Source organism: Ideonella sp. FW305-24, from assembly GCF_058788035.1.
On the sequence record NZ_JBYTAI010000021.1, the window covers coordinates 1 to 55,848 of the forward strand.

Genomic DNA, 55,848 nt, shown 5'->3' on the forward strand with positions numbered 1-55,848 from the left:
ACCGACTCGTCGCTCTCGTTGTAGGCGTGCTTGAGGTACAGCAGCGCCACCATCAGGCGGATCGGCAGGCGGGGACGACCGGCATTGCTCACACCCGCTCCTGCCACCGCCGGGCTGGGGCCAAACAGATCAGCGCCCTCAACCCGTAGACCCTTGCGATCACGGTGCGCGAACAGTGGCGTCAGCGAGGCCTCGATCTGCGCCCAGGGCATTCGCGTGGCCAGCACCGCCAGCGCGTGGCGCAGGTCGATCATCTGATCGAGCCGGGCACGGAAGAAGTCGTCGGTGGCCATCGGTGGGGACTCCCAAACTCCCAGAAACCAATGTCCATTGGATTCATTCCCGGGAGCTGGCACCATCAGAAATCACCCGAAAGTCGTTCTATGACAACGGCTTATCTGATTTGCAAGGCCGACGACGTAATTCTCAAGGCGGCGCTGGCCGTGCAGGGCACTAGCTCGAGCGGGCTGAGCCAGCCGCGTCAATGCTTGAAAGTCGCGAACCTCGTTCACCTCACTGACTGATTCATTGCTGAGCCCGGCAGCACACTCAGCCCTCCGCCTCCACCAACCGATAACCCACCCCCGGCTCCGTCAGCAGCCAGCGCGGGTTCGCGGGCTGGCTCTCCAGCTTGGCGCGGAGCTGGGCCATGTAGAGGCGCAGGTAGTGGGTTTGTTCGGTCTGGTCGGGGCCCCAGACGTCGCTGAGCAGCTGGCGGTGGGTGACGACCTGGCCGGCGCTGCGGACCAGGCGGGCGAGCAGCTTGAATTCGGTGGGGGTGAGGTGGCAGGCTTCGTTGCGAACTTTGACGCTGCGAGTGCCCAGGTCCACTTCCAGGCCCATGGGGCCGCCGCTGCGGTAGTGGGTCAGGGCGGCGTCGATGCGCGTGCCGCGGTGGCGCAGCGTGACGCGCATGCGGGCCAGCAGCTCGCCAACGGCAAAGGGCTTGACGAGGTAGTCGTCGGCACCGGCGTCCAGCAGGCGAATCTTCTGGCCGTCGTCCTGCGCGGCGGAGATGACCAACACCGGCAGGCTGTGCTTGCGTCGCAGCATGCCGAGCAGTTGCTGGCCCTCGCCGTCGGGCAGGCCCAGGTCCAGCAGCACCAGGTCGAAACCGGCCGGGCGCACGGCGTCGGCCAGGTGGGTGGTCAGCGCCTGGGCTTCGGCCAGGCTGGCGGCGGTGAAGACTTCGTAGCCTTCGATGTCCAGCGCGCTTCTCAGCGTGGCGCGCAGCTCCCGGTCATCTTCGACCAGCAAAACCCTCAGGGTCATGATGTCTCGGCCTCCTCTGCAGGCGCAGGCGCGGCCTCGCCCAGCGGCAGCCAGCATTCGAAACTGCTGCCGCCGTGGCCGCGGGCGCGCAGGCGCAACGTGCCGCCGTGGGCCTCGGCGATCGCGCGGCAGACGGCCAGGCCGACGCCCGCACCGCTGCGGCCGCCACGCTCGGTGGCGGCCAGGTCCACCGGGCCGCGCTGGAAGACGTCGAAGATACGCTGGCGCCATTCGGGTGGCACGCCGGGGCCGCGGTCCCGCACGGCCAGTACCCAGTGGCCGGGCTGGGCGCGGGCCAGCAGTTCGACCGGGCTGTCGCCGCCGTACTTCAGCGCGTTGGCGATCAGGTTGTCCAGCAGCTGGGCCAGCAGCAGCGCGTCGCAGCGCAGCAGCGGCAGCCCCGGCTCGACGCGGGCGCGCAGCGCACCTTGCGGATGGCGCTGGCCGGCACGGCGCATCGCGGCGCCAACGATGTCTTCGGCCGATTCCCAGTCCAGCCGCAGCTGTACGCCGGGCGAGCTGAGGCGGGCCAGCTGCAAGGTGTTGTCGGTCAACTCGCCGAGCCGGCCGATCTCGTCGATCACGGTGGCCAGCAGCGTGCGGCGCTGCGCGGCGGAGAGGCGGTCGCCCTGGTCGTGCAGCGACGAGGCGGCGCCGAGCATGGTGGCCAGCGGCGTGCGGTAGTCGTGCGAGATTGCCGCCAGCAAGGCATTGCGGGTGGCATGCTCCTGGGCCAGCTGGCGCGCCTGCGTGGTCAGGCGCGCGGCCTGGGCGTGTTCGAGCGCCGCGCCCATCTGGTCGCACAAGGCCTGCGCATGGGCGCGCATGGCCTCGGGCAGCGCCGGGCTGTCGCCGGTGCCGACGGCCTGGGCCAGCGCATTGAGCCAGTTCTCGTCCAGCGGCAGCGAGACCGCACCACGCGCACCATGCCGGCCGCGCAGCGGCAGCAGCCACTGGCGCAGCGCTTCATGCCGGCCGGTGCCCGGCCCCATCGCCCGCGGCTGGCGCAGGCACAGCCACAGGCCGACGCGCGTGTCGTCGTCGGGCTCGCCGAACCAGCGCACGGCCTCGGGCAGATCGGTCGCCGGCAGCTTGGGCTGCTGCAGCAGCATCAGCACCGGCGCGCCCTGGAATTCGCGCGCCAGGTGGCTGAACAGCAGGCCGGCATGTTCGAGCGGATCGTCCACCGCGCGCAGCGCCTCGCCCAGCTCGCGCAGCTGGTGTGCATGGCGGGCCTGGCGGGCCAGCTGCGCGGCCAGCCGGCGCTGCGCCACCATCAGCCACGTGACGATCCAGTTGACCAGCAGCATCGCGCCCAGCAGCAAGGCGTGATGGCGCAGGTCGACCTGGAAGCTGCCGCGCGGCGGCACGAACCACCAGTTGAAGGCCAGCACCGCCAGCGCGCTGAGCGCCAGCGACACGCCCAGCGGCAGGCACAGCGCGGCCAGCGCGGCGGCCAGCACCGGCAGCATGGCCAGCCCGGCCAGGTCGACATGGCCGTCCAGCCAGGCCATCAGCCCAGCGGCCAGGCCCCAGATCAGCAGCCCCCATGCCGGATGCGGCCGCATCAGCAGCCGCAAGCCATGCGGCTGCGCAGCAGCGGGCGCCACGGAGGCTTCGGAAGGCACGCGGGCCATGTTCATGCACCGGACGCTAGCACGCGCGCTTGGCGCATCGCATCAGCAGCTGCGTGCTGGCGCGCCCAGCCGGGACACGGGTTGAAACACGCTGAACGTGTTTGCAGCCGGTCTTTTATGCGGTGGCAGGCTATGGATAGCTGAAAGCCTTCGTTCACGCAAGCCGGGGCGGCGCCCATGATCAAGGCATTCCATCACGCAGGAGACCTGCCATGACAAGCCACATCGCCAACGCTCCGGTCGAGCTGCCCGTCACCGGCCAGGCCCTGCGCCAGGCGCTGGAAGCGCGCGACGTGTCGGCCCTGCTGGCATGCACCCAGCAGCTGCGCGTGGCGGGCTACCGGGTCGAGCCGGGCCGCCTGGCGGCCGAGTTGCTGGCCCACGGCTGCACCTGGGTCGAAGACGCCTTCGGCCATCGCGTGGCGCTGCAGGTGCATGTGCCCAAGGCGCTGGCCCAGTTGCAGCCCGACGAAGCCTGCAGCTTCCGCATTGCGGCCTGACGGTCTCCCGAACTCCCATCCGAACTCAACGCTGTCATTAGAAAAGGCAAATCACCATGAGCATCCTCGCTGTCAACGCGCGCAACCAGTTCCGTGGCCGGGTCAAGGAAATCATCGAGGGCCCGGTGGTCTCGGAGGTCGACGTGGAAATGCCGTCCGGCCTGGTCGTGACTTCGGTCATCACCACCCGCTCGGTGCACGAGCTGGGCCTGCGCGTGGGCCGCGACGTGGTCGCGCTGGTCAAGTCGACCGAGGTGTCCATCGCGACCCTCTGACCCCATCGGCCCGGGCCGCGCCGACCTGGCGAGGCCTGTTGCCACATCCCACGGGCGGCCATGAGCCGCCCGTTTTTCATTGGCCAAGGCCGCTTGCCCCGCACAAATCGAATAAGAAAGCTCGTTTTGATTCGTTCCTCGTTCGATGCGCGATTTCTAGCATCTGGTTCCAGATTGCAACAACGCCCCGAGGAACCTCCGATGCCGTCCCGCCGTACCACGATTGCCCAGTTTGCCGCCGCCGCGCTGCTCGCCCTGACCGGCGCCGCCGCCATCGCCAAGGACGTCACGCTGCTGAACGTCTCCTACGACCCCACCCGCGAGCTCTACCAGGACTACAACAAGGCCTTCGCCGCCTACTGGAAGACCAAGACCGGCGACACCGTGACGGTCAAGCAGTCGCACGGCGGTTCTGGCAAGCAGGCCCGCTCGGTGATCGACGGCCTGGAGGCCGACGTCGTCACGCTGGCGTTGGCCTATGACATCGACGAGATCGGCGAGAAGGCCAAGCTGATTCCGCCCGACTGGCAAAAGCGCCTGACGCACAACAGCTCACCCTACACCTCGACCATCGTGTTCCTGGTCCGCAAGGGCAACCCCAAGGGCGTGAAGGACTGGGATGACCTGATCAAGCCGGGCATCTCGGTGATCACGCCCAACCCCAAGACCTCCGGCGGCGCCCGCTGGAACTACCTGGCGGCCTGGGGCTACGCGCTGAAGAAGCCGGGCGGCAATGACGCCAAGGCCAAGGACTTCGTCACCGCGCTGTTCAAGAACGTGCCGGTGCTGGACTCCGGCGCCCGCGGCGCGACCACCACCTTCGTCGAACGCGGCATCGGCGACGTGCTGATCGCCTGGGAAAACGAAGCCTTCCTGGCCGTCAAGGAACTGGGCCCGGACAAGTTCGAGATCGTCGTGCCCTCGGTCAGCATCCTGGCCGAGCCGCCGGTGACCATGGTCGACAAGGTGGTCGACAAGCACGGCACGCGTGCCGTGGCCCAGGCCTATGTCGAGTACCTGTATTCGCCCGAAGGCCAGAAGATTGCCGGCGAGAACTACTACCGCCCGGTCGACGCTAAGGCCGCCGCGCAATTCACCAAGCTATTCCCGGCCGTGAAGCTGTTCACCATCGACGACACCTTCGGTGGCTGGGCCAAGACCCAGAAGACGCACTTCAATGACGGTGGCGTTTTCGACAGCATCTACGTCAACAAGTGATGACTGCGGCCGGGCACCGCTGCGCGCGGGTGCCCGGCCTCCGCGCTTGCGCGGTTTTCCTGCCAGGGCGCGGCTTTCCGCCGCGTTTCTCATAAGCAAGCGCGTTTTGCTTCGTTCCTCGACTTGATGCCGCTGCCTAGCATCACTTCACGCATGAACACATGCGCAAAGGCTGCTTGGACAGCCCCCAGACAGCCGAACCACCCACCCCAGGACCCGCCGTGACCACCGCCTCCCTTGCCGCCCATCCCGCCAGCCGTCCGGCGCGCGGCCCCTGGCTGTCGCGCCTGCTGCTGCGCCGCCGCAGCGTGCTGCCCGGCTTCGACCTGGCACTGGGCATGACGGTGCTGTACCTCAGCATCATCGTGCTGATCCCCCTGTCGGCCGTGTTCCTGAAGACCTTCACGCTGAGCTGGGACGGCTTCTGGGCCGCGGTGGCGTCGCCGCGCGTCGTCGCGTCCTACCGCCTGACCTTCGGCGCCTCGTTCGCCGCGGCCTTGCTCAACGGCGTGTTCGGCATGCTGGTCGCTTGGGTGCTTGTGCGCTACACCTTCCCGTTCAAGCGCGTGGTGGACGCCTTGGTGGACCTGCCGTTTGCGCTGCCCACCGCGGTGGCCGGCATCGCGCTGACGGCCCTCTACGCGCCGACCGGCTGGATCGGCCAGTACGTGCCGTTCAAGGTCGCCTTCACGCCGGTGGGCGTGTTCGTCGCGCTGACCTTCATCGGCCTGCCATTCGTGGTGCGCACGGTGCAGCCCATCCTGGAAGACCTGTCCAAGGAACTCGAAGAAGCGGCGGCGACGCTGGGCGCCTCGCGGCTGCAGACCTTCACCAAGGTGATCCTGCCTTCGCTGGCACCGGCGCTCTTGACCGGCTTCGCGCTGGCCTTTGCCCGCGCGCTGGGCGAATACGGCTCGGTGATCTTCATCGCCGGCAACATGCCGATGGTCTCGGAAATCACGCCGCTGCTCATCATCACCAAGCTGGAGCAGTACGACTACGCCGGCGCCACCGCCATCGCGGTCGTGATGCTGAGCATTGCCTTCACGATGCTGCTGGTCATCAACCTGCTGCAGGCCTGGGCCCGCAAGCGCCAGGGCCGCTGAGCCTCCCCAAATCCCTGTTTTTGCCGAGGTTCGCATGACCACCGCCCAGATTCCCCTGCCCGACGCGGCCACGCCGCAGCCGGCGCCCCCCGGCGCACCCGTTTCGCAGCGAGGCACGCGCGCACGCTCCGCGCTGTCGTCCACCACAGAGCCGGCCTGGGTCCGCACCACGCTGATCCTGATCGCGCTGCTGTTCCTGTCGCTGTTCCTGTTCGTGCCGCTGGTGGCCGTGTTCGTCGAAGCCTTCAAGAAGGGCTGGGAGGTCTACGTGGCCGCCATCGTCGAGCCGGACGCGCTGGCCGCCGTCAAGCTCACGCTGATCGCCGCCGGCATCTCGGTGCCACTGAACCTGGTGTTCGGCGTTGCCGCGGCCTGGGCGATCGCCAAGTTCGACTTCCGCGGCAAGGACCTGCTGCTGACGCTGATCGACCTGCCGTTTTCGGTCAGCCCGGTGATCGCCGGCCTGATCTACGTGCTGGTCTTCGGCCTGCAGGGCTGGTGGGGCGAATGGCTGCGCGACCATGACCTGAAGATCATCTTCGCAGTGCCCGGCATCGTGCTGGCCACCGTCTTCGTGACCTTCCCGTTCGTGGCCCGCGAGCTGATCCCGCTGATGCAGGCGCAGGGCCAGGAACAGGAAGAGGCCGCGCGCGTGCTTGGCGCTTCGGGCTGGCAGATCTTCTGGCGCGTCACGCTGCCCAACGTCAAGTGGGCGCTGCTGTATGGCGTGATCCTGTGCAACGCGCGGGCCATGGGCGAGTTCGGCGCGGTCTCGGTGGTGTCCGGCCATGTGCGCGGCTTCACCAACACCATGCCGCTGCACATCGAGATCCTCTACAACGAATACCAGTTCGCGGCCTCGTTCGCGGTGGCCTCGCTGCTGGCCGGCCTGGCGCTGGTCAGCCTGGTGCTGAAGTACATCGTCGAGCAGCGCGTGAAGCGTGAATCGTCGGCCGCCCAAGGCGCTCACTGAAAACCGAGAGAAATTCATCATGTCGATTGAAGTCAAAAACCTGGTGAAGCGCTTTGGTTCGCTCGCCGTCTGCAACAACCTGAACCTGGAAATTCCCTCCGGTGAACTGGTCGCGCTGCTGGGCCCGTCCGGCTCGGGCAAGACCACGCTGCTACGCATGATTGCCGGGCTGGAACAGCCCGACTCCGGCAGCGTGCTGTTCCACGGTGCCGACGCCACCTTCTCCGATGTGCGCGACCGCAACGTGGGCTTTGTGTTCCAGCACTACGCGCTGTTCGGCCACATGCGCATTGCCGACAACATTGCCTTCGGCCTGCGCGTGCGGCCGCGCGAGACGCGCCCGTCCGAAGCGGCGATCAAGAAAAAGGTCGCTGAATTGCTGAAGCTGGTGCAGCTGGACGCCATGGCCGAGCGTTTCCCGCACCAGCTCTCCGGCGGCCAGCGCCAGCGCGTGGCGCTGGCCCGCGCACTGGCGGTCGAGCCCAAGGTGCTGCTGCTGGACGAACCCTTCGGCGCGCTGGACGCCAAGGTGCGCAAGGAACTGCGCCGCTGGCTGCGCCGCCTGCATGACGAGATGCACGTCACCAGCGTCTTCGTCACGCACGACCAGGAAGAAGCCATGGAAGTGGCCGACCGCATCGTCGTGATGAACGAAGGCCGCATCGAGCAGCAGGGCGCACCGGACGAGGTCTACGACAACCCGGCCACGCCGTTCGTGCTGAAGTTCCTCGGCGACGTGAACCTGTTCCACGGCCGCAATGCTTCAGGCAAGGCCGAGGCCGACGTCAGCTACGTGCGCCCGCACGAGCTGGAGATCGTCGCCACGGCCGAGGCCGACACCTGGGCCGTGACGCTGGCGCAGACGCTGACCGTCGGCCCGAACACCCGCATCGAATTCAAGCGCGACGACGACGGCAGCTACGTGGACGTGGAGCTGCCGCGCGAAGCCTGGATCAACGCGCGTGACCGCCTGAACCTGATCAACGGCTGCCGCGTGCACCTGAAGCCGCGCCGCGTGACGCGGTTTGCGGGGCCTGTCTGAGCGCTTCCTTGCCACCCGTACCTCCCCCCGTGTCACCCAGGGCTGCTTCGGCAGCCCTTTTTCATTGGTGAGCAGACGTGTCATCGGCTGTGCACGCCGGTCATGAGTTAAGGCGGAAAGCTTCCTTCGCAGGCAAGGGCCGGCTCCCCAAAATCCCCTGACACCAAGCGACGCGTGGGCCACTGGCTCGCCGCGCTCAACCAGGGGACATTGCCTTGAACTTCCAGCAACTGCGTTCCGTCCGCGAAGCCGCGCGCCAGGGTTTCAACCTCACCGAAGTGGCCCAGGTGCTGCACACCTCGCAGCCAGGTGTCAGTCGCCAGATCCGCGAGCTGGAAGACGAACTGGGCCTGGCCTTGTTCGCCCGCAGCGGCAAGCGCCTGGTGGGCCTCACGCCGCCGGGCGAGCGCATGCTGCCCATCGTCGAGCGCATGCTGGTGCATGCCGAGAAGCTGCGCCACGTCGGCCGCGACTACGCCAGGGAGGCCTCCGGCCAGCTGACGATTGCCGCCACCCATTCGCAGGCCCGCTACGCGCTGCCGCCGGCCGTGATGTCCTTCCGCGCCCAGCATCCGCACATCGGCCTGACGCTGCACCAGGGCTCGCCGGACCAGGTCGCCAAGCAGCTGCTGCGCCGCGAGGTCGACATCGGCATTGCCACCGAAGGCCTGGCCCGCCATGCAGGCCTGCTGACCCTGGCCTGCTACAGCTGGACCCACCTGGTGCTGGTGCCCAAGGGCCACCCGCTGACCGACGGCAAGCCGCTGACGCTGGCCCGCCTGGCGCGCTTCCCGCTGATCACCTACGAGCGCGGCTTCACCGGCCGGGCCTCGCTGGACCAGGCCTTTGCCGCAGCCGGCCTGGCGCCGCAGCTGGCGATGGAAGCGATGGATGCCGACGTGATCAAGACCTATGTCGAGCTGGGCATGGGCGTGGGCATCGTCGCGGCGATTGCGCACCAGCCCGAGCGGGACAACGAGCACATGGTGGCGCTGGACGCTCGCCACCTGTTTGCGCCCAACCTGACCCGGCTGGCGGTGCGCCGCGGCGAGCCGCTGCGCGACATCGTGTTCGAGTTCATCCGCGCCTTCGCGCCGCCGCTGACGCGCGAAGTCGTCACCGCCGAGCTGCAGAAGGAGCTGCTGCGCGAGGGCCTGAGCCGGCCCGAGCTGCAGCATCCGGAGCTGGCCAGCAATGGCGCGCTGTACAACGGACCGAACGACAAGGTGCTGCCGCTCGCCCAAAGCGCCTGAGCCCGGCCCCGCCGAAATCACAAACCGAATAAGCAGCGGCCCTTTGATTCGTTCCGTCGTCGCAGCCCGGCCCTTACGCTGAAGCCATTCGCTGAGAACCCTTGCTTTGTCTTTGATCTTCAACGCCTACCGCCGAGCCCGCCATGAACGCCACAGATCTGCTGCAATCGCTCACCCGCCCGGCTGCCATGCAGCCGCTGGGCGCACCTGACCCCCACGGCCCCATCGTGCCCACGCCCGTTCAACTGGAACCCGTGAACGACACACTGAGCCCGGCCGACGCCCAGCTCGACCTGGACCAGATCGTCACCTCGCTGCGCACCGTGCGCCTGAGCTGGCGCGAAGCCAGCGGCCGCTCGCGCGAACCTGCCGGCCGTGAACTGCCCTCGCCCGACACCGTCGCCCACATCATGGACGACCTCTGCGGCGTGCTGTTCCCGATGCGCCTGGGTCCGCCCGAACTGCGCCCGCAGGAAGAAGACATCTACGTGCGCCGCACGCTGGGCCAGACGCTGCAGTTCCTGCAAGGCCAGGTGCGGCTGGAGCTGGCGCACGACGCCCGCCTGCTGGACGACGAGCAACGCAACCGCGGCGAGCTGCCCGAACTGGCTCGCCAGGTCGTCAACAACCTGGCGCGCTCGCTGCCGGTGATCCGCTCGTTGCTGGACAGCGACGTCGCCGCCGCCTTCCACGGCCAGCCCAGCGCCCGCAATGTCGACGAGATCCTGCTCTGCTGCCCCGGCGTGCGGGCCATGATCCACCACCGCGTGGCCCATCGCCTGCACCGCCTGGGCGCGCGCCTGCTGGCCCGCATGGTGGCCGACCTGGCGCACAGCCGCACCGGCATCGACATCCATCCCGGCGCCACCATCGGCGCCGGCTGCTTCATCGACCACGGCAATGGCGTCGTGATCGGCGAAGGCGTGCGCATCGGTCGCCAGGTGCGCATCCACCAGGCCGTCACGCTGGACGCTGGCGACAGCCCGCGCCAGCCCGGCAGCACCACGCTGCTGGCCTACCCCACGGTGGGCGACGACGTGGTGCTGCACGCTGGCGCCACCGTGCTCGGCGGCGTGAGCATCGGCCAGGGCGCCCGCATTGGCGGCAACGTCTGGCTGACCGACGACGTGCCGGCCGGCGCACTCGTCAGCCAGGCGACGCTGCGTCAGGGGCCTGCACGCCCCTGAGCACGCCTCGCATGCGGCAGTGGGCGATACCATCCGCCGCATGCGCATCCCCGTCGAACTGAAACACGCCAGCCGCCTGCTCAACCACGGCCCCACGGTGCTCGTCGCCAGCGGCGACAGCGTAGGCAGGCGCGACGTGATGGCCGCGGCCTGGAACATGCCACTGGACTTCCTGCCGCCCAAGGTCGCGGTAGTGATCGACAAGGCCACCTTCACGCGCGAGCTGATCGCCGCCTCCGGCAGCTTCGTGCTCTCGGTGCCCAACGCCGCACAGCTCGACATGGTGGTCGCCGTCGGCAACACCAGCGGCCGCGAGCGCGACAAGTTCGCCACCTACGGCATTGCCACCACACCGGCCTCGCAAGTCCCTGCCCCGCTGGTCGAAGGCTGCCTGGCCTGGCTGGAATGCAAGGTCTACCCCGAGCCGCACAACGAAGCCACCTACGACCTGTTCCTCGCTGAAGTCGTCGCCGCCTGGGCGGAGGACTTCGCGTTCAAGGACGGGCACTGGCAGGACCTGCCCGAGCCGCAGCGGGCCTTGCATCACCTGGGTGGCGGCAACTTCTTCACCAGCGGCGGGCTGCTGAAGGGCACGGCCACCGGATAAGCAAACCCGAATTTCTTCGTGGCCGCGCGCGAGGCCATGCGCTGCAATGCCAGCAACATGACCGTGATCACCGCGCCCGCGCTGGCCTCCGCTCACGAGGCGGTCGCCGATGGAACACCCGCCTCTGCGCCCCCTCGCTCATCGCCGCCGCGCCCTGAGCCAGAGCGTGTGCACCGCATCCGTGACGACGCCGAGGCCCTGCAAGTCGCCAGGCAGCTGGCCGCAGAGTTCGCCACCGGGGCCGCGGAGCGCGACCACCAACGCCGGCTGCCGTGGGACGAGCTGCAGCGCTGGTCCGAGAGCGGCCTGGGCGGCATGACGGTGCCGCGCCGCTTCGGCGGTGCCCAGGTCTCGTGCCTGACGCTGGCCGAAGTCTTCATCACGCTGTGCGCCGCAGACCCAGCCCTCGGCCAGGTCCCGCAAAACCATTTCGCGCTGCTGGGCGTGCTGCGCGAAGCCGGCAGCCAGGCGCAGCAGCAGCGCTTCTACGCCGAGGCGCTGGACGGTCTGCGGCTGGGCAATGCCGGGCCGGAGCGCAAATCCGCCGAAGCGCCCACCATCCTGCGCGGCGGCCCCAAGCTGGTCCCCCGCGAGGATGGCGGGCTGACCTTGAACGGCCAGCGCTTCTATTCGACCGGGGCCTTGTTCGCCCACCGCATTCCCACCCGCGCGCTGGACGCCAAGGGCCGCCCTGTGCAGGCCTGGGTGCCGGCTGACGCGCCCGGCGTGCAGGTGATCGACGACTGGGATGCCTTTGGCCAGCGCACCACCGCCAGCGGCAGCGTGCGCTTCGACCAGGTGCAGGTGGACCCGGAAGACGTGTTGCCGCTGTGGCGGCTGGCCGAGCGGCCCGGGCTCTATGGCCCGGTGTCGCAGCTGATCCAGGCCGCCATCGACCAGGGCATTGCACAGGCCGCGCTGGCCGACGCGCTCATCTACGTGCGCGAACGCGCCCGCCCCTGGGTCGACTCCGGCCTGGAACGCGCCAGTGACGACCCGCATCTGATCGCCGAGGTCGGCCGGCTGCAAATCACGCTGCATGCAGCCCACGAGTTGCTGCGAGAAGCCGCCAGCACGCTGGACGAACTGGCGGCCAGCGCGCTGGATGCCGAAGGCTGCTGGACGCCTTTGAGCGCCGAGGCCAGCGCGCACGCCTCGGTCACCGTCGCGCAAGCCAAGGTGATGACGACCCGCGCCGCGCTGGCCGCCAGCGAGCAGCTGTTCGAGCTGGCCGGCTCGTCCGCCACCCGGCTTTCGCGCCACCTGGACCGCCACTGGCGCAACGCCCGCGTGCACACGCTGCACGACCCGGTGCGCTGGAAGCTGCAGCTCATTGGCAACCACCATCTCAATGGCGTGCTGCCGGCGCGCCACTCGTGGAATTGAGCGCTCCGTCAGCCTCGTCAGCCCCGACTTCCCCCATGTCCCTGCTGCTCACGCCCACACCCGCCCCAGCCCGCCAGCTCAAGCCGGCCGACCCGCCGCTGCAGCGCCCGGCCCGTCTACCAGACGACGCTGCCGCCGTGCGCGCCGCGCGCCAGCTGGCCGCCGAATTTGCCCCCGGCGCCGCCGCCCGCGACCAGTCGCGCACGTTGCCCTGGGCCGAACTGGACGCCTTTGTCGCCAGCGGCCTGTGGGCCATCAGCGTGCCACGCGAGCATGGCGGCCTGGGCGCCAGCAGCGCCACGCTGGCCGAGGTCACTGCGCTGATCTCGGCCGCAGATGGCTCGCTGGGCCAGATCCCGCAGAACCATTTCTACGCGCTGGAAGTCCTGCGCGTGGGCGGCAGCCGTTCGCAGCAGCGCTTCTTCTACGACCGCGTGATGGCCGGCGAACGCTTTGGCAACGCGCTGGCCGAAATCGGCCACAAGGACTTCAAGCGCCGCACACGGCTCACGCGCGCCGGCAGCGGCTGGCGCATCGAAGGCCGCAAGTTCTACTGCACCGGCGCGCTGTATGCACACTGGATCCCCACGCTGGTGGTCACCGAGGAAGAGGGCCGCGAAGTGCAGTACCTGGCCTTCGTACCGCGCGATGCGCCAGGCGTCACCGTCATCGATGACTGGGACGGCATGGGCCAGCGCCTGACCGGCAGCGGCAGCGTGGTGTTCGACAACACCGAAGTCGAGCCCGGCTGGGTCGTGCCCTTCCAGGCCTCGTTCGAGCAACCGTCCACCATCGGCCCGTTTGCGCAAATCCTGCATGCCGCCATCGACCTTGGCATCGGCCAGGGCGCGCTGGCGGCCACGCTGCCCTTTCTGCGCGAACACGCCCGCCCGTGGATGGACAGCGGCCTGGCCCGTGCCGCCGACGACCCGCTGGCCATCCAGCAGATCGGCGAGCTGAAGGTCCAGCAGGCCGCAGCCCATGCCCTGCTGCGCCGCGCCGCCCGCTTCCTGGATGCCGCCCAGCTGCGCCCGACCGAACGCAGCGTCGCCGAAGCCTCCATCGCCGTGGCCGAAGCCCGCGCCTTGAGCACCACCTTCTCGCTGGACGCCAGCACCCGCCTGTTCGAACTCTGCGGCACCGCCGCCACGCTGGGCAACCTGGGCCTGGACCGCTTCTGGCGCAACGCCCGCACCCACACACTGCACGACCCGGTGCGCTGGAAATACCACGCGGTCGGCAACCATGTGCTCAACGACAAGCTGCCGCCAAGGCACGGCGCGTTGTAGGCAAACTCGATGCTTGGCGCGGTAAGGGTTCAGACCAGAGGAAGACCGCTCGCTCGACCTTGAGTCTTCAACAAGATGGCTCGGCAAGGATCCAGCGCACGAAGCGCGCCCACAGCGAGTTGCTTCGCGCAGCCAGTATGCGAGCCTTCGCTGCCGCACGCTCTTCCGCGCGAACGGCTTCGCGCGCCTCTTCTCGTGCGGCTTGGACTTTGTGGTTTCGGTCCGCCAGTTCCATGTCCAGGTCATCGCACTGCGGGCCTTCGCCCGTGTCGATCAGGCGAATCTGGATGATCCGGTTCGTTCCCTTGTAGCGAATGCAGCCGACGTCCTGCACCCGGAACGCCGCCACCATCTGGTCGTGCTCCTCAGGTGTGACGGGTTGCTTGCGCACATAGCAGTGACCACCGCCTTCCACATAGGCGAAGAGATCGGGCGCTTCCGTAGTTGGCATGCCACAGGACATGCAGCATCCGTCCTCGACATAGAAATCGCCCGGCGAATTCAGGGGATGAGGGGTCGTCATGATCGGCGGCAACTCTACCTTGCCGTCCTATGGCACGCCGAAGAGAAGCGCCGTCGGATCTTTGATGTAGGAGGCGAAGAAACCGGCGAGCGTGTCGGCAATGCGAACCGGCGCTTCGCCGTTGAAGTGGTCGATGAAGACGGCGCTGGTGTCGTCTTCGTTCGGTTGAAGCCGGTAACACCAGCAACTGGCCATGTAGTCAGAGAACAGCACGCCCACCGGTGACCATGCGCCATTCTCTTCAACGATCTGGCTGGGCGACCACAGCCGCCAAAACTCCTCGTCCATGTCATCCATGCCGCCGATCCGGGCGTAGAGCGCGATCACGTCGGATGTGGCCCGAGACCCAACATGGGCAAACGCCTGGCGCACGATTGCAGCCTCAGCGGGCGCATGCAGCGCCAGCCCTGCGGCACGCCATCTTTGGATCAGCTCGGTCAGTTCTTTCACCAGTTCCTCCTCCGAAGTCCACCGAGGATAAGGCCACGACTTCGAGGGCAGCGCCGCGCTCGCGCTTACGTCATCCTTCAGCAATCCACAAGGCGGCCGATAAATGACCGAGCAACGAACTCGGAGTGCCCGATGCGGATTCAAGACATGAAGATTTCCACCCGGCTGGTGCTGGGTTTCACCATGATGGCGATCCTGGTCGCGGTGCTGGGCGCGATTTCCATCCTCAAGGTCAACGCCATCAATGCCAAGCTGGAACTGGCGGTGCGGGACCGTTATCCCAAGGTGCAGCGCTTCCTGACCATCAAGGAAGCCAATGCCACGGTGGCCCGCAACATCCGCGAGCTGTTCATCGTCACCGACCCTGCCGACGCCAAGGCGCTGTACGACGACATCGACGCGGTCAGCAAGCGCACTGCCGAACAGTTCGAGGTGCTGAAGAGCATCATGACCACGCCCAAGGGCAAGGAAGGCTTCGAGAAGCTGGCCGCCGCCCGCGCCGCCTACCGCGGCCCGCGTGACAAGGTGCTGGGCCTGCTCAAGCAGGGCAACCTGGAAGAGGCCAAGACCGTGCTGCTGACCGAGGTGCGCCCGCGCCAGGTGGCCTACATGAGCGCCGTCGAAGAGATGGTGACGCTGGGCGGCAAGCTGATGGAACAGGCCGGCGCGGACGCGGACCAGGAAGTCGCCAGCGCACTGGCCATGGTCGGCACGCTGATCGGCCTGGCGCTGGCCGCGGCCGTCGCGGTGTGCGTCTGGACGGTGCGCAGCACCACCCGGCCCATCCATGAAGCCGTGCGCGTGGCGCGTGGGGTGGCGGCAGGTGACCTGACCGCCGAGTTCGACGCCAGCGGCGAAAACGAGACCGGCCAGCTGCTGCGCGCGCTGAAGGAAATGCAGCAACGCCTGGCCGACATCGTGGGCCACGTGCGCCAGAACGCCGAAGGCGTGGCCACCGGCTCGGCGCAGATCGCCTCGGGCAACAGCGACCTCTCGTCCCGCACCGAGCAGCAGGCCGCCGCGCTGGAAGAAACCGCGGCCTCGATGGACGAACTGGGCGCCACCGTGCGCGCCAATGCCGACAACGCCCAGCAGGCCAACGAACTGGCGGCGACCGCCAGCGACGTGGCCGGCCGCGGCGGCGTGGCGGTGCAGCAGGTGGTCGAGACCATGCGCGGCATCAGCGAAAGCTCGAAGAAGATCGCCGACATCATCGGCACCATCGACGGCATTGCCTTCCAGACCAACATCCTGGCGCTGAACGCCGCCGTCGAAGCGGCTCGCGCCGGCGAGCAAGGCCGCGGCTTTGCGGTCGTCGCTTCCGAAGTGCGCAGCCTGGCGCAGCGCTCGGCCGAGGCGGCCAAGCAGATCAAGGGCCTGATCACGCAGAGCAGCGAGCGGGTGGAACAAGGCACCGCGCAGGTGGACCAGGCCGGCGCGACCATCGACGAGGTGGTGCGCTCCATCGGCCGCGTGACCAGCATCGTCGGCGAGATCAGCTCGGCCTCGCGCGAGCAGGCCGCAGGCGTGGCCCAGGTCGGCCAGGCCGTCACCGCAATGGACCAGGCCACGCAGCAGAACGCCGCGCTGGTGGAAGAGTCCGCTGCCGGCGCCGAGAGCCTGAAGCAGCAGGCCCAGCAACTGGTGGCAGCCGTTGCGGTGTTCAAGCTCAGGCATGGCGAGACGGTGGCACCGGCGAAGGCACAGGCCGCTGCGCCCAAGCACAGCTTTGCACCGGTGAAGCCGGCCCCCGCGGCGCCGCGCGCAAAACCGCACGCAGCGCCGCACGCCACGGCCAAACCCAGCCACGCGCCCGCCCCGGCACCGCGCGCTGCCAAGCCCGCACCAGCGGCCGTGACGGCCGATGCCTCGGCCGATTGGGAAACCTTCTGACGGCAGGGCCAACAAGCCATTGAACAGGCCCTGCGGGGCCTGTTCTGCATTTGGGCGCCGCCCGACCCGGCGCTGCCTCTGCTCGGTTTCGCAACAAGCACAAGCGGAAACGTTCGTTGGCCGGCACCGCGCGTCACGCAACACTGTGTTGCATGGACGCTGTCATCTCCGTTGCCGACACCACAGAGCGCCTGGCGCGCCGGTTGGAGGCCACCGCCGTAGAACGCGACCGCAGCGGCGGACACGCCGCTGCGGAGCGCGTGGCCATTCGCGACAGTGGCTTGCTGGGGCTGACGATTCCGCGCAGCGCGGGCGGCCTGGGCGCGGACTGGCCGACCTTCTACGGCGTGGTGCGGCGGCTGGCGCAGGCCGACAGCGCACTGGCACACGTCTTCGCCTTCCATCACCTGCAGATCGCCACCGTGCTGCTCTACGGCAGCGAGGCCCAGCAGCGTGAACTGCTGCCACGCTCGCAGTCCGAAGGCTGGTTCTGGGGCAATGCGCTGAACCCGCTGGACACCCGGCTGGTGGCCACCGTGGTGACCGGCGGCTGGCAGCTGGACGGGCAGAAGAGCTATGCCTCCGGCTCGGTCGGCTCGGACCGGCTGGTGGTCTCGGCCGTGGCGCCGCGCAGCAACCTCGAGATGGAAACCCAGCATCCGCCCGCGGGCCGGCTGATCCTGCACCTGGACACGCGAGCACCCGGCGTCACGGTGCGCGAGGACTGGGACAGCTTCGGCCAGCGCCAGACCGACAGCGGCACCGTGCTGTTCGAGCACGTGTTCGTGCCGCAGCGCGACCTGCTGCAAGGCCCCGACACGCCGCCCACGCCACGCGCCACGCTGCGCACGCTGGTCTCGCAGCTCATCATGGCCAACCTCTACCTCGGGCTGGCGCAGGCCGCCTTCGAGGCCGGGCGCCGCCACACGCTGGAAAAGTCCCGCCCCTGGCTCGGCGGCAATGCAGCGAGCCTGGCGGATGAGCCGCTGGTGCAGCACCGCTACGGCGAGCTGTGGCTGCAGCTGCGCCCGGCCCAGCTGGTGACCGACGCCGCCGCGCAGCAGCTGCAGGCCGCGCTGGACGCCGGCGACGCGCTGACCGCCGCGCAGCGCGGCGAGCTGGCCGTGGAGGTGGCCGAGGCCAAGGTGCTGGCGCACCGCGCGGCCATGGCCATCGGCAGCGACGTCTTCGAGCTGGCCGGCGCCAGCGCCACCAGCCAGCGCCTGGCACTGGACCGCTTCTGGCGCAATGCGCGCGTGCACACGCTGCACGACCCGGTGGACCTGAAGCAGCGCGACATCGGCCGCTTCCGGCTCGATGGCCGCCCGCCCGAACCCAGCCCTTACGCCTGAGTGTGAGCGGCTGTGCCCACGAGGATCATTCGATGAGCCTGCTGTCGCTCGCTTCCGCCACGCCTTCCGCTGTGGCCGCCCCGGCGCCCGAGCCGCTGATCCGCCTGGAAAACGTCGCCAAGCGCTTTCTGCTGCCCGGCGGTGCTCACTTCGACGCGGTGAAACCGACCTCGCTGGAAGTGCAGCGCGGCGACGTGTTTGGCCTGGTCGGCAAGAGCGGCGCAGGCAAGAGCACCCTGCTGCGGCTGATCAACCTGCTGGAGCGGCCGGACCAGGGCCGCGTGTGGGTGGCCGGCCGCGAGCTGACGGCGCTGAGCAAGCCGGCGCTGCGCGACGCGCGCCAGCAGATCGGCATGATCTTCCAGCAGTTCAACCTGCTGCAGAACGCCGGCGTGTTCGACAACGTGGCCTTCCCGCTGCGCCTGCACAAGCTGCAGGGCGGCAAGGCCGCGGGCATTGCCAGGCGCGTGCACGAATGCCTGGCGCTGGTCGACCTGGCCGACAAGCAGCACAGCTTCCCGGCCCAGCTCTCCGGCGGGCAGAAGCAGCGCGTGGCGATTGCCCGCGCGCTGGCCAGCCAGCCCGCGGTGCTGCTGTGCGACGAACCGACTTCGGCACTGGACGCCGAGACCACCGAATCGCTGCTGGCCACGCTGCGCGACATCAACACCCAGCTGGGCGTGACCATCGTCATCGTGACCCATGAGCTGGCGGTGATCGACACGCTGTGCCGCCACGTCGCCGTCATTGAAGACGGCCAGATCGCCGAGCGTTTTGCGGTGGGCGACAGCCGCGTACCGGCGGTGACACGGCTGGGCCGCGAGCTGCAGCAGCTGCGCGCACGCGAAGCGGCGCTGGCCCGGCTGGCCTGGCCGGAGGCTGCGCTTGCCTGAGCACCTGCCTGAGATGTTGTCCGAGCTGTTGACGCCCAACATTGCCGCGCTGCTGCCCGATCTGGGCACCGCGCTGGAACAGAGCGCGCTGATGCTGGCATTGGGGCTGGCGGCTGCCGTGCTGCTGGGCGGGCCGCTGGGCATCTGGCTGTTCCTGCTCGGGCCGGGGCAGCCGCTGCAGCGGCCCTGGCTGCACGGCCTGGTGGGCTGGCTGGTCAACACCGTGCGCTCGTTTCCTTTCATCATCCTGCTGGTCGCGCTGGCGCCGGTGACCCGCGTGGTCGCCGGCAGTTCCATCGGGCCGGTCGCCGCGGCAGTGCCGCTGTCGTTTGCGGCCATCGCCTACTTCGCGCGCCTGGTCGAGCAGAACCTGCGCGAGGTGCCGCGCGGCGTGATCGAGGCGGCCCAGGCCATGGGCGCATCGGACCTGCAGATCGTCCTGCGCGTGCTGCTGGTCGAGGCCCGCTCGGGCCTGGTGCTGGCGCTCACGGTGCTGGCCATCAGCTTCCTGTCGTACTCGGCGGTGGCCGGTGTGGTCGGTGGCGGTGGCATCGGCGACCTGGCGATCCGCTACGGCTACTACCGCTTTCAGACCGACGTGATGGTCTTCACCGTCGCGCTGCTGGTGCTGCTGGTGCAACTGCTGCAGTTCACCGGCAACACCGTGGCGCGCCGGCTGGACAAGCGCTGACCCGCTTGCCACCAGCGGCCGTCACGTCGCTTTTTCCGGGCCGCCGCGCCCGTGTTCGCCAAGAAGGATGTTCCGATGACCCTCGCCCGCCGTCCCTTGCTGGGTGCCACCGCCGTGCTGCTGCTGGGCAGCCTGGCCACGCTGCCTGCGCTGGCCGAGGAAGCCAAGAAGACGCTGACGATCGGCGCCACCGCCGGCCCGTATGCGGACCAGGTCAAGTGGGGCATCAAGCCGCTGCTGGAGAAAAAGGGCTACACCGTCAAGGTGGTCGAATTCAACGACTACATCCAGCCCAACTTCGCGCTGGCCCAGGGCGCGCTGGACGCCAATGCCTTCCAGCACATCGTCTACCTGACCAAGTTCTCGACCGAGAACAAGCTGGCGATCAGCGAGCTGCTGAAGGTGCCGACCGCCCCCATCGCGATCTACAGCCACAAGCACAAGACGCTGGACGTGAAGCCCGGCGCCGCCGTGGCGCTGCCCAACGACCCGACCAACGCCGCCCGCGCGCTGATGGTGCTGCAGGAGATCGGCTGGATCAAGCTGCGCGAGGGCGTGGACCCGATCCGCGCGTCTGAAAAAGACGTGGCGGTGAACCTCAAGCAGATCAAGCTGATCCCGCTCGAAGCCGCGCAGTTGCCGCGCTCGCTGGACGACACCGACTACTCGTTTGTCAACGGCAACTTCGCGCTGGCTTCCGGCCTGAAACTGACCGAGGCGCTGGCGCTGGAGAAGACCGGCCCGACCTACCAGAACGTCGTCGCGGTGCGCACCGAGGACCTGGCCAAGCCCTGGGTCAAGGACATTGCCGAGGCCTACCGCTCGCGCGAATTCCTGGCCGTCACCGAGCAGCGCTTCGCCGGCTTCGTGAAGACGGACTACCAGCAGGCGCTGCAGACCACCACCAAGTGAGCGCCGGCATGGCTGGGAACTTGATCAGGTTCAACGCGTTCCAGATGAACGCGGCAGGGCACCAGTCGCCCGGCCTGTGGGCGCACCCGCGCGACCGCTCGCACCACTACCGCGAAGCCGCGCACTGGGTCGAACTCGCGCAGCTGCTGGAGCGCGGCCTGTTCGACAGCGTGTTCCTGGCCGACGTGCTAGGCGTCTACGACGTCTACCGCGGCAGCCTGGACGCCTCGCTGCGCCATGCCACGCAGGTGCCGCTGAACGACCCGCTGGCCCTGGTGCCGCTGATGGCCCAGGCCACCACGCACCTGGGCTTCGGCGTGACGTGCGCGCTGACCTACGAACATCCCTACCCGTTCGCCCGCCGCATGAGCACGCTGGACCACCTGACCGGTGGCCGCGTCGGCTGGAACATCGTCACCGGCTACCTGGACAGCGCCGCGCGCAACCTCGGGCTGGGCCGCCAGCTCGCGCACGACGACCGCTACGACCTGGCCGACGAGTACATGGAGGTCGTCTACAAGCTCTGGGAACAGAGCTGGGACGACGACGCGGTGCGCCTGGACAAGGCCGGCCGCGTGTTCACCGACCCGGCCAAGGTGCATGCCATCGCCCACCACGGCCCGCGCTTCCAGGTGCCCGGCATCCACCTCTGCGAGCCCTCGCCGCAGCGCACTCCCGTGCTGTACCAGGCCGGCACCTCGTCGCGCGGCAAGGCTTTTGCCGCGCGGCATGCCGAATGCGTCTTCATGAGCGGCCCGAGCCAGACGGTGATCGCGCGCCAGGTCGACAGCCTGCGCAGTGCGCTGGCCGAGGCTGGCCGCCCGCCCGGGTCGCTGCGCATCTTCACGCAGGCACTGGTGATCACCGGCGAAAGCGAAGCCCAGGCGCAGGACAAGCTGGCCGACTACCAGCGCTACATCGACATCGACGCCTCGCTGACGCTGCTCTCCGGCTGGACCGGCGTGGACTTCAGCCGCTACCCGCTGGACGCGACCATCGAGTACATGGACACCGAAGCCGGCCGCAGCGCACTGGCCTCGTTCAGCGCGGCGGACCCGAGCCGCCGCTGGACCGTGCGCGAAGCGGCCGAGTTCGTCGGCCTGGGCGGGCGCGGGCCGGTCCTCGTCGGCAGCCCCACGCAGGTGGCGGACCAGCTCGAAGACTGGATCGACCGCACCGGCATCGACGGCTTCAACCTGACCTACGCGCTGAGCCATGAAACCATGGAAGACGTGGTGCGCTGGGTCGTGCCCGAGCTGCAGCGCCGTGGGCGCTACCGCACGGCCTACACGCCCGGCTCGCTGCGCCACAAGCTGTTTGCCCAGGGCGACCGGCTGCCGGCCGGGCACGCCGGCCGGCAGGTGAAGCTGGGCACCACGACATCCTGACGCCTCTACGAAAGCAGTACCCGATGCAACGTCGCTCCGTTCTCTCGCTGGCCGGCGCCACGCTGGCCCCCGCGGTGATTCCCGTGCTGGGCCACGCCGCCGACACCCTCACCGAGCTGCGGTTGGACTACGCCACCTACTCGCCCGTCAGCCTGGTGCTGAAGAAGTTCGGCTGGCTGGAGGAAGACTTGAAGCGCGATGGCATCGCCGTCAAGTGGGTCTTCAGCGCCGGCAGCAACCGCGCATTGGAATACCTCAATGCCAACAGCATCGACATCGGCTCCTCCGCCGGCCTGGCCGCACTGCTGGCCAAGGCCAATGGCAACCCGATCCGCACACCCTACATCTTCTCGCGCCCCGAGTGGACCGCGCTGGTCGTGCCCAAGGATTCGCCGATCAAGACCCTGGCCGACCTGAAGGGCAAGAAGATCGCCGCGACCAAGGGCACGGACCCGTACCTGTTCCTGCTGCGCGCGCTGCAGACCGTGAAGCTGCATCGCAGCGACATCGAGCACATCGGCCTGCAGCATGCCGACGGCCGCGCCGCGCTGGAGCAGGGCCGGGTGGACGCCTGGGCCGGGCTGGACCCGATGATGGCTGCCAGCGAGCTGGACGCCGGCTCGCGCCTGCTCTACCGCAACGTGGCCTTCAACACCTACGGCTTCCTGAACGTGCGCGAGGACTTCCTGGCCAGGCAGCCGGCGCTGGTCAAGCGCGTGATCGCCGCCTACGAGCGCGCCCGGCTGTGGACCATCGCCAACACCAGCGAGGCCGCGCGCATCCTCAGCGAGGAGGCCAGGGTCTCGCTGCAGGTCGCGTTGCTGCAGCTCAAGCTGCGCACCGACCTGAGCCAGCCGCAGCCGTCGACCGAACACATCAAGGCCTTGCAGGCCGCCGCGCCCATCCTGCTGGAAGAGCAGCTGGTCAAGCCCGGCACCGACCTGGTCAAGGCGGTGGAGGCGCTGGTCGACACGCGCTTCGCCCAGGGCCTGATCAAGGCCTGAGGCTTTCGGACATGGCCGCCGACCCGACGATGCTGGACGCCGCTGCAGCGCCCACTGCGGCAGCAGCCGCGCCTGCACGGCCGGCGCGCCGCTGGCCGGTCGGTTGGATCCTGCCGGCGCTGGTGCTGCTGCTGGCCGAGGCCGCGCCGCGGCTGGGCTGGATCAGCGCCAACCTGCTGCCTCCCCCCAGCGCCGTGCTGGAGACGCTGATCGCGATGGGCCCGCAAGGCCTGGCCGCGCACATCGCCGCCAGCACCGCGCGCGTGGCCGCGGGTTTTGCGCTGGGCGCGGCGCTGGCGGTGCTGGCCGGTGCGCTGGTCGGCCTGTCTCCCTTGGGCGCACGCCTGCTGGACCCGAGCTGCCAGGCGCTGCGCGCCATCCCGTCGCTGGCCTGGGTGCCGCTCTTGCTGCTGTGGCTGGGCATTGACGAGGCGCCCAAGGTCGTGCTGATCGCCATCGGCGCGTTTTTCCCGGTCTACATGGGCGTGTCCTCGGGCTTTCGCGACGTGGACCGCAAGCTGGTCGAGGTCGCGCGGCTGGCGCGGCTGTCGCCGCTGGCGCTGGTCGGCCGCGTGCTGCTGCCAGCCGCGATGCCGGCGGTCTTCACCGGGCTGCGCAACGGCCTGAGCCTGGCCTGGATGTTCATGGTCGCGGCCGAGCTGATCGCCGCCAGCAAAGGCCTGGGCTACCTGCTGACCGACGGCCGCGAAACCAGCCGGGCCGACATCGTGCTGGCCGCCATCCTGCTGCTGGCCGTGCTCGGCCAGCTGAGCGACCGCCTGATGCAGGCGCTGGAGCGCCGGCTGCTGGCCTGGCGCGACACCTTTGACCACGGCGGCGCAGTGCGATGAGCAAGCCCGAACCACTGCTGCAGATCGACGTTCGCCGGCACGCCTTTGGCGAGCGCTGCGTGCTGCAAGGTGTGCGCACGCAGGTGCAGGCTGGCGAGATCGTCGCCATCGTTGGCGCCAGTGGCTGCGGCAAGAGCACGCTGCTGCGCATCGTCGCCGGGCTGGAAACAGGCTTCGAAGGCCGCATCACCTTGGCGGGGCAGCCACAGCACGGTTTGAGCCGCGAGATCGGCTTCGTCTTCCAGGAGCCGCGGCTGTTCCCGTGGCTGACCGTGGCCGAGAACGTCGCCTTCGACATCGGCCGCCGCGGCGCCGGCGATCCCCGCGTCGCCGGGCTGCTGGCCGAGGTCGGGCTGGACGGCCTGGGCGGCGCCTTGCCCAAGCAGCTCTCCGGCGGTCAGGCCCAGCGCGTGGCGATTGCCCGCGGCCTGTTCAGCCAGCCGCGTGTGCTGCTGCTGGACGAACCCTTCTCTGCCGTCGACGCCTTCACGCGCATGCGGCTGCAGGACCTGCTGCTGGGCCTGGCGCGGCGACATGCCAGCACCTTGTTGCTGGTCACGCACGACATCGACGAAGCGGCCTACCTGGCCGACCGCGTGTGGGTGCTGGACAGCCAGCCGGGGCGCCTCTCAGCCGACATTGAGGTGCCGCTTTCGAGACCCCGCGCCCGGGACAGCGCAGCGCTGGCCCAGTCCCGCGCCGAGGTCTTGCACGCACTGCAGGCGGTGCGCGCGATCTAGCCGCGCCTCATGCGCATTTCCTGCGAACGCCTGCGAAAAGCGTCGTTCCCATCGCGCACTGCGCTGCCTAGCATCGCCACCTCTTCATCACCCGGCTTTGCTGTCCCCACCCATGCGCTCGCGCCTCCTTGCCATTCCCCGCCTGCTGGCCCTGACCGGCCTCGTACTGTCGGCCACCGCCTTTGCCCAGACCAAGGAGGTGACGTTTGCGTACCAGGACATGCTGGTGCCGCTGCGCACGGTGATCGAGTCCGGCGAGTTGGAGAAGGCGACCGGCTACAAGATCAACTGGCGCCAGTTCGGCGGTGGTGGCGACGTGATCCGCGCGATGGCCTCGGGTGACGTGCAGATCGGCGAAGCCGGTTCCAGCCCCATCGCCGCGGCGGCCAGCCAGGGCCAGGACATCCGCCTGTTCTGGATCCTCGACGACATTGCCGACGCCGAGGCGCTGGTGGTGCGCAATGGCAGCGGCATCAAGACCTGGGCCGACCTGAAGGGCAAGAAGGTCGCCACGCCGTTTGTCTCGACCTCGCACTACCAGCTGCTGGTCGGCCTGAAGCTCAATGGCGTGAACCCGAAGGACGTCAACGTCGTCAACCTGCGGCCGCCGGAAATCGCCGCGGCCTGGGAGCGCGGTGACATCGATGCCACCTTCATCTGGGACCCGGCACTGTCCAAGGCCAAGGCCGGCGGCACCGTGATCGCTAGTTCCGGCTCCATCGGCAAACAAGGCCACCCGACCTTCGACGGCCTGGTCGTCAATGCCAAGTGGGCCGCCGAGAACGAGGCCTTCATGGTCGCGCTGGTCAAGGCCGTGGCCAAGGCTGACGCCCAGTACCGCGCCGAGGGTGCGAAGTGGACCGCCGACACGCCGCAGGTCAAGGCCATTGCCAAGTGGAGCAAGGCCGACGCCAAGGACGTGCCCGCCGCCACCGCGCTGTACCGCTTCCCCACGCCGCAGGAGCAGCTGTCGGCCGCCTGGCTGGGCGGCGGCGCGGCCCAGGCGCTGGCCAACACCTCGGCCTTCCTGAAGGAACAGGGCCGGGTGCAGGAAGTGAAGCCGGACTACAGCGCCTTCATCATCGCCGCCTACGTGCGCAAGGCGCTGGCGCCCTGAGCCCGCCATGGCCACGCTGGACATCCGCGGCCTGGGCGTTCGCTATGCCGACGGCCGCGGCGGCCTGGTGCAGGCGCTGGCCGGCGTGAACCTGCGGCTGCAGGGCGATGACTTCGTCGTTGCGCTGGGCGCCTCGGGCTGCGGCAAGACCACGCTGTTGAACTGCATCGCCGGCTTCCTGCCGGCCAGTGAGGGCCAGGTGCTGCTGGATGGCCGACCGGTCACCGGCCCCGGCGCCGAACGTGGCGTGGTGTTCCAGAAGCACGCGCTGATGCCCTGGCTGAACGTGCGCGACAACGTGGCGCTGGGCCTGCGGCTGCGCGGCTTGGCCAGGGCGGACCGGCAACGCCGCGCCGAAGAGGCGCTGGCGTTGGTGGGACTGAAGGATGCAGCCAGACGCGCCGTGTGGGAGCTGTCCGGCGGCATGCAGCAGCGCGTGGGCATTGCCCGTGCGCTGGCCAACGACCCGGCGCTGCTGCTGATGGACGAGCCCTTGGGCGCGCTCGATGCGTTCACGCGTGAGCAGGTGCAGGAGACGCTGCTGCAGGTCTGGGCGCGCACTGGCAAGCTGGTGTTTTTCATCACGCATTCGGTCGAGGAAGCCCTGTTCCTTGCCACCCGGCTGGTGGTGATGAGCCCCGGGCCAGGCCGCGTGCTGCGCACGTTCGAGGACCTGCCGTTTTCGCGCCGCTTCATTGCCGAGGGCAATGCACGGCGCATCAAGTCGCTGCCCGAGTTCATCGCGCTGCGCGAGGAGGTGCTGAGCCTGATCCATCACCGCGACGCCGCGGTCACGCCGGAGGCCGCCCATGCTTGAAGCCCCTGCGCTGGACGCCGCCGCCATCGGTGCCCAGACCGAGCCAGCATCGGCTCACCCGCCACCCGTCGCCCCGCTGCGTGCGAGCACCTTCCACGCGCCGGGCGAAGGCGACAGCCGCTGGATCAGCGCAGTGACCATCGCCGTGCTGTTGGCGCTCTGGTGGGGCGTGACGGCAGCGGGCTGGATCAAGCCGCTGTTCCTGCCGTCGCCGCAAGCCGTGTGGCAGCAGTTTGTTGCCTACGCCACCGGCCAGGCCAATGACCAGCCGCTGCTCAGCCACCTGGGCGCCAGCCTGGGCCGGGTGCTGCTGGCCTTCGCGCTGGCGGTGCTCACCGCCGTACCGGTGGGCATTGCGATGGGCAGCTCGCGCGGGGCGCGCGGCATCTTCGATCCGCCGTTGGAGTTCTACCGTCCGCTGCCGCCGCTGGCCTACCTGCCGCTGATCATCATCTGGTTCGGCATCAACGAAACGCCCAAGGTGCTGCTGATCTACCTGAGCTGCTTCGCGCCGCTGGCGCTGGCCGCGCGCTCGGGCATGCGCTCGGCCAGCCCGGAGCAACTGCATGCCGCGGCGTCCATGGGTGCCACGCGCTGGCAGGTGGTGCGCCATGTGCTGCTGCCCGCCGCGCTGCCCGAGGTACTGGTGGGCATGCGCATCGCACTGGGTTTTGGCTGGACCACGCTGGTCGCCGCCGAGATGGTGGCCGCGTCGCTGGGCCTGGGCCAGCTGGTGCTGAACGCCTCGAACTTCCTGCGCACCGACATCGTCGTGATGGGCATCCTGGTGATCGGCACGGTCGCCTATGCCTTCGACCTGCTGATGCGCTGGGCCGAGCGCCGCCTGGTGCCGTGGAAGGGCCGCGGCTGAGCGCTGCCCCGTCTTTTTTCCGATCACAAGACTTCCGATGAGCCTTCACATCCAAGCCCTGGGTCCCGCCATTGGCGCGGTGGTCAGCGGCATTCGCCTGGCCGAGCCGCTCAGCGAGCATGACCATGACGCACTGCACACCGCGCTGTTGCAGCACCACGTGTTGTTCTTCGAGCAGCAGCCGATCACGCCGAAGCAACAGCGCGACCTGGCCGCCCGCTTCGGCCAGCTGCACATCCACCCGATCTACCCGCATGTGGAGGGCGTGCCGGAGATCATCGTGCTGGACACCAGCAACGACAACCTGCCGGACAACGACAACTGGCACACCGATGTGACCTTCATCCCGCAGCCGCCGCTGGGTGCGCTGCTCTCGGCCAAGCAGCTGCCACCGTCTGGCGGCGACACGCTGTGGGCCAGCGGCATTGCGGCCTACGAAGGGCTCTCCGCACCGCTGCGCAAGCTCGTGGACGGGCTCACGGCCCAGCACGACATGCTGCTGTCCTTTCCGGCCCACCGCTTCGCCCGCACCGCCGCCGAGCGTGGCCGCTGGGAAGCCGCGCAGCGCGCCAACCCGCCGGTCACGCATCCGGTCATCCGCACCCACCCCGTCTCCGGCCGCCGCGGCCTGTTCGTCAACCAGGGCTTCACGACGCGCATCCACGAGCTGAGCGACAAGGAAAGCGCGGCCATCCTGCAGCTGCTGTTTGCGCATGTGGCGAGACCCGAGTACACGGTGCGCTGGCGCTGGAAGCAGGACGACTTCGCGTTCTGGGACAACCGCTTGACGCAGCACTACGCGACGGCGGATTACCTGCCGCATCGGCGGGTGATGCACAGGGCGACGATCCTGGGGGATCGGCCATTCTTCTGAACTGGCCGGCTGCTTGTCGGCTTGCGCTTCTTCCGGATGGCACACAAGGCTATGCAGGCAGCCATTGCGCCCCCCACGCCCCTGCCATCACCTGCAACTGCGCCGCCAAGGCTTTCAATCCGGCATGCCGCGCGTACTCCGGCCGGGTGACCAGCCAGTAGGCCATCGGCGCCGGCGCCAGTCGCGCATCGGCCTGCCGCAACTTCTTGGCCTCCAACGCGCCCGCGGCCAGCGACAGCCGCGCCAGGCCAACGCCGTCCGTGGCCACCAGCGCCTGCACCATCGCCGCCGCATCGTTCCAAACCAACGCAGCGTTCCGGTGCCCTTCCGGTTCAGGCGACTGCGGCTGCCAGTCCTCCCAGGACGTGCCTTCGTGCCGCACCCAGGCCGACGCTGGCCACGCCTCAGGGTCGCGCCCGTGGCGGCGCAGCGCGGCCGGCGTGGCCAGCAACACCAGCCTGTCCTGCATCAGTGGCGTGGCCTTCAGGCCGGGCCAGCGGCCGCTGCCGTAGCGCAGGCCCAGGCGTGGCCGGTCTGGCGGGAAGCTGGCCAGCGCGTAGTGCGTCTCCACGCGCAGTTGCAAGCCAGGCAAGGCTTCGCGCAATGCCGGCAGCCGCGGCGCCAGCCACAGTGACGCAAACGAGGCCAGCGTGGCCAGCTCCAGGCGCTCGCTGGCCGGTGCCTCGGGCTGCAGCGCCTGGCGCAGCTGCAGCAGCGGTTCGCCGAGCCGGCCCAGCAGCTCGCGGCCGGCGAGCGTGAGCGACAGCCGCGGCCCGACGCGCGCCAGCAGGCGCTCCCCCAGCAGCGCTTCCAGCCCGCGCACCTGGCGGCTGATGGCGCCGTGCGTGAGGTGCATTTCCTCGGCGGCGCGCGAGAAGCTGAGGTGTCGCGCGCTGGCTTCAAAGGCCTGCAGGGACTGCAATGGCGGCATGCGGGGATTTGAGATCGGCATGCAGAGATTGTGAGCCGATCGATGAATCATCGTGTCCTGGATTCGATGGCGCCGAGCCCGATTTCGGCCCACGATGAAGCCTATTTCCGCTTCGACGCGCTCCGGCGCGAACACCATGCAAGGCTTTGAACTGACCCGCTTCGGCGGACCCGAGGTGATGCAGCTTGCCGAGCTGCCCGAGCCGCAACCCGATGCCGACAGGCCGGTGCGCGTGCGCCTGGCCTGGGCCGGCGTGAACTACGTGGACACCTACCAGCGCGAGGGCCGCTACCCGGGCGCAGCCCTGCCCTGGCGGCTGGGCCTGGAGGCCGCGGGCGTGGTGGAGGCGGCGCTGCCCGGCAGCGGCTTCGCGACGGGTGACCGCGTGGCGATGGTCGCGCCGGTGCAAGGCTGTTATGCCGAGGCCATCACGGTCGCGCCTTCGCTGCTGGTGCGGGTGCCGGACGCGCTGCCGCTGGCGACGGCCGCGGCGGTGCTGGAGCAGGGGCTGACGGCGCAGATGATTGTCGAGACCGTGGGCCGCGTGCAGGCCGGCGAGCGGGTGCTGGTGCATGCAGCTGCCGGTGGCGTGGGCGCGCTGGCGCTGCAGTGGGCGCGGGCGCTGGGCGCGGAGGTGTGGGGCACGGTGTCCAGCGACGAGAAGGCGGCGGCCGTGGCGGCACTGGGCGGCCTGACGCTGCGCTACGGCCCGGGTTCGGACGCGCCGTGGCCCGACGCGCTGCGCGCTGCCTGCCGCGCGCTGGCGCCGGCCGGCACGGCCGAGCCCGAGGTGGGCGTGGACCTGGTGCTGGACGGCGTGGCGGCCGACACGCTGGAGGGCAGCCTGCGCGTGCTGCGCCGGCGCGGCCGGCTGGTGCTGTACGGCTCGGCCAGCGGCGCGGTGCCCACGCTGTCGGTGCCGGCGCTGATGGGCCAGTCGCTGACGGTGACACGCCCGGTGCTGCCGCACTACCTGGGCGGCCCGGGCGTGCTGCAGGCCAAGTCCGCGGCACTGTTCGAGCGGGTGCTCAGCGGCGCGCTGCAGGTGCACGTGCACGACCGGCTGCCGCTGGCCGAGGCGGCCCAAGCGCACCGGCTGCTGCAGTCGCGCGCCACGCGCGGCAAGCTGCTGCTGCGCATCTCGGGTGCGGCATGAGCGGGCGCTCGCCCGAGGCCACGGTGCGCGGCTTCTTCGAACACATCCGCAGCGGCCACGCCTTGCACCGCGCGGCCGAGTTCCTGCAGCCCGAAGTGCTGGCCCATCAAAGCGAACCGGGGCCGGCGCAGACGCTGCGGCGCAGTCCGCAGGCCTACGCCGAACACGTGATCGAGATCCGCGACGAATTTGGCCCGTTCGAGCTGCAGCTGGAGGAGTGCCTGGCACAGGGAGACAAGGTCCATCTGCGCTGGCGCCAGCGTTCGGCAGCGGGCCTGACCCCGGTCAGGGAACAGATCGCCAGCGCGGTCTACCACGTGGTGGACGGGCGCATTGCCGAGTACTGGATCCAGGTCGGCGCGCCAGGTCCCGCATAGGCCACCACTCAGCCGCCTGGCAGGTCCGGCGGTGCGCCGGCATCGCACTTGCGACATTCCAGCACCTGCCCCAGCACCCGGTGCCGGCCTTCGACCGTCTGCGTCCACGGCCGGCTCTGCCAGGGCGGGTCATGGCGCACATGCTGGTTGTGGCCGCAGGCCAGTTCGGCCACCCAATGGCCTTCCTCGTCCTGGTGAAAACCGGTGATGGGCTGCAGCATGCTCAGGCCGCCGCCGGCTCGCGCAATGCGGCCAGGCTGGTTTCGTACAGCGCCGCGACCAGGTCGGTCTGGGTGACGATGCCGACCAGGCGGCGCGCGTCGTCGACCACCGGCAGGTGGTGCAGGCCGGCGCCGGCCATCAGCGGCACGAGTTCGGCGATCGGCGTGTCCTGCGGCACCGTGACGACCGGCGTGTGCATGATCTGGCCGACCGCCTCGTGCTTGCTGGAGTGGCTGTGCGCGGTGCGGCGCAGGAAGGCGCCCAGGCGACTGCCCACGCTGCGGTAGTCGCCCAGGTCCACGTGCTGCAGGAAGTCGCCGCGGGTGACGATGCCGATCACGCGGCGCGCCCGGTCCACCACCGGCAGGGCCTGCACCTGGTGCGTGTGCATCAGGCGCCAGGCATCGGCCAGCTCGGTGGCGTAGTCGACCGTCAGCACGTCGCGCGACATCAGGTCGCGGCAGCGGGTCTCGCCGAAACGGCGGCGGAAGGCCTGCTGCTCGGTGCGGCGGAACAGCGTGTCGAGGTCGTCCACCGAGATGTCCAGCACCTGGCCGTGGCCCTTCAGCACGGCCAGCAGGTCTTCCGGCTTGAAGCCCAGCCTGGCAGTGGGCGCGGGGTCTGCCGTGGCATGCGAAGGCGGGGGCGCGAGGCGCTGCGCATGCGGGTAACGCCGGCCCAGCGCGCGGTTGTAGACCAGGGCCACGGCCAGCAGCAGCAGGCTGTTCAGCAGCACCGGCACCAGCACGAAGCCGAAGCCGGCCGCGTGCACGGCCGGGCCGCCGAGCACCGCCGTGAGGGCCACCGCACCGCTGGGCGGATGCAGGCAGCGCAACGCGAACATCGCGGCAATCGCCAGCGCAATCGCCACACAGGCCGCCGCCACCGGGACGGCGATCAGCTTGGCGCAGCACACCCCGATGAGCCCGGCGCAGAGGTTGCCACCGACGATGGACCAGGGCTGCGCCAGCGGGCTGGCCGGCACCGCGAACAGCAGCACGGCCGACGCGCCCATCGGCGCAATCAGCCAGAAGGCCTGTGCCGACTGGCCCAGCAGCACGGCGCTCAATGCCCCGCACAGCAGGATGCCGACCAGCGCGCCAGCACAGGACCGCAGCCGCTCGGCGGCACCGACGGCGGATTCGGCCGGCCACAGGCTGCGAAGCCAGGCCGGGGCGTCTTCAAAAGCTCGGTTCGGGGTGCGGCTCACGCCCGAATTACATCACCCCATGACACGGCCAGCGGAAATGCCGGCGGCCGTGGCTCAAGCCGCCGCCCGCTCCACCTGGCAGCGAACAGCGTATTCCGCCAGCACCGCCTGCGCGGTCTGCGCGGCATGCTGGCGCAGTTCGGGGATGGCGGTGGCTTCCCAGTGCTGGGCCTTGAGCATCGGGCCGATGTAGAACAGGTCTTCGACGGCCACGCCGCTGCTGTCCAGCGGGCGGTGCTGGGTGTCGGTCAGCAGGCCCAGGCCCAGCGCGTCGGCGCTGAGCATGCCGCGCTCGCGCAGCGAGGCGAGCAGCGGGTCGGTGGCGTGGCGCAGCGAGCTGGTCGGGCCGGTGCAGTTGATGATGGCGTGCACTTCGGTGCCCTGGATCTCGGCGCTGCCGCGGGGCTGCCATTGCAGGGCCCAGCTGCCGTCGGCCAGTTGTTCGGCGTGGCGCAGCCGGCCGGCAACGCTGGCGACGCGGCCTGCGGCCATGTCGTCCTGCAGCGCCTGCCAAAGCACCGGCGCCAGGCGGTGGCGGTGGGTGTCCCACCAGGGCTGCACGTGGCGCAGGAACTGGCGCCGGTCGCGCACCGTGAGGCGTTGCCAGAGCTTGGGCGTGCAGCTGCGCAGGCTGGCCATCACGTCGCGCCAGTCGCGGCCATCGGCTTCCGCTTCGGCGACCCAGCGGCGCACGGCGCGCAGCACCAGCCGCAGCTTCAGGTCCGGGCCGAGTTCGGAGATGGGCGACAGGCCAGGCCGCGGTCGGGCTTCCAGCACCCGGTGCGGCTGCGGCAGCAGGCCCCGGCGCGAGAGCATGGTGATGCGGCCGCGGTGGCCCTGGTCGCGCAGCTGGGTGACCATGTCGATGGCGGTCAGGCCGCTGCCCAGCAGCAGCACGTCGGCCTCGGCCGGCAGTTCGCACCAGGCGGGCTGGGCCCAGGGGTCGGCAAACCAGCCGGACGCCTGCCAGGCGCTGTCGCCGCTGGCGGCGTCGGTCACCGGCGGGCGGGCCGGCGGCAGGTGGCCGGTGGCCAGCACGACTTGCGATGCTGAAAGCGTGCTGCCGTCTGACAGCTGCAGGCGCCAACAAGGGCCTTGGCGCACCAGGCCGGTCACGCCGGGCAGGCCGCTGCGCACCCGCACGCCACGGGCGCGAGCCGCGTCAATCGCCTGGGTCAGCCCATGTTCGAGGTAACTGCCGAGCAGGCGGCGCGGTGCGAAATCGGCCGCTGCAAGCGGCTGGCCCTGCGGGTCAGTGGTGCCGCGTTCGTTCAGCCAGGCCAGGAAACTGGCCTCGTCCGCCGGGTCCCAGCCCAGCCGGCCTGCCGGCACGTTCAGCAAATGGCTGTCACAGCGCGTGCCGTAGGCCACGCCGCGGCCGGCGCTGTCGCCCTGCTCCAGCAAATGCAGCGTGGCGCCGGGCGGCAGGCCGCGCAGCAGATGCAGCGCGGTGGCCACGCCGCTGAAACCCAGGCCGACGATGGCGATGCCGGCCTCGCCGCTCGAGGGAATGTTGCTGTCGTTGCTGATGCTGCTGAGGTCCATGCGCCGGGCTCCCGCGGCAGCTCGTGGCCGCCTGGATGGGTGGTGAATGCCCGCATGCTCGCGCGCCGCCGGGTTGGCGTGAACGCAGATTGCTGCATAAGCTCATACGCGAAACGGCATAAGCTTGGATTGAAATGAGCATATAGACGCAAGCCCCCCGCCAGGCCCACCGCCCTGAGCCGCGCCCCCTGAACGAGCCCGGGCCGCAACGCAGGATTTTTTTCATTCCGGCGGAGGCTGACACGGCCATCGTGATGGCTGTCGGCCCGCGGATAATTGTGGTGCAGCGGGGAGGCTGCTTTCCATGACCCACATCGTCATATTCGGCAATTGCCAGGGGCAGCACTTGGGGTACCTGCTCGGCAAATGCCTGCCGTCGGACACTTACCGCATCTCCAGCTACTCCAACAATGGCCGCACAGGTGGCATGAAGCGGGCAGACGAGATTGTTGCGGGCATCCTGAAGAGCGACGTGTTCATCTATCAACCGCTGACCGAGAAGCATGGCCGGTTGTGCACGGCAGATCTGGTGCGGCAATTGAAGCCTGGCGCAAAGTCGGCTTCGTTTCCGTATTTTTATAACAGCGGCGCCTATTCTCTTTGCCATGCGCCACAGGCTGCTGGAAAGCACTATGGTGCGATTTTTGGCGAAGAAATCATCACCGGGCTGCTGGAAGAGGGTTTGACGGTCGCGGAGATTCTGGACCGCTATCGTGAGGGCCGTATCGACTTCAGGCTCGCACAACGCTTTGCCGAAAGCCATGCCCAAATGAAGCTGCGGCAGCAGGGCTGCGACGTGCGAGTCACTGGCTACATCAAGAAATTCGCACGGCGACAAAGGCTGTTCTTGACGCACAACCACCCAACCAACGTGGTGTTCTTCGAGATGTTGAAGCAACTGGCGGTGCTCACCGGTCTCCCTGTCGTGTTGCCAGCCGGTGCCCGGAAAACACTGGATCAGTTGACGCGGACCAACTGTCCGGTCAGCCCTTACGACGTCAAGACCATGGGTTACCCGTTTGAACCGGATCCGGACTGGTATGAGCGAGGCAGTGCGTTGATCCTGACCATTGCGGCGCACTGGCGCCCGGTCGCCCCGAGCGCAACGACGCCCGTCGCTGCGCCGGCACCCATCGGGGTGGGCGCGGCGGCGTGAAACAGGCTTCCCTCCGGCCCGCGGACCTCGCGCTGGCCTTGCTGGTCATCGTCGTGTGGGGCGTCAACTTCGCGGTCATCAAGGTCGGCGTGGCGGGCGTGCCGCCGTTCCTGCTGGGCGCGATGCGCTTCGCGCTGGCGGCGTTTCCTGCGCTGCTGGTGTTCCGGCCGCCCAAGCTGCCGCTGCGCTTGTACCTGGCTTATGGCCTGACGATCTCGGTTGGCCAGTTTGCCTTGCTGTTCACCGCGATCCACCTGGGCATGCCTTCGGGGCTGGCCTCGCTGGTGCTGCAGTCGCAGGCCTTCTTCACGATGTTCTTCGCCGCCGTCTGGCTGAAGGAACGCTGGCAGGCCAACCAGTTGGTGGGGCTGCTGCTGGCGGCCTGCGGGCTGGCGCTGATCGGCAGCGCGCACGGCGCAAGCATGCCGCTGGTGGGCTTTGGCCTGACGGTGGCGGCCGCGGTGATGTGGGCCTGCGGCAACATCGTCACGCGCTCGCTGAACCGCTACGCGCCGTTCAACCAGACGGCGTTTGTGGTCTGGGCCAGCCTGGTGCCGCCGCTGCCCTTCCTGGCGCTGTCGTACCTGCTGGAAGGCCCGGAGGCCATCGGCGCCGCACTGCGCAACCTCAGCCTGCAGTCCTTCGGCGCGGTGGCCTACCTGGCCTGGGCCGCCACGCTGCTGGGCTACGGCGTGTGGACCTACCTGATGGGCCGCTACCAGGCCAACCGCGTGGCGCCGTTTTCGATGCTGGTGCCGCTGGTGGGCCTGAGCACCGGCTGGCTGGTGTTCGGCGAGGCGCTGCAGCCCATCCACTTCGCCGGCGGCGCGCTGCTGATGCTCGGGCTGCTGGTCAATGTGTTCGGCGGCCCCTGGCTGGCCAGGCTGCGGCCGGCGAACTGAGCCCCGCAGCCTCGATACTTGCCGCTTCGCTGCATTCCCCGGGCACCCTGATGACGCCGACGGCACCCCACGAGGCCTGGACCTCGTCACTGGCTTTGAAGATCCTGGCCGGCACGGCCGTGCTGGGGCTGCTGTACCTGGGCCGCGGGGTGCTGGTGCCGATCACGCTGGCGGCGATGCTGGGCTTTGTGCTGGCGCCGCTGGTGAAGAAGATCCGCGGGCTGGGCCTGGGGCAGGCTTCCGCGGCGATGCTGGCGCTGATCGTCGCCGGGCTGGCCGCTGCCGGCGTGGCGATGGCGATCCTGGTGCAGCTGGGCACGATGTCCGACAGCATGCCTCGCTACGAGGCCCATGTGCAGGCCAAGATCGCGACGCTGCGCGAAGCCACGCTGGGGCGACTGGCCGAGGCGCAGGGCCGTGCCGGCCGGCTGATCGGCAACCTGGCGCCTGCGGCCGACCCTGACCACGGGGCCGACACGCCCCAGGCCGACGGCGCACCTTCCAGCCTGCTGCTGCGCTTCGTCTCGTCGATCTGGGCGCCGTTGGGCACGACCGGCGTGGTGCTGCTGGTGCTGATCTTCGTGCTGCTGGAGCAGGACTCGCTGCGCGACCGGCTGATCCGCCTGACGGGCGGCCAGGACGTGCGCGCCGCCACCAGCGCCTTCAACGACGCCGGCCAGCGGCTGTCGCGCTACTTCGCCTCGCAGTTCTCGGTGAACCTGGGCGTGGGCCTGGTGATCGGGCTGCTGCTGGCCGCCATCGGCGTGCCGCAGGCAGCCGTGTGGGCCACGCTGGCCGGCCTGCTGCGCTTCATCCCCTATGTGGGCTTCCCGGCGGCCGCCGTGTGCGCTGGCGCCTTTGCCGCGGCCGTGGTGCCGGGGTGGGAACTGATGGGGGCCACGCTGATGGTCTACCTGGTGGTCGAACTGGTGGTGGCACACGTGGTGGAGCCGCAGCTCTACGGGCACACCACCGGGCTGTCGCCGTTTTCGGTGGTGGTGGCGGCCATCTTCTGGGGTGCGTTGTGGGGGCCGGTGGGACTGCTGCTGTCCACGCCGCTGACGCTGTGCCTGGTGGTGGCCGGCCGCCATGTGCCGGCGCTGGCTTTCCTGGACATCCTGTTCGGCGACACGCCGGCGCTGACGCTGTCGCAGCGCTTCTACCAGCGCTGCATCAGCGGCGATTCGGTGGAGATCCTGGCCGATGCGCGGGCCTTCCTGAAGCGCAAGTCGCTCGCCGCCTACTGCGACAAGATCGTCATGCCGGCCTTCGAGCTGGCGGCGGTGGACCTGGAGCTGGGGCTGATCAGCGACGAGCAGCGGCTGATGGGCCAGCAGGTGATCGCGCGCACCTTCAGCGAGCTGGCGCACGAGCCGCGCCGCGCGCGGGGCACGCGCGTGGCGGTGCTGGACGCGCCCAACCTCGGCATGGCGCTGCGCCAGGGCCGCATGCAGACGGAGGGGCGCTGGCAGGGACGGCTGGACGTGCCGACGGGCTCGGTCACGCTGTGCATCAGCATGGCCGGCGACCAGGCCCAGCTGACCACCGAGCTGCTGGTGCGGGTGATGCGCGCCGAGCACCTGGACGCACGCCACGTGACGATTGCCGAGCTGGCGGACCCGCCGGACGAAGCCAGGCCCGAAACCGTGGGCTCGGTGTTTGTCGTCGGCACGGCGATGGACCAGGCGGTGAGCACGGACAACCAGCTGCTCAACGAAGTGCTGGCGGCGATGCCGCAGGCCAGGATCGTGCTGATGCTGCCGGCGCTGCAGCGCCAGGCGCCGGCCGATCCGATCACCGCCGACCTGGCCCACCGCACCGCCTACTCGTTCGAGGAAGCGCTGGCGCTGATCGGCAACGAGCGGCGCTGAATCCGCCGGCAACGACACCCTGCCGCTGGCGGCGGGCGTTCAGCGCGGCGCGCTCAGCCGCGCCGAGGCGACCGTCAGCCGCTCGATCAGCGCGCCTGCGTCGACAGGCTTGGCGGCATGGTCATCGAAGCCGGCCGCCAGCGCGGTGTCGCGGTCCTGCAGCGAGGCCAGGCCGGACAGCGCGATGGCATAGCTGCGGGGCCTGCCGTCCTGCAGCTCGCGGCTGCGGACCAGGCGCAGCAGCTCGAAGCCGTCGCGGCCCGGCATCGCCAGGTCGCTGACGATGGCGTCGAAAGGCTGCTGCTCCAGCTGCTGCAGCGCTTCGGCAACCGAGGCCGCCGTCTGCACCCGCGCGCCCATCAGCTGCAGCAGCTCGCGCATGGCCTTGCGCGCCTCGTCATCGTCGTCCACCAGCAGGATGTCCAGCTGCAGGTCCTGGGCAGGCAGCAGCGCCCTGGCCTGCGGCTGCGGGGCGTGGTCCATGGCCGGCAGGTCCAGCGCCGGAAAGCGCAGGATCAGGCGCAGCCCCTTGCCCGGCCCGTCGCTGAGCGCGGTGGCGGTGCCGCCGTGCGCCAGCGTCAGGTGCTTGACGATGGACAGCCCCAGCCCCAGCCCGCCGTACTCGCGCGTGCGGTGCATGTTGGACTGGGAGAAGCGGTCGAACAGCCGCGGCAGCAGCTCGTCGGACACGCCCATGCCGGTGTCGGAGATGGACAGCTCCAGCAAGCCGTCCAGCCGTGTCATGACCACCTCGATGCGCCCGCCGGCCGGCGTGAACTTGATCGAGTTGCCGACCACGTTGTTGACGATCTGCTGCAGCCGCCGGCCGTCGCCATTGACCAGGTGGCCGGCCTGCAGCCCGCTGCCGGTCAGCACCAGCTGGCGGGCCTGCGCGGTGGGCTGCAGGCCTTCCAGCACGCTGGCGATGCAGGCACCCAGGTCGACCGGCCGCGTCTCGATGGCAAAGCGCCCGGAGGTGATGCGCGAGGCATCGAGCAGGTCGTCGATCAGCTGCGCCTGGACCTTGCAATGGCGCAGGATGGTCTCGACGGCCCGCACCTGCGCCTCGGGCATGTCGCCCCGGCTGGCGTGGGAGCGCGCCAGCACCGCGGCCCAGCCGGAAATGACGTTCAGCGGCGCGCGCAGTTCGTGCGAGACCAGGGCCAGGAAATCGTCCTTGGCGGCATTCGCATGCTCGGCCTCGCCGCGCGCCAGCTGGGCCTGCGAGACGGCCTGCTTCAGGTCGTTGACATCCTGGAAGGCGATCACCGCGCCGTCGATGCGGTCGTCCGCGGTGCGGTAGGCGCGCACGTTGACCAGCCACCAGTGCCCGGCCGCGTCCTGGTACTCGTGCTTGACCGAGGCCAGCCCGCGCACCGCGGCGTTCACCATCTCCTCGATGTCGCTGACTGCAAAGCGGTTGTTCAGCGTCGGCATGGCCTTGCCCACGCCATCGGCCGGCAGGCCGAACAGCGTGGCCGCCTGCGGCGTGAAGTGGCGCAGCCGCAGGTGCCGGTCCAGCAGCACGACGGGCAGCGGAATGCCTTCGACCAGGTTGCTCAGGTCGTCATTGGCGACCGCCAGCTGGTCGTTGCGGTCCTTCATTTCCTCGTTCAGCGAATGCAGCTCCTGGTTCGCGCATTCGAGCTCCTGCTTGGCGCTCTGCAGTTCTTCGTTGGCGCTCTGCATTTCCTCGTTGGCACTGAGCATCTCCTCGTTCGAAGTGCGCAGCTGCTCGTTGGCCGATTCGAACTCCAGCACCATGGTCTTGAGCTGCGCCTGGGCCGACTCCAGCTCGGCCGACAAGGTCAGCACCGTTCGCTCCAGGTCGCTTTCCCGGGTCGGGTTGCCGTCAGTGCGACTGGCGCCGGCAGTGACGGCCTCGTCGGGCTGCAGTTGCAGGGTCAGGAGAAAGTGCCGCGATTCGGTACCCACCGTCAGCGGCAAGGCTTCCAGCGCATAGCTGCGCTCGCCGATCGGCACTCGCTCGCGTCGCACCGGTGCGGCCGACTGCTTGGCTTCCAGCAAGGCGGTGCGCACCGGCACGTTCAGCTCCGCGCGCAACAGGCGCGACAGCGACAGCGTCGCCTCGCCGGTGGCTGGCGCGACGAACTCGGCCACATCGCCGCGGAACTGCACCACGTCACCCGCCTCGTTGACGACAAAACCCGGCGGCACGTAGCGCTCCAGCGCGCAACGCGTGACGGCCTGCTCGATCTGCTCGGCGTGGCTCCTGGCGCGCACGCTGGCGTCCGGCCGGGGCTCGGCCCAGGGCAGCATGGCCTCCACCGGCCAGGCGCGGCGCGGGCGCTTGCCGGCCAGCTTGCGGTACAAGTGTGGCGCGCCGGCATGCTCGAAGCCCTGGTCCACCGAGGCCGCCTCGGCCCGGCCCAGCAGCACGTAGCCGTCCGGCCGCGCCGCGTAGTGCAGCACGCTCATCACATGCTCCTGCGCCTCCTTGCGCAGGTAGATCAGCATGTTGCGGCAGCTGATCAGGTCCATGCCCAGAAAGGGCGCGTGCGTCATCACGTTGTGGCGCGCGAACACGCACATCGAGCGGATGTCCTTGCGGATCGCAAAGCCGCCGGCCGTCTGAACCAGCGCCTTGGCGCGGTAGGTGTCAGGCAGGCTTTCGACGGCGGCGGCGGCGTAGAGCCCGGCCCGGGCCGTCTCGATCGAACGCTCGTTGATGTCGGTGCCGAAGATCTGCACCTTGGTGCCCAGGCCGCTGGCGTCCAGCGCGTCGCGCAGCAGCATCGCGATGGTGTAGGCCTCCTCACCGGTCGAGCAGGCCGGCACCCAGATGCGGATCGGGTCGTGCCGCAGCTCGATCAGCTTGGGGATCACCGTCAGGCGCAGCACGTTGACAAATTCCGCGTCGCGGAAAAAAGCCGTCACGCCGATCAGGATGTCGTCCTGCAGCGCAGCGGCTTCGCCGGGGTCGGTGCGCAGGTGCTGCAGGTAGCCGGCCACGTCGCGGTCCTTCTGCAGCAGCACGCGGCGCAGGAAGCGCCGCTTCAGGTTGGTGTCCTTCACATAGCCGAGGTTGGTGCCGGTGCGCTCCTGCACGATGGCCAGCGCGGCGCCCAGCGCCTCGTCGTAGTCGTCGCCCGGCGCTGGCGGCGCATTGCCGAAGCGCTGCACCAGGCGGGCCGCGATCTCTTCGACCGGCAGCACCTCGTCGACCAGCCCGGTGTTGATCGCCGCGGTCGGCATGCCGTCGTAGTCGGCCGAGCCTGGGGCCTGCACCAGCACAAAACCGCCGGCCGACTTCAGGTCAATGACACCGGCCTCGCCGTCGCTCCCGGTGCCCGACAGGATCACGGCAGCGGCCTCGATGTCCGGGTCCTGGGCCAGCGAAGCCAGGCTGATGTCGATCGGGCGGTGCACGCCGGGCGGCCGCTGGCCGAGCCGGAAGTGACCGTCCAGCGCGGTGACGTTGGCGCCCTCGGGCAGCACGTAGACCGTGTCGTGCTCGATCTTGCGCAGGTGGGTAAGCCGCTCGACCGGCAGCGAGGTGCGCCGCCGCAGGATCTCGTCGAGCTCGCTCTTCTGCGACTGGTCCAGGTGGCTGACCACCAGCAGCGCAAAACCCGGCCGGTCCGGCAGGCCGGACAGCACCGTGCCAAAGGCATCGATGCTGCCCGCAGAACCACCCAGAACCGCCACCTTCACCAGTTCCTTGTGATTCTGATCTTGCAGGTCCACGGCGTTGCCTCGTTATTGACGGGCGAGTCTACCGCTGTGGATTTCCCCAACACGAGCGAGGGAAGGACCCCATCGGTCCGGCATCTGGGTCACCGGACGGTGCATGCACAGGCCAGGCTCGCCGCGCAGCAGCGAGCCTGGCCTCGTTTCAGGTGACGCTGTCAGGCCTCCAGCTTGATCTGCGTGCTGGTCGCGGTCACGTAGCCCACCGCGGCGCCGAAGCGGTCGTCGTAGTTGGCGCGCACCAGCGGGTCCAGCGTCGGCTTGACGATGTCGTGCAGCGGCGTCTCCCAGTCGCCCGGGTGCTGGAAGTTGCTCATCACATAGGTCCAGCCGTTGATCTCGTCGACGGCCTGCAGGCCCGTGGACTCGGCGCCCGACGGGCAGCTCAGCACGCGGCTGAGCGCCTTGGTGTCGACGTTGTAGGCCCACAGGAAGTTGTTGACGTGCATGCCGCTGTCTTCGCCGATGAACAGCGTGCGCATGGCTTCCGAGTACTTCAGGTTGTCGGGGTTGCCGATCTTGTCGGCATTGGCCAGGTTGCCGAGCGCGTCGGCCGTGGCCAGGTCTTCACCGAGCAGGATGAACTGCGAGCTGGCCGGCACCCAATCGCTGTTGATGGCGTTGCCTTCGCTGTCCTTCTGGCCCGCCGCCAGCGTGTGCTCCAGCACGCCGCCAGAGTTGATCGCCGCGGGGAAGACGACGTTGTGCGCGGCGACGAAGCCGGTCTTGCCCGTGACCATCGAGTCCTTGATCGCCGAGATCGCGGAGTAGGCCTTCTTGTCCTGGATGTTGACCGTCGTGCCTTCCATCTTCGTGAAGGCCATGCTGCCGCCCTTCAGCGCGGCGTAGCGGTGGGTTTCCAGGAAGGCTGCGGCCTTTTCCTGGCCGGCCTTCACGCGCACCCACAGCGTCTTCTTGTTCAGCACGACCTGGGTGTAGCTGCTGTCGGCCGGATCGGCGGTGAGCGAGTCCATGATGTCGGTGGCGACGATGCCGCCGTCCACCAGGGCCTTCACTTCCGCGCTGGTCGCGGCGCCCAGCTTGATCCAGCTGATGCTGGCGCTGGCGGTGGCGTTCAGCTCGCTGGTGTACTTGGCCACGTACAGCGTGCCGGCCGAGAGATCCTTCTCCTTGTCGGCCACGAACATGAACAGCGCGCCGTTGGTCGCGTCGTCGCCCATCAGCGCGGTGCGGTTGTCGGGCATGACCTGGATCAGCTCGTGCGAGATGCGGCCCAGGCAGTAGTGCTTCTGGATCGTGCCGGTACCGTCCGCCTTCACCGTGACTTCAGGCAGGTGGCCGTAGTCGTAGGGGTTGGCAGTGGTGGTGTCGCCGAAGACGTTCTGGCTGTAGCCGTGCAGCACAGCGAGGGACTGGCCCAGCGCGCCCTGGTCGAAGGCGTCCGGTTCGTACTCCTCGGAGGACAGGTGCGTGCCCCAGGGCGACAGGCTGGCGCCGCAGGTGATCCACAGGCCCTTGACGCCCGAGGTGTCCACGTTGTGGTACTTCACCAGGCTGAGCTTGCCGGTGTCCTTGTCCTGGTCCAGCGTGAGCACGGCAATCGGCGACGGCAGCAGGCCGTACATCGAAGCCAGCGCCTGGTTGCGGGTGGCGTATTCGAACTGCACCACGGCGAACACGGTGTTGCCCTTGACGCCGGCCACGCTGGCGCCGCTGACCGTCAGCAGCGAGGTGCCGTCCGGGCAGTCGGAGAAGAACTGGCGCTCCGAGCCGGGCACCGAGCTGTCGACGATGGGCTGGTTGTCGATGTCGTAGTAGCCGCCAGCGACCAGCGTGCCGCCGGTGCCGTCGGGCACCGCGGTGCCGGTGATGAAAAACGGCTGGTAACCCAGCGTGAAGCTCTGGGTGCTCTGGTCGTCGAAGCTGGCGACCAGCGTCGAGCCGACCGTGGTCGTGGCCATCGCTGCGGCATTGGCCAGCGAAGGCGCGGCCATCGCGCTGAAGCTCACGCCGGTCAGCTTGGCAGACGGCGTGTCGTCGTCGTCGCCGCAGGCGCTGAGCAGGCCGGCGGAGGCCAGGGCGCTGCCCAGCGGCAGCAGGGGCATGCCGGCCATCATCTTGACGAGGCTGCGGCGGGTGGGCTGGAAGGGGGATGAGGTCATCGGTCTGGCGTTGGCTCGATCAAGAAGACGCCGACGCCGATGCGGCGACGGCACATGCCAGCAATGTAGGAAGCCAAGATGTCAGGACCGTTAAACATCGACTTCCCCTTCCCTGGAGTCGAGATCAGCACCCATCCGAATTCAAGACGTGGCCAAGCGCACGCTCAGAACGCGGTCCGGAAGCTCACCCGCAAGCTGCGCGGCTCGGCGGGGTGCACGATGCGGCCCTCGGTTGCGTCGCGGTTGGGCAGCTGGTACGCGTAGACATACTGGATGTCGTTGACCTTGCGGTCGAACAGGTTGAAGACGTCCAGCGTCAGCGCCGAATCGCGACCGAGGTAGCGCTTCAGCTCATGGCCGACGCGAAGGTTGAAGGTCGATGCCGGGTCGGAACGCTGGCTGTTGTCTTCCACCAGCGCGCCGCTGCCCAGGTAGCGCCATTGCAGGCAGGCCGACCAGGGGCCGATGTCCTGCAACGTGGCGGCCACCGAGGCGACCTTGTCGACCGCGTTCGGGATGCGCTCACCGTTGTCGAAGCGGGCGTGCGTGAACGCGAAGTCGGCGTCCAGCAGGAAGTGCTTGTTGGGCGTCCAGCGGTTGTTGAACTCGATGCCGTGGCGGCGGCTGCCGTCGCTGGCCTCGGTGGCACCAGCGTCACCCACGTAGACCAGCTCGGAGTTGAAGCGCAGCTGCCACAGCGCCAGCGAGCTCTGCAGGCCGGGCAGCGCTTCGGTGCGCAGGCCCAGCTCCATGCCGCGCGAGGCAACCAGGCCGGGCACCGGGTCCACCGCGTCGCCGGTCTTGGGGTCGATGTGGGCCGTGGTGCCGCGTGCATCGTTGCTGTGGAAGCCGCGGCCGGCGTTGAAGAACAGCTCGGTCTTTTGCCACGGGCCGGCGATCAGCGAGAGCTGGGGGGACCACTGCGTGGCATCGGCCTTGCCGCTGTTGGCCGGCTGAAGGCGGCTGTCGACGTCGAAGCTGGCGCGGTCCACGCGCAAGCCGGCAATGCCACGCAGCCACGGCACAAGCTGCACGCTGCTTTGGCCGTAGAGGCCGGCCAAGGTTTCGCGCACCTCGTCCTCGCGCGTGGTGCCGATGACCTGGCGCGCCTCGGTGTCGAACAGGCCGACGTGGACCTTGTCGTGGCGGACCTGCGCGCCCACCTCGCTGCGCGCCTCCAGGCTGCCCAGCATGTGGTTCCAGGCCTGCGAGGCCTTGGCGCCGAAGACGCTGCGCGCGTCCTGCTGCGAGAACTGGTCGCCGGTGTCCGGCCGCTCCAGCGCGTAGGTGAAATTGGAGAACAGCTTCAGGCGGTAGCGCATCGCATAGGCCGAGACATGGGTCTCGCTGTCGTCGCCCACGCGGTGCCATTCGCCGGCCAGGCTGTAGCGCGAGGTGCTGCCGCCATCCGTCGGGTCCAGCGAGTCCCAGCGCGAGAACGGCTTGCCGTTGTACCGCCCGGCAGTGATCAGCTCTTCCGGCACCTGGTCGGTCGAGGTCCAGCTGGCGTCGTAGCCCATCAGGCTGACGCTGGCGCCCTGCGCGCGCGTGCCTTGCGAGAGCTTCAGCACGGCGTTCTTGCGGCGCAGGTTCTCGGGCACGGTCCACGGGCCGTCGTTGGCCATCCATTCGACGGCCGCGAAGGCGCTGGTGTCGTCGGCCAGCGAAGTGCTGACGGCACCCACCGCGCGGCGGTAGCCGTTCTGCCCGGCGGTGAACTGCACGAAGGGCGCGTCCAGCCGGGTCTTGTAGGCGATGTCGGCGGCGCCGGCCGAGGCGAAGTCACCATGCGTGGCGAAGTACGGTCCCTTGCGGTAGTCGATGTGGTCCACCAGCTCGGGGATCAGGAAGTTCAGGTCCGAGTAGCCCTGGCCGTGGCCGTGCGTGGGCATGTTGACCGGCATGCCGTCGACGCTGGTCGCGAAGTCGGTGCCGTGGTCCAGGTTGAAGCCGCGCAGGAAATACTGGTTGGCCTTGCCGTCACCCGAGTGCTGGGTGACGATCAAGCCCGGCACGAACTCCAGCACTTCACCCGGCCGCAGCGCCGGCCGGCTTTTCAGCAGCTCGGCGCGGATGCTGCCTTGCGAGGCGGCGTCGCTGCTGCCCACCGCGTTGTCGTAGTGGCGGCCGGTGACCTCCACGGTTTGAGGCGCCTCGGCAGCTGCGTCCTCGGCGCGCGCGTTGGCGAGTTGGAAAGCGCAGCACAAGGCCAGGCAGGCAGGACCGAGCGCTGCGGAGCGACGAGCGGAAACAGGGCAAGACATGCCCACGAGGTGCAGGGAAGACAACATTGGTGGTGCCAACAGGCGGGTCGGGAAGAGAAAGGCGAACGCCTGGCCGCCACGCGACGCAGCGAGTGGCAGGCATGCAGGCGCATCGGCCCAGGCTGCGCGCGGCAGCACCAGGACAGCGGAGACGGGAATCCGGGCCCCTGGGCGGGACCCCGGCGCTCACGCGTGGGGCGGGCGCTCCAGCGGCACGGGCACGGCGTTGGCCCATGCAGCCAAGACGGCTGTCGGCCAGGCCAGGTGTCGGCCCTGCGGCGCCGGCACGGTGTGCACGCCCACCAGCAGGAAGGGCAGCATCGCACTGCCAACCGCCGCCAGGTCGACCATCACCGAGGCATCGCTGGCGCCCAGCAGCTCCACGCTGGCGTCGCCGGCCGCGTGGTGGTGGTGCTCGAACAGGCCGTGGTGATGCGGCACCGACTCGTCGTGCAGGCTGGCCTGCAGCTGCGCGGTGGCCAGCAACGCGGCAGCCTTGTCGCCGATCAGGCTGCGAAGGCCTTGCTGCAGCCAGTCGCCCCGGTCTTCATGCGAAGGGGGCACCGGAGACCGGACCTGCACGTGCCGGTGCGCAGGGCCAACCACGCTCAGCAGCACGCCCGAAGTGCCGTACAGCGGCACCGCGGCGAGCAGCAGCAACACCAGCCACCGGTGCAGGGACCGGCGCAAGGATTGCAAAAGCGGGGGGAAGACCGAGCGCATGGGGCGATGCTGCCGTCGTTTCGTGAAACGGTGACGACAGTGATACGCAGCCCCTCGCGAGGTGGATGCAGGCGGGCTATTCGAAGACGCCGCTGCGGAAACCGGCCTCGCCGGCCACCCGCACCTTCAGCGTGAACTTCAGCGGGAAGACCTGTTCGAGCGACTGGCCCAGCGCCGCGGCCAGCTCGCGGCGCGGCTTGATGGGGCGCAGATGCTCCGGGCCCGGCAGGAACAGGTGCTGGCCGTTCAGGAACACTGCGCCGGGGCCGAATTCCAGCTCGATGGTGCTGCTGACTTCCACCAGGCCGTCCAGCGGCTGGCCGGAGGCGGTTTCGAAGCGGGCGGCGGCCGAGGTGCCATCCAGCAGCTCGCCAAGCTCGCTGCCGTCCACTGGGCGGACCCAGGTGTCGTCCTGGTCCTCGCGGCCGGGGTCGCCTTCTTCGTCGTAGGCGTATTCCCAGATCGGGAACGCGGCCAGGTCTTCAGCCGACAGGTCGTCAGCCGGTTTGCGGGTGTTCAGCGTGATGGGCATGGGCGCGGCTTTGCGGCCTGCGAAAGCGGCCGCCGACCGGCATCATGCACCCAGCTTGACCGCACGCAGCGCAAGCGCGCTGTCGCTTCGCTGTCAGATCGCGAAGCGCGGGCCGCTGGACCAGGACGAGACCGGCACCGGCTCGATCTTCGGCAGCTCGGGCTGCTGCAGCACGCGGCGCAGCACCCTGTCTTCCAGTGCAGCAAAGCCTGCCGCGCCGCGCGAGCGTGGGCGGGCCAGCAGCACCGATTGGTCCAGCGCGATGTGCTGCTGCTCGATCAGCACCACGCGGTCGGCCAGCGCCACCGCTTCGCTCACGTCATGGGTGACCAGCAGCGCGGTGAAGCCCTGTTCCTTCCACAGCCGCTCGATCAGCTGCTGCATGTCGATGCGCGTCAGCGCGTCCAGTGCGCCCAGCGGCTCGTCCAGCAGCAACAGGCGCGGCCGGTGCACCAGCGCGCGAGCCAGCGCCACGCGCTGCTTCTGGCCGCCGGACAGCACCGCCGGCCAGTCGTTGGCACGGTCGGCCAGGCCCACGTCGCGCAGCGCCTTCAGCGCGCGTTCCTTGGGGTTGGGCCCCCCCACGCCCAGCGCCACGTTGTCCAGCACGCGCTTCCACGGCAGCAGCCGCGCGTCCTGGAACATGATGCGCACGTCGCCGCGGCTGTCGATCTGGCTGCGCACCTGGCCGTCCAGCTGCACGCTGCCGCGGTCGGCATGCTCCAGCGCGGCGACGTGGCGCAGCAAGGTGCTCTTGCCGCAGCCGCTGCGGCCGACGATGGCGACAAACTGGCCCGGCGCGATGTCCAGGTTCACGTCGCGCAGCACCGCGCGGCCGGCGTACTGCTTGGTCAGGCCACGCACCTGCACGGCCAGGCCGTGGGCGCGCGAAGCATCGGCCGGCGGCTGTGCACCTGCCGGCACGCGGCGCGGCAGCGGGTCCAGATCGCCGGGCACGGTCACATGGGCTTCGGCGCCCAGCCAGTCGCGGGCCTGGCCGCCATTGCGCTCAAGGTAGGACATGGTGTCGGCTCCAGGAAGGTTGCGAGGTTCGGCGCTGTTCATGCGTGTGCTTCAAGCGGATTGATAGCCCGGGTGCCAGCGCAGGCACAGCCGCTCCAGCCCGCGTGCCACCTCGTCGGCCAGCTTGCCCAGCAGCGCATACAGCAGGATGCCGACCAGCACCACGTCGGTCTGCAGGAACTCGCGGGCGTTCATCGTCATGTAGCCGATGCCGGCCTGGGCCGAGATCGTCTCGGCGACGATCAGCAGCACCCACATCAGCCCCAGCGAAAACCGCAGGCCAACCAGGATGGACGGCAGCGCGCCGGGCAGGATGACCTCGCGGTACAGCGACCAGCCCGACAGGCCGTAGCTGCGCGCCATCTCGATCAGGCCCTTGTCCACGTTGCGGATGCCGTGGAAGGTGTTCAGGTACAGCGGGAAGAACACGCCCACCGCGACCAGGAACAGCTTGGCGCTTTCGTCGATGCCAAACCACAGGATGACCAGCGGGATCAGTGCCAGCGCCGGGATGTTGCGCAGCATCTGGAAGCTGGTGTCCAGCAGCGTCTCGGCCAGCCGGAAGCTGCCGGTGGCCAGGCCCAGCACCAGGCCCAACCCGCCGCCAATGGCAAGCCCTGCCATCGCGCGGCCGCTGCTGACCGCCACGTGATGCCACAGCTCGCCCGAGCGGGCCAGTTGCCAGAAGGCGCTGGCGACAGCGTCCGGCGCCGGCAGCACGCGGCTGGACAGGCTGCCGCTGCGCGAGGCCAGCTCCCAGGCGACCAGCAGCAGCAGTGGCACCAGCCACGGCAGCGCCTGGCGGGTGACGCGGCGCCAGGCCTGCGACCCGGCCTTGGCGGGGATGTCAACGGGCGCTGGCGCCGACGAAGAAGGAACAGCTTGCGTGGTCATGGCGACAGCACCTGCTCCCGTCTCAGCTGGCGGCGCGCGCGAGCACCGAAGGCTCGCTGGCGGCAGCGGTCTTCCCGGTGCTGTTGGCCGCAGTGTTGGCACTGGGTACATGGTTGTTGGCGACGATCTCGCCAAATGGCCCGGTCAACGAGGGCTGGCCCAGGCGCTCGCGCACCGACAGCGGCAGCAGCGGGAACACCAGCTCGGCGAAGCGATAGGCCTCTTCCAGGTGCGGGTAGCCGGACATGATGAAGTAGTCCAGCCCCAGCGCCGCGTATTCCTTGATGCGGTCCGCCACCTGCTGCGGGTTGCCAACCAGCGCGGTGCCGGCACCGCCGCGCACCAGGCCCACGCCGGCCCACAGGTTGGGCGAGACCTCCAGGCCTTCGCGGATGTTCTCCGGGTTGTACTTGCCGGCATGCAGCGCGGCCATGCGGCGCTGGCCTTCGGAGTCCATCTTGGCGAAGGTGGACTGCGCGCGGGCGACGACTTCAGGGTCCAGGTAAGAGACCAGGTCGGCCGCGGCGGCCCAGGCGGCCTCTTCGGTCTCGCGCACGATCACGTGCAGCCGGATGCCGTAGCTCAGCGTGCGGCCCAGCTCGGCGGCGCGGCGACGCACGCCTTCGACCTTTTCGGCGACGGCCGCGGGCGGCTCGCCCCAGGTCAGGTAGGTGTCCATCTGCTGGGCCACCAGCTCGTGCGCCTCGGCGGACGAACCGCCGAAGAACAGCGGCGGGTACGGGCGCTGCACCGGCGGGTAGAGCAGCCGCGCGCCCTTGACCTGCAGGTGCTTGCCGTCGAAGTCGTGCGACTCGCCGGTGTGGCTCTTGGCCATGATGTCGCGCCAGAGCTGCATGAACTCCGAGGCTTGCGCGTAGCGCTCGCCGTGCGGCAGGAACTGGCCGTCGCCTTCCAGTTCGGCCTGGTCGCCACCGGTGACCAGGTTGATCAGCAGCCGGCCGCCGGACAGGCGGTCGAAGGTGGCGGCGATGCGGGCGTACTGGCTGGGCGTGATCAGGCCCGGGCGCAGCGCGACCAGGAACTTCAGCCGCTGGGTGAAACCCATCACGCTGGAGGCCACCGTCCACGGGTCTTCGCAGGAGCGGCCGGTGGGGATGAGCACGCCTTCGTAGCCCATGGTGTCGGCGGCGATGGCGACCTGCTTGAAGTAGTTCAGGTCGGCCACGCGCGCGCCGTGCGAGGTGCCGAGGTAACGGCTGTCGCCGTGGGTCGGGATGAACCAGAGCATCTTCATGATGGCGGCTTCCTTGTGCGGTGAAAGAGGAGACGGCGCTTTCAGCGCTCGGTGGCGACGCGGGTCGCGCTGGCAGCGCCAGGCAATGCGTCCACGATGCGGATGGGCTTGGGGATCAGCTTCAGGCCATAGAAGCTGTCGGCAATCAGTTGCTGCTCGGCGGCGATGGCAGGGGTCACCGGCTGCACGTTGAACTGGTAGCGGTGCAGGCTGAGCTTGACCACTTCCACGTCCAGACCCTGCAGCGGCGCGATCAGCACCGCGGCCTCGTCCAGGTGGGTCTTGAGCCAGCGGCCCTGGGCCTGCGTGTCCTCGAACAGCGCGGCAATCACCTTGGGGTACTTCTGTGCGTAGCCGCGTTCGGCCAGGTAGAAGTTGTAGTCACTCACCAGGCCCTTGCCGTCGGCCAGGATGCGGGCATTGCTCTGCTTCTCGACGGCGGCCAGGAACGGGTCCCAGATGACCCACGCGTCCACAGCACCTCGCTCGAAGGCGGCGCGCGCATCGGCCGGCGGCAGGAACACGGGCTGGATGTCGGTGTATTTCAGGCCGGCTTTTTCCAGTGCCTTGACCAGCAGGTAGTGCACGTTCGAGCCCTTGTTCAGGGCGACCTTCTTGCCCTTGAGCTCGGCCACGCTCTTGATCGGCGAATCCTTCTGCACCACCAGCGCCTCGGCCTCGGGTGCGGCCGGGTCGTTGCCGATGTAGACGAAGTTGGCGCCGGCCGCCTGCGCAAAGATGGGCGGCGCCTCGCCGACAAAACCGACGTCGATCGCGCCGACGTTCAGGCCTTCGAGCAGTTGCGGCCCGGCCGGGAACTCGACCCACTGCACCGCCACGCCCAGCGGCTGCAAACGCTTTTCCAGCGTGCCCTGGGCCTTTTGCAGCGTCAGCAGGCTGGCGGATTTCTGGAAGCCGATGCGCAGCGCAGACGGCGAGGCCGGCGCGGCGGCGAAAGCGCCAGCCGCGCTCAGGCCGATCGACAAGGCCAGCGGTGCGGCAAGCATGTGGCGGCGGGTGCGGGACAACAAGGACAACATGAGGACTCTTTCAATGCTGCGGAACGGCAGCCAGCGCTGCCAGCGCGGCAGGCTGCACACGCAGCGGCGGCTGCAGCGGCGCCAGCGCGCGGCCCAGCCGGTCCAGCACCGCTTCGGAAGGAATGTGGCGCTGCAGCGCGTGGTCGCGCTCGAACTGGGTGTCCTCGGCGTAGACGACGTCCAGCACATGGCGCGCGCCCAGTGCCGACAGCACGGGCTTCAACGCATAGTCCAGCGCCAGCAAATGGCCGATGCTGCCGCCGGTGCCCAGCGCCAGCACCGTCTTGCCGCGCAGCCCGTCCTGCGGCAGCAGGTCCAGGAAGGCCTTCAGCGCGCCGCTGTAGGCGGCCTTGTAGATGGGGGTGGCGACCAGCACCACATCGGCCGCGGCAACCTGCGCCAGCGCCTGGGCGATCAGCGGGTCGCGCGCGTCAGCCGCCAGCAGCGGCACGGCCGGCAGCAGGCGGACTTCGATCTCGATCGTGCCGGGCCCCTGGGGGCGGGCCAGCGAGGCCAGCGCGGCGCGCAGCAGCGCAGTGGAGCGGGACGGGCTGGTGGGGCTGCCCGCGATGCCGACGATGTTCATGACCTGCCTTCGACCCTGCACCTGCAGCGGGCGAGACCGCTGCAGGCGATATGCGTGAAACAAGCTTGGCTGCGGGAGACCATGCAGCCAGCGTGTTCACGATAACGAGCACCCTGCGCAGGGCGAAGGAAGGTTTTCGGCTTTGGTTATCGGCTTTGGTTATCGGCTGGGCGATTGCACGCGTTCAGTCCGTTCAGACCACCACGCGTTCCCACACCGGCTGGCCCGCGGCTTCGGCTTGCGCTTCGGGTGCGGTGCCCAGCGGGCCGAAGTGGGCGGGCAGCTCGGCCCGGTCTTCCAGCAGCGCGAGGAAGTCCGGCCGCAGCGGCACGCGGGCGGCTTCCAGCGCCAGCTTGCGGGCGTTCAGCAGCGGCGGGTTGCCGACGATGGACGCGGCGCGGAAGGTGATGTTGACCAGCGTGCGGCGCTGCTCGGTCACGTTGATGCCCTGGCTGTGGATGGCCATCGGGTCCAGGAAGACCAGCGAGCCGCGTGGCGCGAGGATCTGCACCGCGCTGGGGAAGTAGGCCTGGTCATAGACCAGGTAGTTGATGCCTTCCTCGCGCACGCCCGCCTCGGTGTGCTTGAAGTAATAGCCGGGTTCGCGCAGGCGGTGGCTGCCGGGCACGACAAAGGTCGCGCCGTTCTCGGCCGTCAGGTCGGTCAGCAGGACGAAGGCATGCAGGTAGCTGGGCAGGATGGGCCCGTCTTTCCACAAGGTGTCGCGGTGGTAGCTGAGCCGGCCGCCCAGGCCGCGGGCCTGGCTGCGCGGGTCCGGCATGTTGGTCTGCAGCAGGCAGTCGCGGATCACCGCGCCGCCCAGGTAGGTTTGCGCCATCGCCTGCACCCGCTGCGACATGGCCAGCGCCTGCAGTTCCTCCGAGACGCAGTAGGCGCAGCGCGTGGTCAGCAGTGGCCAGCCATGGGTGAAGTTCACTTTGCCTGCGGTCTTGGCGTAGTGCTCGACCTCGGCCTCGAAAGCGCTCAACGGCGGCAGCAGCGTGGCCAGCTGGTCGTCGCTGACAAAGCCGGGCAGCACGACAAAGCCGGCGGTCTGCAGGCAGAACAGGTCGCGTTCGAATTGGGGGATGGTCATGGGGTCGTGGGGCGGGTCAGTTCAATGAAGCCAGGCCAGAAGGCGCTCGGCACAATCGGCCGGAGCCGGCATGGCGGCAATTTCCTGCTGCAGGCGGCGCGCCGCCTCGCGGTGGCCGGGCTGGTGCAGCAAGGCGGCGACCGCCGGGCCGACGGCCTGCGCGGTGGCCGCTTCCTCGCTCAGGTGCAGGCCGGCGCCAACCCGCTCGCAATGCACCGCATTGCGGTACTGCGAGGCGCCGCCGCGCGGCACGATCAGCAGCGGCAGGCCATGGGCCAGCGCGGCAATGGTGGAGCCGGCGCCGCCGTGGCAGATCACCGCGTCGCAATGCGGCAGCAGCTGGCGGTGCGGGATGAAGGCGCTGGCGTGCACATTGGCGTAGCGGCTGAAGTCCAGCGACTGCAGCGCCGCGCCGGTCGTCAGCACCACGCGCACCGGCTCGCGCTGCAGGCCGTCCAGCAGGCGCAGCAGCAGCGCGGGGGCCTGGTTGTAGGCGTCCACCGTGCCCAGCGTGATGTGCACCACGGGTTCGCCGGGCTGCAACAAGGCCTCGGGCAGGGCATCGGCCGCGCTGCCGGGCGGGCCGTCCACCAGCTCAGGCCTCAAGGCCCAGGCGCCAGGGAAGGCAGCGGCCGCTTCGGTCTGCAGCGTGGGTGGGCAGGTGTCGATGAACCGCTGGTACAGGCCGGCGTAAGGCGGGGGCTGCAGGCCCTGGGCCTGCCACTGGGCGTGCATGCGCTGGGTGACGTTCTGCAGCACCTGCAGCGGCCGCATCGCGACCGGCCAGCCCACGGTGGCGCAGCGCGCGCCGACCAGCGCCGCCACCAGCGGCCCGGCGAATTCGCCTTCCTCATGCAGCACCAGCGCCGGCCGCCAGTCGCGCAGCTGCGGCAGCAGCGTGGCCAGCAGGCGCTCGGGGTAGAAGCGGGTGAACATGGTGGCGGCGCGCTCGGAGGCGGGCAGCTCGGCCCCCCCAAGCTGGGCATCCAGCAAGGCGTTCAGCTCGTCGGTCTCGGCACCGGCCTCCAGGCATTCGAAGCCCATGCGCCGCACATGCTGCGCGAAGCGCGGCGGCGCGGCGAAGCGCACGGCGTGGCCGGCCTGCTGCAGCGCAGCGGCCAGCGGCGCCAGCACTTCGAAGCGGCCACGGCCGGGAATGCACAGCAGCAACACGCGCATGGGGCGTTCTCCGGTTCAGGCGGCCAGCGCCTCGGTTTGCAGCAGGATCTCGCGCGCCCGGGCCACGCTGTCGAAGATGTCGGCCAGGTCGAAGTTGATGTCGCGCTCGATGATGATGGCGCGCGGCTGGGCGCGTTCGCAGACGTGGCGCAGCAGTTCCCACACCGGCTCGCCGATGCGGTGGCCGTGGCTGTCGATCAGCAGCTCGTCGCACACGAAGCCGCCGGCCAGGTGCAGCTCCACCACGCGGCCGAGGTCCAGCCCGGCCAGGTATTCATACGGGTCGAAGCGGTGGTTTTGGGCGTTGATGTGCAGGTTGTTGACGTCCAGCAGCAGCCCGCAATCGGCCTGCTGCAGGATGCCGTTGACAAAGCTCAGCTCGTCCATCTCCTCGTCGCCATGCTCGAAGTAGTAGGTGATGTTCTCGACCAGGAAAGGCGTGGCGCTGGCCTGCTGGATCTGGCGGATCTTGGCGGCGATGCGCTGCTGGTTGGCCAGGCTGCGGCGCACTGGCATCAGGTGGCCCACGTCCAGCTCGCCCACGCGCGAAAACGCGATGTGGTCGCTGAACCAGAGCGGCTGCCAGCGCTCGACCGCCTGCAGCGTCGCGGCCAGGTGGTCCGGGTCCAGCGGCGCGGCGGTGCCCAGCGAGGTGCTGACGCCGTGCAGCACCAGCGGCTTGTCGCGCATCAGCCGGCGCAGCGGCTCGCCGACCTGCTCGTCCTGCAGGATGTTGTCGGAGATGACCTCCAGCAGGTCCAGCTCGTCGAGCCGGTCGATGATCTCGGCCTCGATCTCGTGGCGGTGGTTCAGTCCGACGCCGAGGCAGTGGGGATTGCAGTCACGCTTGGGCATGCCGGGTCCTGTTCAGGAGGGGAGACGGAAGGGGTGGACAACACCAGGGGCGCGATCACGCCGGCCTCGGCGAGCTTGTCCAGCGTGGCGGCCAGCGCCTGCGGGGTGGACAGCGCGTAGCCCTGGCTGCGCAGGTGGTCCGGCAGGTCGGCCAGCGAACGCCGGCCATCGCAGGCCGACAGCAGCAGCAGGGTGCGCGCGGTGATGCGCAGCACCCGCACCTGAGTGTCCTGCCAGGCTTCATAGAACAGCAGCAACTCGTCCTGCGCGGGCACCGCCGCCGCCTGGTCGCGCCAGGCGGCCAGCGCGGGCTCGCGTGTCTGTGCAGGCTGCAGCACGGCAGCGCGCAGCGTGCGGACCAGCGGCGAGATGGCGCGCTTGAAATGCAGGGTCTCGCTGTTGGTGACCAGGGCCGGGCCCAGGTAAGGCGGGGACACCGGCGCCGACTTGCCGTGGCGCGCCGCGCGGTCGCTGATGCGCAGCAAGGCCTCTTCGTAGCGCATCACGTCCAGCACCGGGTCACCCTCTGCCAGCGCCGGGCCGGGCTCGGCCACGCAGGCAGCGCAGAAGGCCCGGCAGGCTTCGGCCACTGCAGGCGTGGTGGTGTCGACCTGCGCGTCCTTGTAGCGGCGCCACAGCTGGCGGGCCTGCTCGGGCGACAGCAGCGCAGCGCTCAGCGGCAGGGCGCGCAGCACCTGGTCCATCAGCCGCTGGTCCAGGATGCTGGCGAGGATCTTCAGGCGCCGGCTGTTGCGCTGCACCGTGGGCGCCAGCAGCGCCAGCGCCTTGGCCGGCAGGTCGCCGAAGGTGACGGCTGCGCCCTCGCTGACGCAGCGCGCCAGCAGCCCGCTGTTGCAGACCAGCCGGGCCACCGCCTGCTGCAGCAGGTATTCGGCCTGCTCGTCGCTGGGCTCGGCGCGCGCGCTGTCGGCCATGGGGGCGGTGGCGGCGTGGGCGGCCAGCAGGCGCTGGTGCAGCTGCATGAAGCGGCTGCGGTCCTGCGGGCCCAGCGAGGCGGCCAGCCGGTCGCCGCAGGCCAGCGCGGTGGCCAGGTCGGCGCGCACCAGCTGCTTGTA

The 55,848-nt window shown here is 69.4% G+C and carries 51 protein-coding genes and 1 pseudogene (1 of these 52 only partly in view); 29 read left to right on the top strand and 23 right to left on the bottom strand.

The annotated features are described in order from the left end of the window. The 3 genes and pseudogenes from AC3WR5_RS31715 to AC3WR5_RS31725 all read right to left on the bottom strand — a co-directional run. Positions 1-293, bottom strand: a pseudogene (locus AC3WR5_RS31715) (IS5/IS1182 family transposase); the annotation flags it as partial. A gap of 256 nt (positions 294-549) precedes the next feature. Continuing rightward, complete coding sequence (locus AC3WR5_RS31720; protein ID WP_492489739.1) at positions 550-1,272, bottom strand: response regulator; 723 nt, start codon at positions 1,270-1,272, stop codon at positions 550-552. After that, entirely contained in the window at positions 1,269-2,909 is a 1,641-nt protein-coding gene (locus AC3WR5_RS31725) for a sensor histidine kinase (RefSeq protein ID WP_492489741.1), read from the bottom strand. The genes AC3WR5_RS31720 and AC3WR5_RS31725 overlap by 4 nt, the downstream gene beginning before the upstream one ends. Positions 2,910-3,121: 212 nt before the next feature. Here AC3WR5_RS31725 and AC3WR5_RS31730 point away from each other — a divergent pair, with 212 nt between their 5' ends. The 11 genes from AC3WR5_RS31730 (at position 3,122) to AC3WR5_RS31780 (ending at position 13,745) form a co-directional block, all read left to right on the top strand. Then, the gene (locus AC3WR5_RS31730; RefSeq protein WP_141288365.1) at positions 3,122-3,409 is read left to right on the top strand and encodes a hypothetical protein; all 288 of its coding nucleotides are present in this window, start codon (positions 3,122-3,124) and stop codon (positions 3,407-3,409) included. A gap of 56 nt (positions 3,410-3,465) precedes the next feature. After that, positions 3,466-3,684, top strand: a complete 219-nt coding sequence (locus tag AC3WR5_RS31735; RefSeq protein ID WP_141288364.1) for a TOBE domain-containing protein — start codon at positions 3,466-3,468, stop codon at positions 3,682-3,684. A 201-nt stretch (positions 3,685-3,885) separates the two neighbouring features. Continuing rightward, positions 3,886-4,902, top strand: a complete 1,017-nt coding sequence (locus AC3WR5_RS31740) for a sulfate ABC transporter substrate-binding protein (RefSeq protein WP_492489743.1) — start codon at positions 3,886-3,888, stop codon at positions 4,900-4,902. Positions 4,903-5,063: 161 nt separating this feature from the next. After that, on the top strand, positions 5,064-6,008 hold the full coding sequence (gene cysT / locus AC3WR5_RS31745; RefSeq protein WP_492489745.1) for a sulfate ABC transporter permease subunit CysT: 945 nt from the start codon (positions 5,064-5,066) through the stop codon (positions 6,006-6,008). Between the two features lie 34 nt (positions 6,009-6,042). Continuing rightward, positions 6,043-6,981 carry a sulfate ABC transporter permease subunit CysW gene (cysW, locus tag AC3WR5_RS31750; protein WP_141288361.1) on the top strand — a complete coding sequence of 313 codons (939 nt, stop codon included), beginning with the start codon at positions 6,043-6,045 and terminating at the stop codon, positions 6,979-6,981. 19 nt (positions 6,982-7,000) lie between these two features. Continuing rightward, complete coding sequence (locus tag AC3WR5_RS31755; RefSeq protein WP_492489747.1) at positions 7,001-8,023, top strand: sulfate/molybdate ABC transporter ATP-binding protein; 1,023 nt, start codon at positions 7,001-7,003, stop codon at positions 8,021-8,023. Positions 8,024-8,238: 215 nt separating this feature from the next. Beyond that, a complete protein-coding gene (locus tag AC3WR5_RS31760) occupies positions 8,239-9,276 on the top strand; it encodes a CysB family HTH-type transcriptional regulator (RefSeq protein WP_492489749.1) in 1,038 nt (345 codons plus the stop codon). 143 nt (positions 9,277-9,419) lie between these two features. Then, entirely contained in the window at positions 9,420-10,463 is a 1,044-nt protein-coding gene (locus AC3WR5_RS31765; protein WP_492489751.1) for a serine O-acetyltransferase, read from the top strand. A gap of 40 nt (positions 10,464-10,503) precedes the next feature. After that, positions 10,504-11,070 carry a flavin reductase family protein gene (locus AC3WR5_RS31770; RefSeq protein ID WP_492489752.1) on the top strand — a complete coding sequence of 189 codons (567 nt, stop codon included), beginning with the start codon at positions 10,504-10,506 and terminating at the stop codon, positions 11,068-11,070. 57 nt (positions 11,071-11,127) lie between these two features. Continuing rightward, on the top strand, positions 11,128-12,456 hold the full coding sequence (locus AC3WR5_RS31775) for an SfnB family sulfur acquisition oxidoreductase (protein WP_492489753.1): 1,329 nt from the start codon (positions 11,128-11,130) through the stop codon (positions 12,454-12,456). Between the two features lie 35 nt (positions 12,457-12,491). Further along, entirely contained in the window at positions 12,492-13,745 is a 1,254-nt protein-coding gene (locus AC3WR5_RS31780; RefSeq protein ID WP_492489754.1) for an SfnB family sulfur acquisition oxidoreductase, read from the top strand. 67 nt (positions 13,746-13,812) lie between these two features. On the opposite strand, the gene AC3WR5_RS31785 is transcribed toward AC3WR5_RS31780, so the two are convergent. Next, positions 13,813-14,268, bottom strand: a complete 456-nt coding sequence (locus tag AC3WR5_RS31785) for a ferredoxin (RefSeq protein WP_492489755.1) — start codon at positions 14,266-14,268, stop codon at positions 13,813-13,815. A gap of 27 nt (positions 14,269-14,295) precedes the next feature. Further along, on the bottom strand, positions 14,296-14,718 hold the full coding sequence (locus tag AC3WR5_RS31790) for a hypothetical protein (RefSeq protein ID WP_492489757.1): 423 nt from the start codon (positions 14,716-14,718) through the stop codon (positions 14,296-14,298). A gap of 147 nt (positions 14,719-14,865) precedes the next feature. On the opposite strand from AC3WR5_RS31790, the gene AC3WR5_RS31795 reads away from it, so the two are divergent. From AC3WR5_RS31795 to tauD, 13 genes are all read left to right on the top strand, one after another. After that, positions 14,866-16,611 (top strand): methyl-accepting chemotaxis protein, encoded by a 1,746-nt coding sequence (locus AC3WR5_RS31795; protein WP_492489759.1) that lies wholly within the window; start codon positions 14,866-14,868, stop codon positions 16,609-16,611. Between the two features lie 152 nt (positions 16,612-16,763). Then, a complete protein-coding gene (locus AC3WR5_RS31800; protein ID WP_492489761.1) occupies positions 16,764-17,963 on the top strand; it encodes an acyl-CoA dehydrogenase family protein in 1,200 nt (399 codons plus the stop codon). Between the two features lie 32 nt (positions 17,964-17,995). After that, positions 17,996-18,856 (top strand): methionine ABC transporter ATP-binding protein, encoded by an 861-nt coding sequence (locus AC3WR5_RS31805; RefSeq protein ID WP_492489763.1) that lies wholly within the window; start codon positions 17,996-17,998, stop codon positions 18,854-18,856. Positions 18,857-18,884: 28 nt separating this feature from the next. Then, a complete protein-coding gene (locus AC3WR5_RS31810) occupies positions 18,885-19,547 on the top strand; it encodes a methionine ABC transporter permease (protein ID WP_492489842.1) in 663 nt (220 codons plus the stop codon). A gap of 75 nt (positions 19,548-19,622) precedes the next feature. Continuing rightward, positions 19,623-20,459, top strand: coding sequence for a MetQ/NlpA family ABC transporter substrate-binding protein (locus AC3WR5_RS31815; RefSeq protein ID WP_492489764.1), 837 nt, complete (start codon positions 19,623-19,625; stop codon positions 20,457-20,459). Between the two features lie 8 nt (positions 20,460-20,467). Beyond that, complete coding sequence (locus AC3WR5_RS31820; protein ID WP_492489766.1) at positions 20,468-21,847, top strand: LLM class flavin-dependent oxidoreductase; 1,380 nt, start codon at positions 20,468-20,470, stop codon at positions 21,845-21,847. 23 nt (positions 21,848-21,870) lie between these two features. Further along, complete coding sequence (locus tag AC3WR5_RS31825) at positions 21,871-22,851, top strand: aliphatic sulfonate ABC transporter substrate-binding protein (RefSeq protein WP_492489767.1); 981 nt, start codon at positions 21,871-21,873, stop codon at positions 22,849-22,851. A gap of 29 nt (positions 22,852-22,880) precedes the next feature. Next, the gene (locus AC3WR5_RS31830) at positions 22,881-23,702 is read left to right on the top strand and encodes an ABC transporter permease (protein ID WP_492489843.1); all 822 of its coding nucleotides are present in this window, start codon (positions 22,881-22,883) and stop codon (positions 23,700-23,702) included. Next, positions 23,699-24,442 carry an ABC transporter ATP-binding protein gene (locus AC3WR5_RS31835; protein ID WP_492489769.1) on the top strand — a complete coding sequence of 248 codons (744 nt, stop codon included), beginning with the start codon at positions 23,699-23,701 and terminating at the stop codon, positions 24,440-24,442. Before AC3WR5_RS31830 ends, AC3WR5_RS31835 begins: the two co-directional genes overlap by 4 nt. Positions 24,443-24,554: 112 nt before the next feature. Continuing rightward, entirely contained in the window at positions 24,555-25,559 is a 1,005-nt protein-coding gene (gene tauA / locus AC3WR5_RS31840; RefSeq protein ID WP_492489770.1) for a taurine ABC transporter substrate-binding protein, read from the top strand. 7 nt (positions 25,560-25,566) lie between these two features. After that, a complete protein-coding gene (locus tag AC3WR5_RS31845) occupies positions 25,567-26,376 on the top strand; it encodes a taurine ABC transporter ATP-binding protein (protein ID WP_492489772.1) in 810 nt (269 codons plus the stop codon). Then, a complete protein-coding gene (locus AC3WR5_RS31850; RefSeq protein ID WP_492489773.1) occupies positions 26,369-27,247 on the top strand; it encodes an ABC transporter permease subunit in 879 nt (292 codons plus the stop codon). Before AC3WR5_RS31845 ends, AC3WR5_RS31850 begins: the two co-directional genes overlap by 8 nt. Positions 27,248-27,284: 37 nt before the next feature. Continuing rightward, the gene (tauD, locus tag AC3WR5_RS31855) at positions 27,285-28,121 is read left to right on the top strand and encodes a taurine dioxygenase (protein WP_492489774.1); all 837 of its coding nucleotides are present in this window, start codon (positions 27,285-27,287) and stop codon (positions 28,119-28,121) included. Positions 28,122-28,170: 49 nt separating this feature from the next. Here the strand turns inward: tauD and AC3WR5_RS31860 are convergent, their stop codons facing one another. Beyond that, positions 28,171-29,073 (bottom strand): LysR substrate-binding domain-containing protein, encoded by a 903-nt coding sequence (locus tag AC3WR5_RS31860; RefSeq protein ID WP_492489775.1) that lies wholly within the window; start codon positions 29,071-29,073, stop codon positions 28,171-28,173. A gap of 115 nt (positions 29,074-29,188) precedes the next feature. Here AC3WR5_RS31860 and AC3WR5_RS31865 point away from each other — a divergent pair, with 115 nt between their 5' ends. Both AC3WR5_RS31865 and AC3WR5_RS31870 read left to right on the top strand, forming a co-directional pair. Next, positions 29,189-30,208, top strand: a complete 1,020-nt coding sequence (locus AC3WR5_RS31865) for a zinc-binding dehydrogenase (RefSeq protein WP_492489776.1) — start codon at positions 29,189-29,191, stop codon at positions 30,206-30,208. Further along, positions 30,205-30,585: an ester cyclase gene (locus tag AC3WR5_RS31870; protein ID WP_492489778.1), complete on the top strand. Its 381-nt coding sequence runs from the start codon at positions 30,205-30,207 to the stop codon at positions 30,583-30,585. Before AC3WR5_RS31865 ends, AC3WR5_RS31870 begins: the two co-directional genes overlap by 4 nt. Positions 30,586-30,593: 8 nt before the next feature. On the opposite strand, the gene AC3WR5_RS31875 is transcribed toward AC3WR5_RS31870, so the two are convergent. The 3 genes from AC3WR5_RS31875 to AC3WR5_RS31885 are packed head-to-tail and all read right to left on the bottom strand — an operon-like array spanning position 30,594 to position 33,562. Continuing rightward, complete coding sequence (locus tag AC3WR5_RS31875; protein ID WP_492489780.1) at positions 30,594-30,806, bottom strand: DUF3565 domain-containing protein; 213 nt, start codon at positions 30,804-30,806, stop codon at positions 30,594-30,596. 2 nt (positions 30,807-30,808) lie between these two features. Continuing rightward, entirely contained in the window at positions 30,809-32,017 is a 1,209-nt protein-coding gene (locus AC3WR5_RS31880; RefSeq protein WP_141291722.1) for an HPP family protein, read from the bottom strand. 54 nt (positions 32,018-32,071) lie between these two features. Further along, positions 32,072-33,562 carry an FAD/NAD(P)-binding protein gene (locus tag AC3WR5_RS31885; protein ID WP_492489782.1) on the bottom strand — a complete coding sequence of 497 codons (1,491 nt, stop codon included), beginning with the start codon at positions 33,560-33,562 and terminating at the stop codon, positions 32,072-32,074. 304 nt (positions 33,563-33,866) lie between these two features. Between AC3WR5_RS31885 and AC3WR5_RS31890 the strand changes: the two genes are divergently transcribed. Genes AC3WR5_RS31890 through AC3WR5_RS31900 form a run of 3 tightly spaced genes read left to right on the top strand, consistent with a single transcriptional unit; the run spans position 33,867 to position 37,491 of the window. After that, the gene (locus tag AC3WR5_RS31890) at positions 33,867-34,718 is read left to right on the top strand and encodes a WcbI family polysaccharide biosynthesis putative acetyltransferase (protein WP_492489783.1); all 852 of its coding nucleotides are present in this window, start codon (positions 33,867-33,869) and stop codon (positions 34,716-34,718) included. Next, positions 34,715-35,620, top strand: a complete 906-nt coding sequence (locus AC3WR5_RS31895) for an EamA family transporter (protein ID WP_492489785.1) — start codon at positions 34,715-34,717, stop codon at positions 35,618-35,620. Before AC3WR5_RS31890 ends, AC3WR5_RS31895 begins: the two co-directional genes overlap by 4 nt. 50 nt (positions 35,621-35,670) lie before the next feature. Continuing rightward, a complete protein-coding gene (locus AC3WR5_RS31900; protein WP_492489786.1) occupies positions 35,671-37,491 on the top strand; it encodes an AI-2E family transporter in 1,821 nt (606 codons plus the stop codon). A 39-nt stretch (positions 37,492-37,530) separates the two neighbouring features. Here AC3WR5_RS31900 and AC3WR5_RS31905 read toward each other — a convergent pair whose 3' ends face one another. From AC3WR5_RS31905 to AC3WR5_RS31970, 14 genes are all read right to left on the bottom strand, one after another. Beyond that, a complete protein-coding gene (locus AC3WR5_RS31905) occupies positions 37,531-41,199 on the bottom strand; it encodes a CheR family methyltransferase (RefSeq protein ID WP_492489788.1) in 3,669 nt (1,222 codons plus the stop codon). A gap of 161 nt (positions 41,200-41,360) precedes the next feature. Beyond that, positions 41,361-43,325: a PhoX family protein gene (locus tag AC3WR5_RS31910; RefSeq protein WP_492489790.1), complete on the bottom strand. Its 1,965-nt coding sequence runs from the start codon at positions 43,323-43,325 to the stop codon at positions 41,361-41,363. Positions 43,326-43,489: 164 nt separating this feature from the next. After that, positions 43,490-45,532: a TonB-dependent receptor gene (locus AC3WR5_RS31915; RefSeq protein WP_492489792.1), complete on the bottom strand. Its 2,043-nt coding sequence runs from the start codon at positions 45,530-45,532 to the stop codon at positions 43,490-43,492. 243 nt (positions 45,533-45,775) lie between these two features. Continuing rightward, positions 45,776-46,279, bottom strand: coding sequence for a hypothetical protein (locus AC3WR5_RS31920; protein WP_492489793.1), 504 nt, complete (start codon positions 46,277-46,279; stop codon positions 45,776-45,778). Between the two features lie 109 nt (positions 46,280-46,388). Further along, positions 46,389-46,844: a hypothetical protein gene (locus AC3WR5_RS31925; RefSeq protein WP_141291965.1), complete on the bottom strand. Its 456-nt coding sequence runs from the start codon at positions 46,842-46,844 to the stop codon at positions 46,389-46,391. 93 nt (positions 46,845-46,937) lie between these two features. Beyond that, positions 46,938-47,867 carry an ATP-binding cassette domain-containing protein gene (locus AC3WR5_RS31930; RefSeq protein ID WP_492489795.1) on the bottom strand — a complete coding sequence of 310 codons (930 nt, stop codon included), beginning with the start codon at positions 47,865-47,867 and terminating at the stop codon, positions 46,938-46,940. Positions 47,868-47,918: 51 nt separating this feature from the next. After that, positions 47,919-48,761 (bottom strand): aliphatic sulfonate ABC transporter permease SsuC, encoded by an 843-nt coding sequence (gene ssuC / locus AC3WR5_RS31935; RefSeq protein ID WP_492489797.1) that lies wholly within the window; start codon positions 48,759-48,761, stop codon positions 47,919-47,921. A 22-nt stretch (positions 48,762-48,783) separates the two neighbouring features. Next, positions 48,784-50,016: an FMNH2-dependent alkanesulfonate monooxygenase gene (gene ssuD / locus AC3WR5_RS31940; RefSeq protein WP_492489799.1), complete on the bottom strand. Its 1,233-nt coding sequence runs from the start codon at positions 50,014-50,016 to the stop codon at positions 48,784-48,786. Positions 50,017-50,057: 41 nt separating this feature from the next. Further along, positions 50,058-51,056 (bottom strand): sulfonate ABC transporter substrate-binding protein, encoded by a 999-nt coding sequence (locus AC3WR5_RS31945; protein ID WP_492489801.1) that lies wholly within the window; start codon positions 51,054-51,056, stop codon positions 50,058-50,060. Positions 51,057-51,066: 10 nt separating this feature from the next. Further along, entirely contained in the window at positions 51,067-51,642 is a 576-nt protein-coding gene (gene ssuE / locus AC3WR5_RS31950) for an NADPH-dependent FMN reductase (RefSeq protein WP_231010492.1), read from the bottom strand. 193 nt (positions 51,643-51,835) lie between these two features. Further along, positions 51,836-52,738 carry a phytanoyl-CoA dioxygenase family protein gene (locus AC3WR5_RS31955; RefSeq protein WP_492489803.1) on the bottom strand — a complete coding sequence of 301 codons (903 nt, stop codon included), beginning with the start codon at positions 52,736-52,738 and terminating at the stop codon, positions 51,836-51,838. A 21-nt stretch (positions 52,739-52,759) separates the two neighbouring features. Then, a complete protein-coding gene (locus AC3WR5_RS31960; protein WP_492489805.1) occupies positions 52,760-53,917 on the bottom strand; it encodes a glycosyltransferase in 1,158 nt (385 codons plus the stop codon). Between the two features lie 15 nt (positions 53,918-53,932). Next, a complete protein-coding gene (locus AC3WR5_RS31965; RefSeq protein WP_492489806.1) occupies positions 53,933-54,772 on the bottom strand; it encodes an MbnB/TglH/ChrH family RiPP precursor modification enzyme in 840 nt (279 codons plus the stop codon). Next, positions 54,727-55,848, bottom strand: partial view of a hypothetical protein gene (locus AC3WR5_RS31970; protein WP_492489807.1) — the 3' portion only. The gene runs 684 nt beyond the window's last position; only the last 1,122 of its 1,806 coding nucleotides appear in the window; its start codon lies off the right edge, out of view; the stop codon is at positions 54,727-54,729. The genes AC3WR5_RS31965 and AC3WR5_RS31970 overlap by 46 nt, the downstream gene beginning before the upstream one ends.

Bases quoted from the DNA above. Each gene is read 5' to 3' on its own strand.
- AC3WR5_RS31720 (WP_492489739.1), bottom strand. From the start codon at position 1,272: ATGACCCTGAGGGTTTTGCTGGTCGAAGATGACCGGGAGCTGCGCGCC.
- AC3WR5_RS31725 (WP_492489741.1), bottom strand. From the start codon at position 2,909: ATGGCCCGCGTGCCTTCCGAAGCCTCCGTGGCGCCCGCTGCTGCGCAG.
- AC3WR5_RS31730 (WP_141288365.1), top strand. From the start codon at position 3,122: ATGACAAGCCACATCGCCAACGCTCCGGTCGAGCTGCCCGTCACCGGC.
- AC3WR5_RS31735 (WP_141288364.1), top strand. From the start codon at position 3,466: ATGAGCATCCTCGCTGTCAACGCGCGCAACCAGTTCCGTGGCCGGGTC.
- AC3WR5_RS31740 (WP_492489743.1), top strand. From the start codon at position 3,886: ATGCCGTCCCGCCGTACCACGATTGCCCAGTTTGCCGCCGCCGCGCTG.
- cysT (WP_492489745.1), top strand. From the start codon at position 5,064: ATGCGCAAAGGCTGCTTGGACAGCCCCCAGACAGCCGAACCACCCACC.
- cysW (WP_141288361.1), top strand. From the start codon at position 6,043: ATGACCACCGCCCAGATTCCCCTGCCCGACGCGGCCACGCCGCAGCCG.
- AC3WR5_RS31755 (WP_492489747.1), top strand. From the start codon at position 7,001: ATGTCGATTGAAGTCAAAAACCTGGTGAAGCGCTTTGGTTCGCTCGCC.
- AC3WR5_RS31765 (WP_492489751.1), top strand. From the start codon at position 9,420: ATGAACGCCACAGATCTGCTGCAATCGCTCACCCGCCCGGCTGCCATG.
- AC3WR5_RS31770 (WP_492489752.1), top strand. From the start codon at position 10,504: ATGCGCATCCCCGTCGAACTGAAACACGCCAGCCGCCTGCTCAACCAC.
- AC3WR5_RS31775 (WP_492489753.1), top strand. From the start codon at position 11,128: ATGACCGTGATCACCGCGCCCGCGCTGGCCTCCGCTCACGAGGCGGTC.
- AC3WR5_RS31780 (WP_492489754.1), top strand. From the start codon at position 12,492: ATGTCCCTGCTGCTCACGCCCACACCCGCCCCAGCCCGCCAGCTCAAG.
- AC3WR5_RS31785 (WP_492489755.1), bottom strand. From the start codon at position 14,268: ATGACGACCCCTCATCCCCTGAATTCGCCGGGCGATTTCTATGTCGAG.
- AC3WR5_RS31795 (WP_492489759.1), top strand. From the start codon at position 14,866: ATGAAGATTTCCACCCGGCTGGTGCTGGGTTTCACCATGATGGCGATC.
- AC3WR5_RS31800 (WP_492489761.1), top strand. From the start codon at position 16,764: ATGGACGCTGTCATCTCCGTTGCCGACACCACAGAGCGCCTGGCGCGC.
- AC3WR5_RS31805 (WP_492489763.1), top strand. From the start codon at position 17,996: ATGAGCCTGCTGTCGCTCGCTTCCGCCACGCCTTCCGCTGTGGCCGCC.
- AC3WR5_RS31815 (WP_492489764.1), top strand. From the start codon at position 19,623: ATGACCCTCGCCCGCCGTCCCTTGCTGGGTGCCACCGCCGTGCTGCTG.
- AC3WR5_RS31820 (WP_492489766.1), top strand. From the start codon at position 20,468: ATGGCTGGGAACTTGATCAGGTTCAACGCGTTCCAGATGAACGCGGCA.
- AC3WR5_RS31825 (WP_492489767.1), top strand. From the start codon at position 21,871: ATGCAACGTCGCTCCGTTCTCTCGCTGGCCGGCGCCACGCTGGCCCCC.
- AC3WR5_RS31830 (WP_492489843.1), top strand. From the start codon at position 22,881: ATGCTGGACGCCGCTGCAGCGCCCACTGCGGCAGCAGCCGCGCCTGCA.
- AC3WR5_RS31835 (WP_492489769.1), top strand. From the start codon at position 23,699: ATGAGCAAGCCCGAACCACTGCTGCAGATCGACGTTCGCCGGCACGCC.
- tauA (WP_492489770.1), top strand. From the start codon at position 24,555: ATGCGCTCGCGCCTCCTTGCCATTCCCCGCCTGCTGGCCCTGACCGGC.
- AC3WR5_RS31845 (WP_492489772.1), top strand. From the start codon at position 25,567: ATGGCCACGCTGGACATCCGCGGCCTGGGCGTTCGCTATGCCGACGGC.
- AC3WR5_RS31850 (WP_492489773.1), top strand. From the start codon at position 26,369: ATGCTTGAAGCCCCTGCGCTGGACGCCGCCGCCATCGGTGCCCAGACC.
- tauD (WP_492489774.1), top strand. From the start codon at position 27,285: ATGAGCCTTCACATCCAAGCCCTGGGTCCCGCCATTGGCGCGGTGGTC.
- AC3WR5_RS31860 (WP_492489775.1), bottom strand. From the start codon at position 29,073: ATGCCGATCTCAAATCCCCGCATGCCGCCATTGCAGTCCCTGCAGGCC.
- AC3WR5_RS31865 (WP_492489776.1), top strand. From the start codon at position 29,189: ATGCAAGGCTTTGAACTGACCCGCTTCGGCGGACCCGAGGTGATGCAG.
- AC3WR5_RS31870 (WP_492489778.1), top strand. From the start codon at position 30,205: ATGAGCGGGCGCTCGCCCGAGGCCACGGTGCGCGGCTTCTTCGAACAC.
- AC3WR5_RS31875 (WP_492489780.1), bottom strand. From the start codon at position 30,806: ATGCTGCAGCCCATCACCGGTTTTCACCAGGACGAGGAAGGCCATTGG.
- AC3WR5_RS31885 (WP_492489782.1), bottom strand. From the start codon at position 33,562: ATGGACCTCAGCAGCATCAGCAACGACAGCAACATTCCCTCGAGCGGC.
- AC3WR5_RS31890 (WP_492489783.1), top strand. From the start codon at position 33,867: ATGACCCACATCGTCATATTCGGCAATTGCCAGGGGCAGCACTTGGGG.
- AC3WR5_RS31900 (WP_492489786.1), top strand. From the start codon at position 35,671: ATGACGCCGACGGCACCCCACGAGGCCTGGACCTCGTCACTGGCTTTG.
- AC3WR5_RS31910 (WP_492489790.1), bottom strand. From the start codon at position 43,325: ATGACCTCATCCCCCTTCCAGCCCACCCGCCGCAGCCTCGTCAAGATG.
- AC3WR5_RS31925 (WP_141291965.1), bottom strand. From the start codon at position 46,844: ATGCCCATCACGCTGAACACCCGCAAACCGGCTGACGACCTGTCGGCT.
- AC3WR5_RS31930 (WP_492489795.1), bottom strand. From the start codon at position 47,867: ATGTCCTACCTTGAGCGCAATGGCGGCCAGGCCCGCGACTGGCTGGGC.
- ssuC (WP_492489797.1), bottom strand. From the start codon at position 48,761: ATGACCACGCAAGCTGTTCCTTCTTCGTCGGCGCCAGCGCCCGTTGAC.
- ssuD (WP_492489799.1), bottom strand. From the start codon at position 50,016: ATGAAGATGCTCTGGTTCATCCCGACCCACGGCGACAGCCGTTACCTC.
- AC3WR5_RS31945 (WP_492489801.1), bottom strand. From the start codon at position 51,056: ATGTTGTCCTTGTTGTCCCGCACCCGCCGCCACATGCTTGCCGCACCG.
- ssuE (WP_231010492.1), bottom strand. From the start codon at position 51,642: ATGAACATCGTCGGCATCGCGGGCAGCCCCACCAGCCCGTCCCGCTCC.
- AC3WR5_RS31955 (WP_492489803.1), bottom strand. From the start codon at position 52,738: ATGACCATCCCCCAATTCGAACGCGACCTGTTCTGCCTGCAGACCGCC.
- AC3WR5_RS31960 (WP_492489805.1), bottom strand. From the start codon at position 53,917: ATGCGCGTGTTGCTGCTGTGCATTCCCGGCCGTGGCCGCTTCGAAGTG.
- AC3WR5_RS31965 (WP_492489806.1), bottom strand. From the start codon at position 54,772: ATGCCCAAGCGTGACTGCAATCCCCACTGCCTCGGCGTCGGACTGAAC.